This window comes from Flavobacterium sp. 38-13, from assembly GCF_001899155.1.
In the GTDB taxonomy this organism is placed as follows: Bacteria; Bacteroidota; Bacteroidia; order Flavobacteriales; family Flavobacteriaceae; genus Flavobacterium; species Flavobacterium lindanitolerans.
This window is the reverse complement of sequence record NZ_MKVG01000021.1, coordinates 1-57671: the sequence shown is the minus strand read 5'-3', so window position 1 is coordinate 57671 and position 57671 is coordinate 1. Positions and strand designations below refer to the sequence as shown.

Annotated in this window: 42 protein-coding genes and 1 tRNA gene (1 of these 43 running past the window's edge); 15 read left to right on the top strand and 28 right to left on the bottom strand. The window is 36.9% G+C overall.

Features of this window, described 5'->3' with window-relative positions:
• The 3 genes in view from BGO88_RS16370 to BGO88_RS16360 are tightly spaced (at most 3 nt apart) and all read left to right on the top strand, a layout consistent with a single transcriptional unit that may run on beyond the window.
• On the top strand, window positions 1-1637 hold the 3' end of the coding sequence (locus BGO88_RS16370) for a hypothetical protein (protein ID WP_286707603.1). Its footprint begins 1723 nt before the window's first position; the window shows 1637 of its 3360 coding nt (coding positions 1724-3360); the start codon falls outside the window, past its left edge; it ends in the stop codon at window positions 1635-1637.
• Window positions 1638-1640: 3 nt separating this feature from the next.
• A complete protein-coding gene (locus tag BGO88_RS16365) occupies window positions 1641-2072 on the top strand; it encodes a response regulator (RefSeq protein WP_286707602.1) in 432 nt (143 codons plus the stop codon).
• Complete coding sequence (locus tag BGO88_RS16360) at window positions 2072-3154, top strand: response regulator (protein ID WP_286707601.1); 1083 nt, start codon at window positions 2072-2074, stop codon at window positions 3152-3154. Before BGO88_RS16365 ends, BGO88_RS16360 begins: the two co-directional genes overlap by 1 nt.
• Before the next feature lie 222 nt (window positions 3155-3376).
• Here BGO88_RS16360 and BGO88_RS16355 read toward each other — a convergent pair.
• Window positions 3377-3450 (bottom strand) — tRNA-Ile (locus BGO88_RS16355).
• Between the two features lie 131 nt (window positions 3451-3581).
• Window positions 3582-3983: a methylmalonyl-CoA epimerase gene (gene mce / locus BGO88_RS16350; RefSeq protein WP_056067690.1), complete on the bottom strand. Its 402-nt coding sequence runs from the start codon at window positions 3981-3983 to the stop codon at window positions 3582-3584.
• A gap of 276 nt (window positions 3984-4259) precedes the next feature.
• Here mce and rbfA point away from each other — a divergent pair, with 276 nt between their 5' ends.
• The 3 genes from rbfA to BGO88_RS16335 all read left to right on the top strand — a co-directional run bounded on the left by rbfA (window position 4260) and on the right by BGO88_RS16335 (window position 7441).
• Window positions 4260-4652 (top strand): 30S ribosome-binding factor RbfA, encoded by a 393-nt coding sequence (gene rbfA, locus BGO88_RS16345; protein WP_056067688.1) that lies wholly within the window; start codon window positions 4260-4262, stop codon window positions 4650-4652.
• A 1-nt stretch (window position 4653) separates the two neighbouring features.
• Window positions 4654-5853 carry an ABC transporter permease gene (locus tag BGO88_RS16340; RefSeq protein ID WP_286707600.1) on the top strand — a complete coding sequence of 400 codons (1200 nt, stop codon included), beginning with the start codon at window positions 4654-4656 and terminating at the stop codon, window positions 5851-5853.
• A 160-nt stretch (window positions 5854-6013) separates the two neighbouring features.
• Window positions 6014-7441: an MATE family efflux transporter gene (locus BGO88_RS16335; RefSeq protein WP_286707599.1), complete on the top strand. Its 1428-nt coding sequence runs from the start codon at window positions 6014-6016 to the stop codon at window positions 7439-7441.
• A gap of 58 nt (window positions 7442-7499) precedes the next feature.
• Here BGO88_RS16335 and dusB read toward each other — a convergent pair whose 3' ends face one another.
• From dusB to BGO88_RS16320, 3 genes are all read right to left on the bottom strand, one after another.
• Window positions 7500-8492 (bottom strand): tRNA dihydrouridine synthase DusB, encoded by a 993-nt coding sequence (dusB, locus tag BGO88_RS16330; protein WP_056067673.1) that lies wholly within the window; start codon window positions 8490-8492, stop codon window positions 7500-7502.
• Window positions 8493-8570: 78 nt separating this feature from the next.
• Window positions 8571-9020 (bottom strand): response regulator, encoded by a 450-nt coding sequence (locus BGO88_RS16325; RefSeq protein ID WP_056067671.1) that lies wholly within the window; start codon window positions 9018-9020, stop codon window positions 8571-8573.
• A gap of 122 nt (window positions 9021-9142) precedes the next feature.
• Entirely contained in the window at window positions 9143-10717 is a 1575-nt protein-coding gene (locus BGO88_RS16320; protein ID WP_286707598.1) for a L,D-transpeptidase family protein, read from the bottom strand.
• 275 nt (window positions 10718-10992) lie between these two features.
• Here BGO88_RS16320 and lepA point away from each other — a divergent pair, with 275 nt between their 5' ends.
• A complete protein-coding gene (lepA, locus tag BGO88_RS16315; RefSeq protein WP_056067666.1) occupies window positions 10993-12789 on the top strand; it encodes a translation elongation factor 4 in 1797 nt (598 codons plus the stop codon).
• A gap of 84 nt (window positions 12790-12873) precedes the next feature.
• Window positions 12874-13836: a helix-turn-helix transcriptional regulator gene (locus BGO88_RS16310; RefSeq protein WP_056067664.1), complete on the top strand. Its 963-nt coding sequence runs from the start codon at window positions 12874-12876 to the stop codon at window positions 13834-13836.
• Window positions 13837-13994: 158 nt separating this feature from the next.
• On the opposite strand, the gene BGO88_RS16305 is transcribed toward BGO88_RS16310, so the two are convergent.
• From BGO88_RS16305 to BGO88_RS16295, 3 genes are all read right to left on the bottom strand, one after another.
• On the bottom strand, window positions 13995-14480 hold the full coding sequence (locus BGO88_RS16305) for a DinB family protein (protein WP_056067662.1): 486 nt from the start codon (window positions 14478-14480) through the stop codon (window positions 13995-13997).
• Between the two features lie 159 nt (window positions 14481-14639).
• Window positions 14640-18290, bottom strand: a complete 3651-nt coding sequence (locus BGO88_RS16300; RefSeq protein ID WP_286707597.1) for an ABC transporter permease/M1 family aminopeptidase — start codon at window positions 18288-18290, stop codon at window positions 14640-14642.
• 1 nt (window position 18291) lies between these two features.
• Complete coding sequence (locus BGO88_RS16295; protein WP_286707596.1) at window positions 18292-19167, bottom strand: ABC transporter ATP-binding protein; 876 nt, start codon at window positions 19165-19167, stop codon at window positions 18292-18294.
• 168 nt (window positions 19168-19335) lie between these two features.
• Here BGO88_RS16295 and thiL point away from each other — a divergent pair, with 168 nt between their 5' ends.
• Window positions 19336-20382, top strand: coding sequence for a thiamine-phosphate kinase (thiL, locus tag BGO88_RS16290; protein WP_286707595.1), 1047 nt, complete (start codon window positions 19336-19338; stop codon window positions 20380-20382).
• Window positions 20383-20678: 296 nt separating this feature from the next.
• Here the strand turns inward: thiL and BGO88_RS16285 are convergent, their stop codons facing one another.
• The 7 genes from BGO88_RS16285 to BGO88_RS16255 all read right to left on the bottom strand — a co-directional run bounded on the left by BGO88_RS16285 (window position 20679) and on the right by BGO88_RS16255 (window position 28520).
• On the bottom strand, window positions 20679-20870 hold the full coding sequence (locus BGO88_RS16285) for a hypothetical protein (protein WP_056067654.1): 192 nt from the start codon (window positions 20868-20870) through the stop codon (window positions 20679-20681).
• A 529-nt stretch (window positions 20871-21399) separates the two neighbouring features.
• Window positions 21400-22068 carry a response regulator gene (locus BGO88_RS16280; protein WP_056067651.1) on the bottom strand — a complete coding sequence of 223 codons (669 nt, stop codon included), beginning with the start codon at window positions 22066-22068 and terminating at the stop codon, window positions 21400-21402.
• A 13-nt stretch (window positions 22069-22081) separates the two neighbouring features.
• On the bottom strand, window positions 22082-24121 hold the full coding sequence (locus BGO88_RS16275; RefSeq protein ID WP_286707594.1) for an ATP-binding protein: 2040 nt from the start codon (window positions 24119-24121) through the stop codon (window positions 22082-22084).
• A gap of 138 nt (window positions 24122-24259) precedes the next feature.
• Window positions 24260-24523: a hypothetical protein gene (locus BGO88_RS16270; RefSeq protein ID WP_286707593.1), complete on the bottom strand. Its 264-nt coding sequence runs from the start codon at window positions 24521-24523 to the stop codon at window positions 24260-24262.
• 307 nt (window positions 24524-24830) lie between these two features.
• Window positions 24831-25640: a LytR/AlgR family response regulator transcription factor gene (locus BGO88_RS16265; protein ID WP_286707592.1), complete on the bottom strand. Its 810-nt coding sequence runs from the start codon at window positions 25638-25640 to the stop codon at window positions 24831-24833.
• 411 nt (window positions 25641-26051) lie between these two features.
• Complete coding sequence (locus BGO88_RS16260; RefSeq protein WP_286707591.1) at window positions 26052-27593, bottom strand: glycine--tRNA ligase; 1542 nt, start codon at window positions 27591-27593, stop codon at window positions 26052-26054.
• A 63-nt stretch (window positions 27594-27656) separates the two neighbouring features.
• Window positions 27657-28520, bottom strand: a complete 864-nt coding sequence (locus BGO88_RS16255) for a DUF8428 domain-containing protein (protein ID WP_286707590.1) — start codon at window positions 28518-28520, stop codon at window positions 27657-27659.
• A gap of 249 nt (window positions 28521-28769) precedes the next feature.
• Here BGO88_RS16255 and BGO88_RS16250 point away from each other — a divergent pair, with 249 nt between their 5' ends.
• Both BGO88_RS16250 and BGO88_RS16245 read left to right on the top strand, forming a co-directional pair.
• Window positions 28770-29453: a ComF family protein gene (locus tag BGO88_RS16250; protein WP_286707589.1), complete on the top strand. Its 684-nt coding sequence runs from the start codon at window positions 28770-28772 to the stop codon at window positions 29451-29453.
• Window positions 29454-29521: 68 nt separating this feature from the next.
• Window positions 29522-31120, top strand: a complete 1599-nt coding sequence (locus BGO88_RS16245; protein ID WP_286707588.1) for an Ig-like domain-containing domain — start codon at window positions 29522-29524, stop codon at window positions 31118-31120.
• 2 nt (window positions 31121-31122) lie between these two features.
• On the opposite strand, the gene BGO88_RS16240 is transcribed toward BGO88_RS16245, so the two are convergent.
• The 6 genes from BGO88_RS16240 to BGO88_RS16215 form a co-directional block, all read right to left on the bottom strand.
• Window positions 31123-31884: a nitrilase family protein gene (locus BGO88_RS16240; protein ID WP_286707587.1), complete on the bottom strand. Its 762-nt coding sequence runs from the start codon at window positions 31882-31884 to the stop codon at window positions 31123-31125.
• 69 nt (window positions 31885-31953) lie between these two features.
• The gene (locus BGO88_RS16235; RefSeq protein WP_286707586.1) at window positions 31954-34752 is read right to left on the bottom strand and encodes a GH92 family glycosyl hydrolase; all 2799 of its coding nucleotides are present in this window, start codon (window positions 34750-34752) and stop codon (window positions 31954-31956) included.
• Between the two features lie 134 nt (window positions 34753-34886).
• Window positions 34887-35648: a succinate dehydrogenase/fumarate reductase iron-sulfur subunit gene (locus BGO88_RS16230; protein WP_286707585.1), complete on the bottom strand. Its 762-nt coding sequence runs from the start codon at window positions 35646-35648 to the stop codon at window positions 34887-34889.
• Between the two features lie 8 nt (window positions 35649-35656).
• Entirely contained in the window at window positions 35657-37666 is a 2010-nt protein-coding gene (locus tag BGO88_RS16225) for a fumarate reductase/succinate dehydrogenase flavoprotein subunit (protein WP_056067617.1), read from the bottom strand.
• A gap of 14 nt (window positions 37667-37680) precedes the next feature.
• Window positions 37681-38499 carry a succinate dehydrogenase cytochrome b subunit gene (locus BGO88_RS16220; protein ID WP_286707584.1) on the bottom strand — a complete coding sequence of 273 codons (819 nt, stop codon included), beginning with the start codon at window positions 38497-38499 and terminating at the stop codon, window positions 37681-37683.
• Window positions 38500-38728: 229 nt separating this feature from the next.
• A complete protein-coding gene (locus BGO88_RS16215) occupies window positions 38729-39580 on the bottom strand; it encodes a ChaN family lipoprotein (protein WP_286707583.1) in 852 nt (283 codons plus the stop codon).
• A 211-nt stretch (window positions 39581-39791) separates the two neighbouring features.
• On the opposite strand from BGO88_RS16215, the gene BGO88_RS16210 reads away from it, so the two are divergent.
• From BGO88_RS16210 to BGO88_RS16200, 3 genes are all read left to right on the top strand, one after another.
• Window positions 39792-40382: a Crp/Fnr family transcriptional regulator gene (locus BGO88_RS16210; protein WP_056068439.1), complete on the top strand. Its 591-nt coding sequence runs from the start codon at window positions 39792-39794 to the stop codon at window positions 40380-40382.
• Window positions 40383-40453: 71 nt separating this feature from the next.
• Window positions 40454-41746: an aminopeptidase P family protein gene (locus BGO88_RS16205; protein ID WP_056067612.1), complete on the top strand. Its 1293-nt coding sequence runs from the start codon at window positions 40454-40456 to the stop codon at window positions 41744-41746.
• A 254-nt stretch (window positions 41747-42000) separates the two neighbouring features.
• Entirely contained in the window at window positions 42001-42783 is a 783-nt protein-coding gene (locus tag BGO88_RS16200; RefSeq protein ID WP_286707582.1) for an alpha/beta fold hydrolase, read from the top strand.
• Here BGO88_RS16200 and BGO88_RS16195 read toward each other — a convergent pair.
• The 5 genes from BGO88_RS16195 to BGO88_RS16175 form a co-directional block, all read right to left on the bottom strand.
• Window positions 42780-45542, bottom strand: coding sequence for a PD-(D/E)XK nuclease family protein (locus BGO88_RS16195; RefSeq protein ID WP_286707581.1), 2763 nt, complete (start codon window positions 45540-45542; stop codon window positions 42780-42782). The genes BGO88_RS16200 and BGO88_RS16195 overlap by 4 nt on opposite strands.
• Before the next feature lie 62 nt (window positions 45543-45604).
• A complete protein-coding gene (locus BGO88_RS16190; RefSeq protein WP_286707580.1) occupies window positions 45605-47014 on the bottom strand; it encodes an OmpA family protein in 1410 nt (469 codons plus the stop codon).
• Window positions 47015-47124: 110 nt separating this feature from the next.
• The gene (gene kbl / locus BGO88_RS16185; RefSeq protein WP_056067603.1) at window positions 47125-48318 is read right to left on the bottom strand and encodes a glycine C-acetyltransferase; all 1194 of its coding nucleotides are present in this window, start codon (window positions 48316-48318) and stop codon (window positions 47125-47127) included.
• A 65-nt stretch (window positions 48319-48383) separates the two neighbouring features.
• A complete protein-coding gene (locus BGO88_RS16180; RefSeq protein ID WP_286707579.1) occupies window positions 48384-51539 on the bottom strand; it encodes a UvrD-helicase domain-containing protein in 3156 nt (1051 codons plus the stop codon).
• Between the two features lies 1 nt (window position 51540).
• The gene (locus BGO88_RS16175) at window positions 51541-53043 is read right to left on the bottom strand and encodes a hypothetical protein (protein WP_286707578.1); all 1503 of its coding nucleotides are present in this window, start codon (window positions 53041-53043) and stop codon (window positions 51541-51543) included.
• A 243-nt stretch (window positions 53044-53286) separates the two neighbouring features.
• Between BGO88_RS16175 and BGO88_RS16170 the strand changes: the two genes are divergently transcribed.
• Complete coding sequence (locus BGO88_RS16170) at window positions 53287-53895, top strand: superoxide dismutase (protein WP_056067599.1); 609 nt, start codon at window positions 53287-53289, stop codon at window positions 53893-53895.
• Window positions 53896-54352: 457 nt separating this feature from the next.
• Here BGO88_RS16170 and BGO88_RS16165 read toward each other — a convergent pair whose 3' ends face one another.
• Window positions 54353-56251, bottom strand: a complete 1899-nt coding sequence (locus tag BGO88_RS16165; RefSeq protein WP_286707577.1) for an amidophosphoribosyltransferase — start codon at window positions 56249-56251, stop codon at window positions 54353-54355.
• A gap of 156 nt (window positions 56252-56407) precedes the next feature.
• Window positions 56408-57337: a PfkB family carbohydrate kinase gene (locus BGO88_RS16160; protein ID WP_286707576.1), complete on the bottom strand. Its 930-nt coding sequence runs from the start codon at window positions 57335-57337 to the stop codon at window positions 56408-56410.
• Window positions 57338-57671 lie beyond the last annotated feature (334 nt).

Sequence of the window (57671 nt, the reverse complement as noted above, 5' to 3'; positions counted from 1 at the left end):
TATATGAAATTTTAGATGAATTCTTATGTTCACAAAATTATGACATACAAGATATAATAAACCTAAAGGATATAAAACAGGACGTTATTGTTTATTTATTACACAAAATTTGCACAATCGATACTATTAAATACTTTTTTGGACGTATAAATGATGCCGAAGAATTCAGATTGAATATTTTGTCTCATTTGATTAAAATTGACGAAATTAACAAAAAATCTTATCAGGAAGAAGTTGATGAAATTAATAAAAAGATTTCTGTTAGAAATGTTATCAAAGAAGTAAACAAGGGACGATTATTCGTTGATATTGATAAACTTAAAGAACAACTAATTGAAAAGTATAATGATGACTTTAATCGACTGTTAAGAATAGTTGGGGAAAAGAAAAACAATAATTTAGTTGGCTTTAATGCATCAAAGCCAAGAAATTGGGAAACTTCATTAAAAGAGCAAATCCAAGATGATCTCAATAGCTACAATGAGGCTGATTTTATAGCTTTTAAAAATATTTACTACGAAGTCCGTGAACAATTTTTATTCAGTAAAGAATATGGCTTAGACAGTAGTTTAAGCACCCGAATTCGTCATGGTGCTTTAGAGAATCAAATTAGAAGTGTTTTTGAAAATCTAAATTTAGTTACAACAAAATTAGCTGGCGAATATATTGATTCTGAATATTGGAATTCTCAAAATTTAGATTTTGAGAATTTACAAGTTATACAAAATCAAATAAAATCATTTAGCAAATCAGTAGATGAATTAAGCAGTGCACTCAAAAACAACATAATCCAAATATCTCATGAAAAAATAAACAACGTTTATGCCGGCTTCAATTATGGCACTAACGATGAAAAATTATATATGTTTTATCTTGAGTTTTTTGATAAATTTCAATCTACAGAAGAAACAATTGACTTATTATTAAATCATTTATCAACAACAACTAATTTCATAATTTGTTCCGATATAGGAAATTTTTTAAAAGATACAGTTTTCAAGGAATTTGAAAAAATTGTACAGCAATTTATATCTCAATTGCCTAATAATTTACCAAATGAAATTTACTTACTGGAGAAACTTAATCAATCGCTAACAAATCTCCAATTTTCTCTAGATGAAATAAGTGAATGGTTTTGGCTAGAAACCTCATCTTCATCACAATTATTATTACTTGAAGATGTAATTAATGCTAGTATAGAAATAACCCAAAGATTATATAATACAATACAAATAGATTATGACTTACGCATTAATGAAAAACAAATGTTAGTATACAGTAGCCTAATTTATGTTTTCAATATTCTCTTTTCAAATGCGATTATTCATTCAGGTTTAGATGAAACTATAAAAATTGAAATAGACGTAAGCGTATTCGAAGAAAAATACGTAAGAATTGATGTTAAAAACAACTTTTCATCAAATAATAATTTAAATAGTAAAAATTTAAAAGAAGTAAAGGAAAATTGGACTGATTTAAAAAATATTGAGCGCTCTAATGTTGAGGGAGAAAGTGGTTTTCATAAAATTAAAAGGATTATGATATATGAAGCAAAATGCATCACTGACAAATTTGATTACGAAATTACAGACAACCATGTTAATATATCCTTATTTTTAATCTATAACAAGACATAAACAATGAAAATACTGATAATCGAAGATGATAAAATTAAAATTGAAAAATTAACCAATCTTCTCCATAATTATAGCTATGAATTAAAAGAATCTTTTCAATCAGGATTAGAAGCATTAAGAAATAATAAATATGACCTATTAATTCTTGACATGACAATACCCCTTTGGGAAAAAGAAAATAATGACATTAATCAAAATTATGAGCAATTTGGAGGAGAAAGAATATTACGAGAAATGAAACGAAAAAAAATTATTGTCCCCGTAATTTTATTCACAATGTTCGATAAATTTCCAATTGCTAATGATGTGATGACTTTCGAAGAAATTTCAGCTAAATATAAAGAAAACTTTTATTTTTATATTGATGCTGTATATTATGATTCTAGAAATGACGATTGGAAAAACAATTTATTAAGTTTAATCGAAAATATTTAATGATGAACCCTAATATTTCGATTTTGATTGTAGATGATGATATGAATAAAATACAAAATATTATCGCCACAATAAAAGATAAAATTAAAGATGTTCCTTTAAAAATAGATCAGGCAATTAATGTAACTGAATCCAAAGAATATTTAAACAAAAACAAGTATCATTTATTGATTTCTGATTTACAAATGCCATTATATGAAAATGGGGAATTATTACAAAATGGGGGAGAAATCTTAATTAAAGAAATTTATAAAAAAAGGAACAAACTAAATGTTCCTTTATATATTATTGGTTTAACTCAACATAAAGAATTTATTTCAAATTTCAACAATCTTTGGAAAGTACTATTTTACAGCATGTCAGAAGAAGGCTGGAAAATATATCTACGAGATTTAATTTTCCATATTGAATTAATAAAATCAAACTTAGTTCAACATCTTATTGAAACTATTTATGTTGAAGGTATAAATGATTTTAAATTACTACAAAAAACAACAGAATTATATTTTCCAAATCAATTAACAAAATTCAAAATAGACTATCTAGAATATGGTGGAGGAATTAATTGGGTAGAAAGGAGAATACTAATATGGAGTAAATCCCTCAATAAAAAAGATGACCAAACCCCATTAAAAGCGATTGGATTATTCGACAATGACCCACCAGGATTGAAATCTATCAACAATTTAGAACAAAATATTGCACAGGAATCTGCTGAAAGAAAAACCTTTTCAATAATAGCAACTTATCCTAAATATTCTTCGACTCTAAAATCAATAAAATCTAAAGGGATTGACTTTTATACAACTATGGAAGATTTAATAGGAATTGACGTTTGGAAATCTGCAAAAGAAAATAATTGGTTAGAATTGAGAAAAAAAGAGAATTACGTTGGAATTGAGAATATTGATAAAACTATGTTAGCCTCAAAAGGTTTAACCGAAGAAGAAATTTTACAAACCTTATATAAAGTTAGTGATAAGTATAAAAACAATTTCACAAACTTAGCTCTAAAGAATAAGAATGACTTAATCAACATTTCGTATCTTCTAAAAGATTGTATTGAAAAGTTAAAAATCTAATAAATTTTACACAACAATATATTATATAATTCTCCTTTAAAGTTTATATTATCATTTTATTGGATCTCTTTAATCCCCTACATCTTAATTCCATAGCTTTGAGAAACACAAAAAAAATATAATTTGTGAATTCGGAAACATTTTGAACTCCTTAGAAAGTGATTCTAAGAAAAGGCTATAAAAAAAGCCGCAGACAGCATTTGCTATCGGCGGCTTTTTGCGTGGTCCCACCTGGGCTCGAACCAGGGACCACCTGATTATGAGTCAGGTGCTCTAACCAACTGAGCTATAGGACCAGTTAAGAGGTTGCAATATTACTACTAAATTTAATATGTTGCAAATTATTTCACAGGAAACCGATTGTAAACTCCTAAAAAAATAATAGTACATCTATTTATTTTCTGCCAACTCTTTCGATTTGAAACTTTTATTTTATTTCCTGGCACAGTTCAACTAAAACTCCGTTGGTGCCCTTTGGGTGTAAAAATGCCACCAGTTTATTATCGGCTCCTTTTTTAGGAACTTCATTCAGAACCGTAAATCCGGAAGACTGCAACCTTTTGATTTCCGCAACAATGTCTTCCACATCAAAGGCAATATGATGGATACCTTCTCCTTTTTTTTCTAAAAATTTGGCAATCGGACTGTCAGGATTGGTTGCTTCCAGCAACTCTATTTTATTGGGCCCATTCATAAAAAAAGAGGTCTTGACACCTTCGCTCTCCACTTCTTCCATTTTATAGGCCGGTGCTCCAAAAAGCTTTTCAAAAAGAAGATTCGATGCTTCTAAATTTTTTACGGCAATGCCAATATGTTCTATTTTTCTCATGTGTATTTCGTTTTATCCTTAGTCTTATGTTATTATCCCAGCAAATATAAAAACTTTATGACTATGGAAGAGTTTGCTCTAAAAGACCCAAAAAACATTTACTTTTAAAAATTTTATCATGAGGAACTTTGCGGCTTTGCGACTTTGCGTGAAAATAACCGCTCGCAAAGTCGCAGAGCCGCAAAATATAAAATGTATTTTGTTTAGTTCCGACATTCTTTATCGTTGTCATTCAGAACCTTTTTGCTACTCTAAAATTAATCGTACTTTTGCAGTATGGAAACGAACAGACAGAAAAAAATAGGAAGTGTGCTCCAAAAAGACCTGGTAGACATCCTTCAAGGCGAAGTGAGAAAAAATGGAATCCCAAATTTGGTGATTTCTGTTTCTAAAGTTAGCGTAACTACAGATTTATCTATTGCAACCGTATATCTTAGCATTTTTCCACCGGAAAAAGGCCCGGAATTATTGGCTGCCATAAAAACGAATACACCGTTAATCAAACACGACCTTTCTCAAAGAGTACGCCTTCAATTGCGAAAAGTACCTAATCTGGTATTTTTTATTGACGACTCACTGGATTATATTGAGAAAATAGACAAGGCTTTAACCGGCCAGGAAAACCCGATTGAAAATCCGGATTTGTTAGAAAAAAGAAAGAAATCATAAATTGAATTTTCCTTTTTACATAGCTCGACGTTACACTGTAAGTTTCAGCAAAAGCAGCGCCATCAATATCATTACGGGCATTGCTTCTCTGGGAATTATTGTAGGCGCGGCAGCTTTGTTTGTAGTGCTTTCTGTTTTTAGCGGATTAAAAGATTTCAGCCTTTCTTTCTCAAATGATTTTGACCCCGACCTTAAAATCACAAGCACATTAGGAAAATCTTTCCTTATCTCGCCCGAACAGGCACAAAAAATCCAAAAAATTGATGGAATTGCCGCCAAAAGCAACATCATTGAAGAACGTGTGCTTTTTTTGTATGAAGGCAAAGAAGTCGTGACCTACCTTAAAGGTGTAGACAGCAGTTATACGGATGTAAATAAAGTACAGAAAAAACTTTATATGGGCGAATGGATGGAACCAAAAACACCGCAAGTGGTTGTGGGTTATGGAATCCACCAAAAACTTTCGCTGGGGTTACTGAGCTATAGCAATCCGTTGGAAGTTTATGTGCCAAAACCCGGTAAAGGAGCCATAAATAATGCCGAACAGGCTTTTAATAAAACTGCCCTGCTTCCTGTTGGCGTATATGCCGTAAGTGAAGAACTGGATGAAAAATATGTTTTTGCCGACCTGAATCTGGCACAGGAATTATTGGAATTCAAGCCTAATCAGGTGACGGGAATTGAGTTCAAATTTAAACCCGGAGCCGACGAATCGGCGATATCTGAGGAACTTCAGAATATCTTTAACCATAAGCTGACTATCAAAAACCGGGCACAATTGAATGATTCTTTATATAAGATGCTGAATACGGAACAGACGGCACTTTATCTTATTTTCACCCTGGTAATTGTACTTACGCTTTTCACATTGGCCGGAGCCATAATCATGCTGATAATTGACAAGAAAAGTAATCTTACCACTTTATACAATTTAGGTGTAGAAGTCAAAAACCTGCGAAAAATCTTCTTGTTTCAAGGCTCCATACTAACGGTAACAGGAGGGCTTATCGGCCTGATATTGGGAATTATCATTGTATTGCTACAGCAAAACTATCAGCTAGTCATGGTTACCCCTTCGATGCCTTATCCTGTGATTTTCAATATTGAGAATCTAATTATTGTTTTGGCCACTATTTTCTCTCTTGGGTTTATCTCTTCACTGATTGCATCGAGCAGAGTCACAAAAAAACTACTTGACTAAAAAAAAATTCTCCCTCCTTGAAAAAATAATTATACATTTGTTGTCTAAATTATTAGAACCATGTTTGTTTTTGTTTTGGCCTAAACCTTTTTAGGCCCGCCTTGATTAGTTATTTTTTTTCGTCACGTTTTTGTGACGCTCACCTACTTATTAAATAATCATGACACAAACAGAACAAAAACAAAGTTTTTTATCCCGTTTATTTATTACAATAAAACAATCGCTTAAAGGCGAAGCTGATTTCGATTATACTTCCGGAAGCATCCGTAAGGCAGTTATTCTTTTAGCCATTCCAATGGTATTGGAAATGATGATGGAATCTGTTTTCGCACTGGTCGACTTATATTTCGTCGGACATCTCGAAAACAGCAGCTTTGCCATACAAACTGTAGGACTTACAGAATCTGTACTCACAGTCATTTATTCCCTGGCTATCGGTTTAAGTATGGCGGCTACGGCCGTTGTTGCCCGAAGGATTGGTGAAAAAGACCCTGTTGCTGCTTCAAAAGCAGGAATGCAGGCCGTTATAATAGCTGTTGCCGTGAATACGGTCATCAGTATTCTTGGCTTATTCTATGCGACGGAAATCCTAATGTTGATGGGAGCTTCACCGGAAGCGGCTCTTCACGGCACTAATTTCATGAGGATTATGATGGGTGGAAGCATCAGCATCGTTTTGCTTTTCCTTATCAATGGTATTTTCCGCGGAGCCGGTAATGCTGCAATAGCCATGAAAAGTCTTTGGCTTGCCAATATCTGCAATATTATTTTTTGTCCTATACTAATCAACGGTTTAGGGCCTATACCTGCATTTGGACTTACGGGAGCAGCTATTGCAACTACGGCCGGAAGAACCATAGGCGTATTGTACCAGTTATACCATCTGTTTAATGGCAAGGGCATTTTAAAAATTGCCGCTTCCTATTTCCTTCCGGATTGGAAACTGATACAAAACACTATCAAAGTAGCAGCACCGGGAGTTTTGCAATTTGTGATTGCTTCCTGCAGCTGGATATTTTTAGCCAATCTTGTTGCTGTAACAGGTGGCGACCACGGGTCGGCCGGATATCAGACCGCATTGAGAATCATGATGTTCTTTATCTTACCTGCCTGGGGATTAAGTAATGCCGCAGCAACATTAGTGGGACAGAATTTAGGCGCAAAACAAATTGAAAGAGCGGAGAAATCTGTTATGCAGACCGCCAAATACAATGTGATATTCATGGCAACCATCATGGCTATTACGCTTTTGGGAGCTGAATATATTGCCGGCTTCTTCACGAATGATTTGGTTGTTAAAGAAATCGCAGTAGAAGCTATCAGAATCATGAGCCTTGGCTATATTTTCTATGGTATTGGTATGGTATTGATAAATACCTTTAACGGTGCAGGCGACACCTGGACTCCAACCTGGATTAATTTCTTCGGCTTCTGGCTTTTCCAGATTCCTTTGGCTTATGTTCTGGCTAAGAAATTAGGCATGGGGCCTACGGGTGTTTTTATGGCTATACCTATTGCTGAAACCGCCATAACAATTGCAGGCTATATACTTTTCAAGAGAGGAAAATGGAAACGTATTGAAGTGTAAAAATTAAATAACCTCAGGATTCATAATCCTGAGGTCATATTTATTACGTTTTATATGCCTACACAAATTGATAGCCTCCAAAAACTTCCTGGATTTCATCCAATGTTTTGAAAAGACCATCAGCATCATCTGTTGTTACTAGTCTTTGCTTATATTCTTTAAATCCGGCTATGCCTTTGAAATAATTAGTATAGTGTCTTCTCATTTCAACAATACCAACACGCTCGCCTTTCCAGTCCATGGACCAGGTCAGGTGATTTCTTGCCGCTTCAACCCTATCTTCCATTGTAGGCTGTGGTAATTTTTCACCCGTTTTAAAGTAATGTTTGATTTCGTTAAAAATCCAAGGGTATCCAATCGCAGCCCGACCAATCATCATACCATCCAATCCAAACCTATTCTTATATTCCAAAGCTTTTTCCGGAGAATCGATATCTCCATTCCCAAAAATGGGCATCGTAATTCTTGGATTGTTTTTGATTCGCTCAATATGTGTCCAGTCGGAATGCCCTTTATACATCTGGGCTCTTGTTCGGGCATGAACTGTCAGGGCCTGTACTCCAACATCCTGTAATCTTTCTGCAACCTCGTCAATATTGATTGAATTTTCATCCCAACCCAACCTTGTTTTTACCGTTACGGGAAGACTGGTGCTTTTAATCACGGCCTTTGTCAGGCGCACCATCAAATCTACATCTTTCAACACTCCGGCACCGGCTCCTTTACATACCACTTTTTTGACAGGACATCCAAAATTAATATCAACCAAATCCGGACGGACAGTTTCTACTATTTTTGCAGAAAGCGCCATTGCTTCCTCATCACCTCCAAAAATCTGAATGCCTACCGGTCTTTCATAATCAAAAATATCCAGTTTTTGACGGCTTTTGATAGCATCACGAATCAAACCTTCTGACGAAATAAATTCACTGTACATCAGGTCTGCTCCATGCAGCTTACACAAACGGCGAAACGGAGGGTCGCTCACGTCTTCCATAGGTGCTAACAACAGGGGAAAATCAGGTAATTCTATTTTGCCAATCTTGACCATCTTCTTCATTTTGCGGCAAAATTACAAAATTTTGATTAATAAAACTTTAAAGCCTTATTCTTCAACAGCAGAACAGTCCTAAACAGAGAGAAAAAAATTCTGGAAATTGAATGCTCCAGAGCGTTCTTTCCAATTGATTTTCAGGACTTCCATAAAGATTTTTTTCATATCCGAAAACTCAATCGGTTTGTTGACGTAGAGATTGGCTCCATTCCGATAGGTCACTTCTTTATCTTTTTCTGAAGAAGAGGTAGAATAGATAACAATGGGAAGGTTTTTATACTCTTCTTTTTTTCGGATTTCAATAAGGCAATCCAGTCCTGAGAGTATGGGCATGTTAAGGTCTAAAAACAGGATGTCGGGAATGACATTTTTATCTTTACCACCGAGATAATCCAGCATTTCTTTTCCTTTGGCAAAAGAAAGCACTGACTTTATTTCACTGAAATCATCGGCTACTTCTTTAAAAAGCAGGTGCTCTTCCTGGTCATCGTCCAAAAGGGCAATGGCTAAATTTTGTTTTTTCATAGTAGGTATTATGTTGGGACATAATGTTTGGGTCTTGTAAAATTAGGAAAAAACTTGATTCCCACCCTATTTAAAACAAAAAAAGACCGCACTTTACAGTACGGCCCCTGTTTTTATTGTTTTCATGACTTATAAAGCAATGAAGCCAGCCTCGCGTCTCTGTTGTAAACATCATCAAAAAAACCAATCATGCCATTTTCATCTGCGAATGCGGTAAAATAAGCAATATAAACCGGAATTTTTTTCTTGAGCGTATAACTGTTTTCTTTTCCGGCATGCATTGCCTTATCTATTTTTTGGGGTGTCCAGTTTTTATCATCTTCCAAAATGGCCACCGCCAAATCTCTCGCTTTTTGCACGCGAACACATCCATGGCTAAATGCCCTGTTTTCTTTATTAAAAAGGCTTTTGGCCGGACTGTCATGGAGGTAGATGTTATTGGAATTAGGAAACATGAATTTCACGAGTCCGAGTGAGTTTTTATTACCCGGTTTCTGGCGAACTCTTCCATTGTTCCATTCCATATTATGGTTTGCCAAATAATTTTTGTCTTTTGCCATTCCAGGCTTTATCTCTTTTTCGATAATGCTTTTCGGGATATTCCAGTAGGGGCTAAAAACGAGATAGCTCATCTGCCCGCTAAAAACAATGGTCTTATTCATTTCTTTTCCTACTACCACATTAGATTCCAATCTCATTTTATTGTCTTTAAAATACCTCATCCTATACGAAGGAATATTAACCGCAATATATTCACCTCCTTTGGTAAGGTCTGTAGAAATCCAGCGGCAGCGCTCCATATTCACCACAATTGCCTTAATTCTTTCCTGTACGGGAACATTCAGGTGCTTTATCAAATCCGGCGTAATCAGGTTGTCCATTTCACGGGAATTTCTTTTTTTGTAGCTCATCAAGGCCTGCAATAGTTCATCGTCGTATTGGCTATTTCCGGAATCCTTACTCAAATCGCCCGAAATAAAAAGTCTTTTTCTGACTTCCACAATTGTTTTGGAACTGTCTCCGGGTTTAAGCGACTTGACACCCGCTTCCATTTCAATTGTACCCCAACCGCCTTTTTCTTCTATTTCGGTATATTTCTGCAATCCTTTTTTCAAATCATAATACAATGGCAGCAACTCGGAATCGTGTTTTTTCAGAAGATTAGGGTCTTTCATTAATGTATCCAGATAGGTAACATAAGAAACTTTTTCACGAGGCAAATACCAGCCTGTTTCTTTACTCTCTTTAGGGTCTAATCCCTCCAGCACATTCTTGGCATAGAAAAAATACATTGATGAAATAAGCAGTTCCGAAGGCAAATCCGGCCCGCCTTTTTCTTTTGCCTCATAAAATATGTCATTGATTTGTTGCTTATAAGGCAGTTGACTCTGAACACCTTCTGACTTAATCTGATTGACCTTGTCATACAGCGCTTCTGCAAATTCAATCAGTCCGCCACGGTCATACCAAATGTAATGGTAATCATGTTTCTTATACAGTTCCTTAATTTCCGGCTGAAAAGCTTTAAAATCAGGATATTCCGTAAAGAAACCTGCAATTTGGGTACTATCAAAAGGAATTACGTTTTCTTCTTCATGCACATCAACTCCTGAAAGGTCTTTATCTTTCTTCTTGCAGGATGCAACCAAAATAATAGATATGCAACAGAGTAACAGTATTGGAATTATCTTTTTCATAGGGCTATTCTTTTTACTAAATATAGAAAATTTATTTTTCGGATTAAAATTTTTCCATAAGAATTTTCCTTTTAACGCAGATTTAAGAGTCTTGATTTTCTTCTAAAACAGCACCCAATTTTTCCCTAAAAATCCGCTTTTAACTTAAAAACTAAAAAACTATATTTGCCGATTAATTCCTTATCTTTAAGGAAATAAAGCGGAGAACGAAGGAAAATCCTGCCTTAAAGCCGGGATGGAGGTTATTACCTCAATAAAATTGATATAAAAAGAAGATGAAACATATTAGGAATTTTTGCATTATTGCACATATTGACCACGGGAAAAGCACACTTGCCGACCGTTTGCTAAGCGCAACAAGAACGGTATCTGCCCGCGAGGAGAAAGCCCAGTTGCTTGACAATATGGATCTTGAACGCGAACGAGGCATTACGATAAAAAGCCACGCTATCCAGATGGAATACCACTATAAAGGAGAGGATTATATCCTGAACCTTATTGATACTCCGGGACACGTGGACTTTTCATATGAAGTTTCCCGTTCGATTGCCGCTTGTGAAGGTGCGCTTTTGATTGTTGACGCAGCACAAAGCATACAGGCACAGACCATTTCGAATCTTTACCTGGCTTTGGAAAACGATTTGGAAATTATTCCTGTATTGAACAAAGTTGACCTTCCAAGTGCCAATCCTGAAGAAGTAAGCGATGATATTGTGGACCTGTTAGGATGCAAACTGGAAGAAATCATACATGCTTCAGGAAAAACCGGATTTGGTGTGGAAAATATTCTGGCTGCAATTATTGAACGAGTTCCCCCTCCTAAAGGAGACCCAGAAGAGCCATTGCAGGCATTGATTTTTGATTCTGTCTACAATCCTTTCCGAGGTATTGAGGTAATCTTTAGAATTATTAACGGACAAATTAAAAAAGGCCAGAAGATTAAATTCATGGCTACCGGAAATGAATATTTTGCTGACGAAATTGGCACCTTGAAATTAAATCAGGTTCCAAAACCTATGATTTCCGCAGGTGATGTTGGTTATCTGATTTCCGGAATCAAAGAAGCAAAAGAAGTAAAAGTAGGTGATACATTGACCGATGCAAAAACACCTACCACCAATATGATTACAGGATTTGAAGACGTGAAACCGATGGTTTTCGCCGGAATTTATCCTGTTGACACGGAAGATTATGAAGATTTGAGGGCTTCAATGGAAAAATTGCAGCTGAATGATGCTTCCCTGGTCTTTACTCCTGAAAGTTCTGCCGCATTAGGATTTGGTTTCCGTTGCGGATTCCTGGGAATGTTGCACATGGAAATCATACAGGAGCGATTGGAACGCGAATTCAACATGACCGTAATTACCACCGTTCCTAACGTTTCTTATCTTGCTTATACCAAAAAGGAACCGGAAAAAGGTATTGTGGTTAACAACCCTTCAGATCTTCCGGAACCATCCAAACTGGACCGTGTTGAAGAACCGTATATCAAAGCAACCATCATTACCAAATCAGACTTTGTTGGAAACGTAATGTCGCTGTGTATCGAAAAGCGTGGTGTGATTACGAACCAGACTTACCTGACTACAGACCGTGTTGAACTTTCATTCGACATGCCTCTGGCTGAAATTGTATTTGATTTTTATGACCGTTTGAAAACAATCTCAAAAGGATATGCATCCTTTGATTATTCGCCAATAGGAATGAGAACTTCGAAATTGGTCAAGCTGGACGTTTTATTGAATGCACAAGGTGTAGATGCCCTTTCTGCCTTAATTCACGAGGACAATGCCTACAATATTGGTAAAAAAATGACCGAAAAATTACGTGAGTTGATTCCAAGACAACAGTTCGATATTCCAATTCAGGCGGCAATTGGGGCTAAAATTATCGCGCGTGAAACTATCAAAGCATTAAGAAAGGACGTTACTGCAAAATGTTATGGTGGCGATATTTCCCGTAAGCGAAAACTGTTGGAAAAACAGAAAAAAGGTAAAAAACGTATGAGACAGGTAGGAAACGTTGAAATTCCGCAGGAAGCTTTTATGGCGGTTTTGAAACTGAACGACTAGTTTTAAAAATAAAGAAAAACCTCGATAACGAAAGTTGTCGGGGTTTTTTGTTTTAATGTATCTTTGGTTAATAGTTTTTCAATTATGATGGATGAGTCTCCAAAAAGATTTGACAGGATTGTAGCAATCCTAATCCAATTACAGTCCAAAAAAATTATCCGGGCTCAGGAACTTGCAGACCGTTTTGAAGTGAGCCTGCGCACCATCTATAGAGACATCCGTACTCTCGAGGCCTCCGGCGTGCCTATTTATAGCGAAGCCGGTGTTGGCTATTCCTTACTCGACGGCTATCGCCTGCCTCCCGTTATGTTTACCCGCGAAGAAGCCAGCAGCTTTATTGCGGCTGAAAAACTGATGGAAAAATTTACAGACAAGGAACTACACAACCATTATACATCGGCAGCTTTTAAACTGAAAGCCGTATTGAAAAGTTCGGATAAGGATTGGATTTCAACAATTGAATCCAGTGTATTAATGCAGCCTGCCCGAAAGTTATTTAATGAAAAAGCACCCAATGCGCTGGCATTGCTTTTTAAAAGTATTGCTGAAAAAACGCAGGTTGTTTTGACCTATCTGGCCATAGAAGCGGAAGTCCCTACCGAAAGGCTTATTGAGCCCGTTGGGGTTTTTCACGAAAATGAAAACTGGTACACCTTAGGATTTTGCCATTTGCGGAATGATTACAGGCAGTTCAGGGCTGACCGGATTCATCAAATCAAACCAACAGACAAACCTTTCTCTCTAGAACATCCGGATTTGGAAACTTATTTGCAGGATGACATGCAAAAATACAGCACCACTAAAGTCCGTATTGTAGTACCGAAAAAAATCTCGAAGTATATCGCTATGCAGAAAAAACATTACGGATTTGTTTCTCAAAAAGAAATAAATGACGGCAATGTTGAGATGACTTTTATGTCGCGTGATATTGAAGAAGGATTTTCACGCTGGTATATGTCGTATGGAGATTATGCCACTATTTTGGAACCTGAAAGATTAAAAGAACGGGTTTCGGAATTGCTTTCCAAAACCCGTTCAAGGCTTTAAATTAATTGATTATCAGAAACCAATTTCAATAAGTTTATATTTTCCTTGTTTTGCTACTTAGCGCCTTTGCGAGCCACTATTTCACGCAAGGCCTCAGAGCCGCAAAGTTCATGTTGAACATTACCTATCTGATGTAAACTTCCCGACAACCATTTAAATTATCTTTCCCAGAAGAATGGCGGTTCAATGTTCAAGGCTCTCAGGTAAACATAACCTTGGCCTCTGTGGTGGATTTCGTTATCAATAAAATAAAGAATATTGTCAATAATCGGGAATTCATACTGTCCGAAAAGATTGAATTTCTGGTTAAAGTCTGCCACATCCAATAAATTCCAGTTTTTATTGATTTCTTCTGTAGCTTCATCCCATTTGCGAAGATAATCTGCCTTGGTGGTTCCATTATCCATGTTTTCTACATAAGGCTTTTCGTCGCGTTCAACTATTCCTTTCAAAGCAGGCGATGCGATTGCCAGAAGTTCAGACGTCAGTTGGGCAAAGGTTCTCATCCCTCCAATTGAAAATTCGAAAAATTCTTTTTCAGGAAAAGCTTCGATGACACGACGGGTCAATGCACGGTGTCCTTGCCAGTGTCTTAATAAATTGTCTTTGCTGATAATCTGTGGTGCTTGAGCTGTTGCATTCATAATTTTTTTGTTTTTTATTGTTCTACGTGTCAAAGGTAAATGGGGTTGGTGACAACAGTTTGTCAGCAGTATTTTTAAATTTTTAATTTTTTTTCCGGACATAAAAAAACCTGCAGTCAAAATGAGCTGCAGGTCTTATTTTATCAGGAAATATACTCTTTAGTTCTTTCTCCTGTTGTCGTTTGAATTGGTATCGATAAGCTTGTTGTATGGGTCAATTCCAACCTCAACAGGTTTTTCATCAACTATTATTACAAACTTATTGTCAATTTGGGTAATCTTATGTTTTTTGAGATAGAGTTCTTTTTCTTTGACTTTACCTTTTACGGTTTGTTCACCAAATACACCCACCTCTACATAATCATTTAAAGGATACGATTCTATTGCATGTTTGTCACCTTTACCTTTATACGTAAGTGTTTTGCCGCTTTCATCTTTAAAAGAACGTTTTCCTTTTTCATCTGAACGGTATTTGCTTACCAGCGCGTCAATCGTTACTTCATATTTGCCATTTGGCAGTTTTTTAGAAGAGAAATTCTTGATGCGGTTATCATAGAGCGTAATCGTTTCGAACATATCCTTAATCATGTATTTCAAGGAATCCGGAGTTGCCTCATTCAGATAGGAAACAAATTCTATCGAATTGGTATATGGCGCTTCCTGATAAGCTACTTTATCACGGTATTTTTTCAAGGCATTGTTCATATTCTTTTCACCTATGTAGTCGCTTAGGGCATATAAAACCAAAGAACCTTTGTTGTAATGAATATATTGCTGATTTTCATTGTACATCAACGGCTGTTCTTTTTTGCTCTCAAAAGTTCTTCCCATCAAATAACTGTCCAATGCATCCTTAAGGAACATCCTCATCTGTGATTTCCCATATTCATGCTCCAATACTTTCAGGGAACTGTATTCTGATAAACTTTCAGACATTAATGTTGCGCCCTGTACATTTGCCCCAATAACCTGGTGTGCCCACCATTGGTGCGCCATTTCATGCGAAGTAATTGAAAACGGATAATCAACCGCATTTTCATCTTCATCTTTAACATGGGCTATAAAACCAACTGCCTCAGAATATGGGATTGTATTGGCAAAAGACTGCGCAAAACCACCACCTGTTCTTGGAAACTCAATAATTCGTGCCTGTTTATGCTGATACGGACCAAAGTTTTCAGTATAATATTCCAATGATTTTTTAATTCCTTTTATCATTCGGTCTATATTGTATTCGTGACCTTTTTGATAATAGATTTCAATGTTGACATCTTTCCACTTGTCTTTTTTCACTTCATACCGCGCTGATTGGTAGGCATAGAAATTCAACATTTTTTGGTCCATCTTATAATGGAAATAGTTCCTGCCGTTTTCTTTCCATTGTTTTTCCAAATAACCCGGTGCAATAGCAATCTGGTCATCAGAAGTACTAACAGTAGTTTCGAAATTAACCCAGTCAGCATCATTAGAAATGTAAGTATTCTGCCTTGCTATACTGTCTGTTGGCTTAGCCATTCTTTCTTTTGGTTTCAGACCATATTTTGCTCTTGTTTCATCATCCCAAAGCTCTCCGCTTTCCGAATATCCGATAGACGGGAAATAGCTGTTATTGATGAACGTACCATTTTCTAAAACCGGAGAATGGCTCGTAATAAAAGTATTCGGCTTGTTGTACACCTCAAATTCCAATTTTATGGAATCACCAGGTGCCAAAGGTGTTTTCAACCTGTAAATGTTAAAATGAAAAAGTGTATCTTTTGAAACCAATTCTGTTTCCCTATTGAACCTGAACTTGCTTTCAAATCCGTTATAATTCAGGAATATTGAGTCAATGGTTTCTTTTGATTTGTTCTTCATGAAATAGTAGCCTTTTGCCTTAAAATCCCTGCTTTTTGGATAAATATCCATATTCACATTGATATCCGTGATTCTTGGCTGAGCATAATGCTCGTATTTCTTATATTTCTTTTCCCATTCTACTGCCTGTTTTTCATTTTCTTTCTGAGAATAATATGGATTTCTGACATTGTCTTCATAATAAATAGCACTTCCTATAGCCAGGAAACCTACCAATGCTACTATCATTGGGATTGCCAATTTTGGAGAAAAGCGTTTTCTGGCATTGACAAATCTTTCTTTGATTGACATCGGGATGCCACGCTTCCAAAACAACAGTGCAATACAAAACAAGACTATCCCCAATAGGTTCCAGTACAACTTATACAGATAATAGCTGTTTAGTGAATGCCCGTATCCGTTCATATCAGAATAAGCATAGCGTGTATCAGAATTAAATCTGAAAATATCCTGTTCAATTCCTATTTGTGATAAAAACTGTATTCCTATAGAAAGCAGCATCAGGATAAAAAAGCCTAACAGATAGTTTTTGAAAATTGTCTGTATGAATACGGCCATAAAAGCCCAGGCCATAAAATGGAATATTTTTATGCCATATAATTCAACCAGATAATGCCCTATTTCAAAATTATAATAACCATGATACGACTGGATCAGCACACCGGCAACCAAAATCAGGATTAGAAGCGCAATCTGCATTTTTACTATGGCTAAGAATTTTGAGAACAACAATACCCAGTTCGGGATTGGCGTTACATCTATCAAATGGCTCATTCTTGTTGTATCTGCCCTATGAATCAGTATTCCTGCAAACAAGAAGGTCAGTACGTTGATAAAAAGTGAAAAAGAGCCTCCTGAAATCTCCAACATTTGCCAGGTCACCGGATATGTGTCGGTTCCAAAAATGCTACCCGTAGAAATAGAAACCAGCAATAGGAAAAGAAGTCCTACAATAGAAATAACAATAAAGGCCCAGTTTTTCAGAATAAATTTAAAGTCTACATTTGAAAGGCTCCATGCTGTTTTTAAATTCTGCCAGTTTGAAAAATCAAATTTTACTACCGGAAGTTCGATTCTTGTTATTCCTCCGAAATTATTCTTGACAGCTCTTTCGCCCTTCTTGCTTTTTCCAATGGTCAGCGCTGTTTGGCTAAAGGAGAAATAATAATAAAGCAGTCCTAAAATAACGAGAGAAATTCCCATCCAGATAAGCCTGTTATAGATAATCACGCCTTCAAACGGCAACAGGTTTTCATTCTGCTCGGCAATCGTCCAGTATTTAGTATAATAGCTTGCCGCTTCCATTCCGAAAGGTTCCCATAAAGCCACCACATATCGATTATCAATATCGCTTGTAAAACTAGAAAGCATTATCTGCAACAGTAATATCAGAATAACCCCGATAAATCCCACAGAAATGTTTCGGGAAATGGTTACCAACGCAAAAATAAGAACTCCGAAAAAGAACAGGTTCGGAATAACATAAATCAGATAAATCTGCGCATAGGCTACCGGATTAAAAGGAAGCAACAAGTCATGATTTACCCACGGAAGCACTGATGCCGCAACAATACCCAGAATAATAGTCAGGGTGATAAGAATAACAACAAACAGGGAACTTAAAAATTTTCCGGCAATATAATCCAGTTTCGTAAACGGATAGGAAAACAATATCGTATGCATATTGAATCTGAAATCTCTATATACAGACGACCCAACGATGATAGGCAACAGGAAATAAATAAGGACATTCATTCCGTTGATAAAACCATTTAAGGCAGTAGGTGAATTGGCATAGGCATTAGAACTTCTGGCTGCAGTCAGGCTATCGAAGACACCAAAATTTATAGCTGCAAAAAGGAAAGAAATTCCAAAGAACAGCGCCGCGAATATATAAAACGAAGGGTTTCTGAACCATCGTTTTAGTTCAAAGTTAAATATCGTTGAAAACATATTATTGGTCTGATTTAAGTGCTACAAAATATACGTCTTCCAGTTGCGGTGCGGCTTCGACAAATGTTTCGTCCGGTTTTTCGTTGCTATACACTTTAATGTTCAGGGTATTATCCTGGTTGTATCTTGAAGAAATTACGTTAAAATCACGCTCATAAACATCCAGGTCTTCACGAACAATTACTTTTGTCCAGATTTGACCTTTCAATCTTTCTTCAGCCTGCTCCGGAGTGCCCTGTGCAAGGATTTTCCCTCCGTTCAAAATAGCCATTTCATGGCATAATTCTTTTACGTCGTCTACAATGTGTGTAGAAAAAATAACCGTATGGTTGGTTCCTATTTCTCTCAAAACATTCAGGAATCGGTGGCGCTCTGCCGGGTCCAAACCGGCCGTTGGCTCATCAACAATAATCAATTTAGGATTATTCAATAATAATTGCGCAATCCCGAAACGCTGTTTCATACCGCCGGAATAGCCACTTACTGATTTGTTTCTTTGTTCATAAAGATTGGTAACTTCCAAAACCTTTTTCACCAATTCTTTTCTTTCTGATTTTGAAGAAATTCCTTTCAATCTCGCAAAATAATCCAAAAGTTTTTCTGCGGACATGTTTGGATAAACACCAAATTCCTGAGGCAGATAGCCTAAAATTTTCCTTAAAGCAATATTATCTTCCAGCACATTAATGCCATCAAACTCGATAGTACCGGAATCTGGTTTTTGTAAAGTAGCAATGGTTCTCATTAAAGAAGATTTTCCTGCACCGTTTGGCCCTAAAAGACCAAACATTCCGGAACCTATCTCCAGATTTAAGCTATCTAAAGCCTTAACGCCATTTTTATACGTCTTACTTAAGTTGTTAATTTTAAGCTTCATAATTTGTAAATATTTTGGTTGATTATAATGGATTAGTGGAAAAACCCTCTTTTTTGTTACACATTTTTATAGTCTATTTTTAAAAATAAGCGTTTTTAACAAATAAACTTTGTGATTTACTGACAATTCCAAAGTTCGTACCTTTGTATTTCATATTACAGAACGAAAATGATTGAAGATAAAAACCAGCAACGTACCAGCTTGTCTGAATTAGGAGAATTCGGACTTATAAAACACCTGACAAAAAATTTCGAAATCAACCAACCTTCCACTTTCAAAGGAATTGGAGATGATGCGGCAGTTTTGGATTTCAAAGATAAAAAGGCGGTCATTTCAACCGATTTGCTTATTGAAGGCGTACATTTTGATTTGGCATATATGCCCTTAAAACATTTGGGATATAAATCTGTCGTAGTAAATTTATCCGACATTTATGCCATGAATGCCAAACCTACTCAAATTACGGTTTCGGTAGCTGTTTCAAACCGTTTTCCCTTGGAAGCCTTAGAGGAATTGTTTGACGGAATAGCCCTGGCGGCAAAAGAGTATAATGTTGATGTGATTGGCGGAGATACGACTTCTTCTCAAAAAGGACTGATCATCAGCATTACTGCAATAGGTGAAGCAGAGGGATCTGAATTGGTGTACCGAAATGGGGCCAAATCCAATGACCTTCTTGTCGTTACAGGCGATATTGGTTCCGCTTATATGGGATTACAGGTTTTAGAAAGAGAAAAACAGGTATTTCAGGTAAATCCGAACAACCAACCCGACTTGGACGCCTATACTTATATTATAGAACGACAGCTAAAACCGGAAGCTAGAAAAGACATCCGGACTTTGTTGCATGCTTTAGAAGTAAAACCAACTTCAATGATTGATATTTCTGACGGATTGTCTTCGGAAATTATCCATATCTGCAAGCAATCTGAAGTTGGATGCAACCTATATGAAGATAAACTGCCACTTGACCCGCAGTTAATCAATGTTTGTGAAGAGTTCAACATTGACAGTACTACAGTTGCCATCAATGGTGGCGAGGACTACGAACTTCTGTTTACGATTTCTATGGACGATTATGATAAGATTAAAGGAAATCCAAATTTTACTGTTATCGGGCATATGACTCCGGAAAGTGAAGGCATACATCTGGTGACGAGAGCCAATACAAAAATTCCATTAAAAGCTCGTGGCTGGAATGCCCTGAACGGCTAATCCTAAAAAAAGGCATAAAAAAAAGCGATGGTTGGGGATCATCGCTTTTTTTATTTTTCCAATTGGATAAGCAGTAGTGTTTTGTAGGTTTAAGCCAATTTGGGGGCTAACAAAAGGGTGGTATTACTTGGTTTTACTGCTTAAACGTTCTTGGGTTTTACTTTTAATCTCTTCAATGAAAAAACTTATACTTTATTACGTTGTAAAACTACATTAGTAATTCATTAGTTGTTTACGGTTTTCCCGCATTTGTTTTACGGTTTTCCCGTAAAACTAAAAAACTATAATTCAACGTATTAATCAATTTTCCTGTCGTTCAGCAAAAAATATTCATTGTTTTTCACTACTGTTATTTTTGGCTGTTTTGACGAATCTTTACTTTCACGCCTGGCTACATTCTGCCTGGAATTCTTTTTCACATTTGTTTCGCTTTTACAGCAAAGCAAAGCTGTTAAGGTGGCTATTATGATTATGCTCTTTATTTTCATTTAATTCTATCTGTTTATCAATGCTAAGTTATTCAACAGACACTTAGAGTGTTTGCGGTTTTCCCGCATTTGTTTTACGGTTTAGCCGTATTCAAAAAATCTAAGAGCATAAAAAAAGCGGCACTTTGGGGAGTTACCGCATTTTTATTTTTTGGAATCGCAAGCAGCCGATTGATTTTTGTAGGTTAAGTCAATTTTGGGGGCTGACAAAAGGGTAATATCATTAAATTTTTTACTGCTTACTTGCTTCCGGCTCTTTAAAAAAGACGTTTTTGATTACAGTGTAAAACTAGCCATTACAGCATCTAGTTGTTTGCGGTTTTCCCGCATTTGTTTTACGGTTTTCCCGTAATCCTTTTTGTTAACACAATAAAAAAGCTGCCTTGCGGGCAGCTTTTTTTGAAGAAACGAAATAAAAAAGGTACCCCCTAATTTATTCTAACTCAAAATTACATTGCTAAATTACAGCTATTTACTACAGGCTGTTTGCGGTTTTCCCGCATTTATTTTACGGTTTAACCGCATCTGTTTAGATGAATCCTCTGAGTCTGGCTTCATTGATAAGGTCTTCATCATTTCCGCCTTTAATTTTGAACAAATCTTTCAGGTTTAGTTTTCTTTTTTCGACAGCGCTCAAAGACAGCGGTGTATGCAAAGGAATATTCTTAGTCTTTACTCCTCTTGATAAATGGTAAAGTATCTGGCGATCGTACTCGTCAATCAGATTACTGTCGCTGGATTGCTGGCTTACAAACTTAACGACCGTCTGGCTGTAATAGTTTTCATTTTTCAGTATCTTATCAAAAGCGATGAGCAACTCATCAAAAGTCAGGTCATTTTTGATGATAAGACCATTAGGGTTGATGGTCTTTATGATGTTGTTAATCTTTAGCGACTCGGTGTGCATTGTCAGCAATATTACACGACAGGACGGCAAAACTGTTTTCATCAACTTGGCAAGGTCCTCACCCGAAAGTATATTCTTTTCCTGATAGGGAGGCATACTGATATCGAAAAACGCCACATCATACGGAACTATTGCCGGGTTGGTCAGGATTTCATATGCCGACTTACAGTCGTTTGCCTGTGTGATATTGAACTCAAATTCTGCCGGGTGGTAGCCGGCAATGGTATTCTTATACGCCTCAATAATAAACGGGTGATCGTCAACAATCAGAATGTTTAGTTTTTTTGCCATGGTGTTATGTGTGTTATTTTTGATTGGTTTCCAACGGAAATGCAACCGTTATAGTGGTTCCTTTACCTATTTTTGACTTAATATCAAAAGTAGCTTCACAGGCATTTGCCCTTGAGAGCATGTTCTGAAGTCCAATGCCTTTACTTTTTTTGCTTACTGAGAATCCTACTCCATCATCTGTCACAGTTAGTCTTAATGTTTTTTCCTGTTTTATGATTTCGATCCTGACATTTTCTGCCTGTGCATATTTATTAATATTAAGTAAGGCTTCCTGAAGGATTCTATATAAGTTAATCTTGATGTAGTTTTCAATCTTTTCCCATTCAATTTCCATATCCACCACAAAAGAAACTTTCGCCTGCGAAACTGTTTCCTGCTGTTCAATCAGATTGTTTACGATTCCTATAAAATTATTGTTTAGGGCGTGCTTTTCCCGGTTAAGATCGTGTGAGATTTCACGGATATCCTGCTCTATATTTTTAAGCTCAACCAGATAATTATTTCTACTAATAATGGCGTCTTCATCCTGTCTTTTATTCAAGCTATCCAGATTTAAACGGGCCCCAAATAATCTTCCTAAAATTCCATCATGAAGTTCCTGTGCAATTCTAATCTTTTCATTAGTTCTTCCTTCTTCTATTTTATTTTGCTGATAAAGCATCATATTATATATGTCTTCGTTGGCTTTTTGTTGTGCCTGCTTTAGCATCAACTCTTTGGTTTTGGAACGCTGATTTTTGATTACAAAAAGAAGGATTCCAATCATCACAACCAACCCAAAAAAGAAAAGAATGTTTCTGTTTTGTTCCGCTAGTTTGTCTTTTTGCAGAATAATTTCGTCTGTTTCATATTCTATTCTGGCGAATTTATCTTTAGATTTACGTTCGGCACTTTGAAGACTATCGTTTATTTTTATATATTCAGCCGAATATAAAGATGACTTTTTAGGGTCAATTGCCCCTAACTGCTTTAAAGATATCAGAATATCGCCATGCTTTTTTGTCTCCCTCGCAAGTTTCAGTGCTTCTTGGGCAAATTGCATAGCTTTTACAGTATCTTTTTTTTCGGCATAATATTCAGATAAGTGTAATTTATTAAAAATTACACCAGAATTAAGTTTTAAACTGTCACGTATTCTTAAAGATACATAAAACAAATCGGGTAATTCGGAATCATGTTTAAGTTTAAATTTGGAATATGCAATATTATCAATCAATGTTGCATATAATACTGGCTTATCATTAAAAAGGTTTTTATCTTTTAAGGCCTCTTCAAACTTTTTTATAGCTTCTAAATGTCTATTTTGATTTTGATAAACATTTCCTATATTATTCAAAGACGTTGCAGCAAGATGAAACTCATCATTTCCAGTATATTTATTTGCAAGATTCAAGGCTTTCTGATGATATTCTATTGATTTATCATAATCCTTTAATTCAAAAGAAATAAAACCTAATATATTATATGCATCATAAATTTTTGATTTTTCATCTGTATCTCTCAATACATTGAGAGCTTGAATTGCCGAAAGTTCACTCCCTGAATAATCCTTTTCTAAACTTCTAAGAATGGCAATATTAACATATATACCTCCTAAATTTATCTTATCATTTAGTTTTTTGTATAGTTTTTCAGCTTTTGTGTAGTAAGCAAAAGCGCTATCTTTTACAGAAGTATTAGTATAATAATCTCCTAAATAAGTATATGCTCTGGCTGCACTAATTGTATCTTTACCTTTTTTAGATTTTTCAACAAGAACCCTTGATACTTTTTGATACTCTTCAAGATTATTCATATTGAAAAATCTATTTGCAACCTTGAAAAGATTGAGTCTATTTAAAGAATCATTTTCTTGGTTAATCAAAATCGCATAAGCTTTCTTATTGTAATCAACCCTCTTTTCATAAGGCAAATTATCATCATTAGCTAGTTTTAAATAAACTGAAAGAGTATCAGACATGCTACTACTATCTTCAAAAAAAACATTTTTTTTCTTAGAGCATCCCAAAAGTAATAGACCAATAACGAAAAAGAGGAGATAGTATTTTTTCAATAGTCCAAAGTTTATTTCCAAAAGTAATAAATCTATTGACACAAAAAAATACTAATTGCCAATCAAAGACTAACAATATTTTTAAAAATAAAAAAGCCAATACTAGAAGTATTGGCCTTTATAAATTTATTTATTAAATTATTTGTCAAGTTTTTTATTTCCCGTAATTACTTGTCCACCTCCTGTATCACCCTGCGCTTCTAATACAGCTATATTTTGAGGTTTAGTTGTACCTCCAGTATCTGGATCCAGTTTTTTATTTCCTGTAATTACCTGTCCGCCTCCTGTATCTCCTCCAGTTTCTGAAACAATAATATTATTTTGTGTCTGATTTTCAGTTGTAGTAAAAGAAGTCAATACTACTAAAGAGAATAATCCGAATGTTACAATAGCTTTTTTCATGATGTTTTTCATTTGTGGTTTAATGAATTATGTGTAAGATTTGTTCTTGAAATTAGGGTCTGTGATGTTTGATTTTCACGATGTAAAAGTACTGTGCAACTGAGAGTTATCGTAGTATTTACGGACTTGTATTGCGGAATGACGTTATTTGTTAGTGAATGATACTATTTTGATAGTGGATGCATGGTTTTTGGAAGTTTTTTGATTTTTGTAATCAAAAAACAAGAAATACAGGCCTAATTCCCTAAAAACATTGGGAGTTGAGAATTAAAAAATGATAGAAACAGAAAAACTTTAGCTTGCCTTATTAAATTTCCAAATAGCCCGAACTGGAAATTACGGCTATAATTTGGTCGATGTTGCCTTTATAGGATTTAGAGAATGGCAGTTTTGTGGTAGTATTTTTAATATAGCAGACTGCATTTCCGGTGTGGATTCTTGAAATGTAGTTGATGTTGACAATATAACTATTATGAATCCTGTAAAACTGCGACGGAAGTACATTTTCAAAATGCTTTAAGGTCTTAAAGGCAGTTATCATCTCACCATTATTAAGATGAATGTCTGTAGAATTATTATCGGCCTGGAAATACTGAATGTCTTTCGCATCTATAAAGCGATAATCACCATACGACTTTATGCAGATTGTGAGCTGTTCCGGGTCTTTTTTAATCGGATGGTCATTATCTACAAAAAAAGGCTTCTGTTCTGGCTCCCGGGGAGAACTGACAGTAGTCGAAGGAGTTGACTTTTCAAACTTTAGTATTGTTTTCCGAAAATCATTCAACTCAAATGGAGCTACCAGATAATCAAAAACCTCATGCTTGATAGCTTCCAAAGCCTGGTTACCATTTTTTGCCGTAACAACTATTTTTGGTATGTCCTTGAGGTAACGATACAGCTCATTAATAAGCGAAAGTGAAAGCTTGCTGCTTTTGTCTTTTGGGTCTATTTCCAAAAAAACCAATTGGGGCTGATGTTCTAAAATACAGTTTAAGCCATCGTCATAGTTATTCGCAGATGCAGCCAAACGAAAGTTTTGAAATCCATCAGCAAGGCTCTGGATATTCAAAACATTCTCTTGATTATCGTTAATGATAACGTACGAATAACTCATCAATAGCTTGTAACAAAATTTGTTTTTGGTAGAGCAGCATATAACTGCTTATTTTGTCAGAGCATCGTGATTAAGTCCGTAAATAAATTTTAGACTTGCGGGAATAGTAGTTTTTGGGGCTATTTTAACTATTTTAATCGGCATTCCTTCCCATAAGGGAATCATTTTCATCATTTTATGACACAAAACATCCAACTAATTTAATTTATTTGGTGCAAAAATAGGATTGTTGTTAATACATTCTTAATTTTTGTTGATATAAAAAGTAAAAGGTGCGAAAAAAACTAAAAATCATTCCGTTTTAAGCGTATTTTCTATAAGGTCTGATTTATTATGTAAAATACAAATTCATGAAAATAAAAAGGCCTCCCCATTCAAGGTCAGCCTTTCTACAAATTTGATAGCTGCTTTTTATATTTTCTGAAGCCAGGTTCTCATCGAAACTTCTTTATTGATAATATCTTTCAATTCAGAAATTTTTACACGATCCTGCTTCATAGAGTCTCTATGACGAATGGTTACCGTCTTGTCTTCAAGTGATTGGTGGTCTACCGTAATACAGAATGGTGTTCCTAAGGCATCTTGCCTTCTGTAGCGTCTTCCAACAGCATCTTTCTCATCATAGGCTACATTGAAATCCCATTTCAGGTCTTCGATAATTTCCTGTGCCAATTCAGGAAGTCCGTCTTTTTTAACTAAAGGCAATACTGCTGCTTTGGTTGGTGCTAAAACAGCCGGTAATCTCAATACAGTTCTTACTGATCCGTCTTCCAACGTTTCTTCTTTTAACGAATTAGAGAATACCGCCAAAAACATCCTGTCAAGTCCTACTGAAGTTTCCACTACATAAGGAACATAATTTTGGTTGGTTTCGGGGTCAAAATATTGCAGTTTCCTTCCGGAATGTTCTTCATGTGCTTTTAAATCAAAGTCTGTCCTGGAGTGGATACCTTCCAGTTCTTTAAAGCCAAACGGAAAATTAAATTCGATATCAGCTGCGGCATTGGCATAATGTGCTAATTTTTCATGGTCATGGAATCTATAATTTTCTTTGCCAAGACCCAGAGACAGGTGCCAATTCAAACGTGTCGTTTTCCAGTATTCGTACCATTTCATTTCTTCACCCGGCTTCACAAAAAACTGCATTTCCATCTGTTCAAATTCTCTCATTCTGAAAATGAACTGTCTGGCAACAATTTCGTTTCGGAAAGCTTTTCCTGTTTGCGCAATTCCGAAAGGCACTTTCATCCTTCCCGATTTTTGCACATTTAAGAAGTTAACGAAAATTCCCTGGGCTGTCTCCGGACGTAAGTATAAATCCATTGCATTTTCTGCAGATGCACCCAACTTTGTCCCAAACATCAGGTTGAACTGCTTAACATCTGTCCAGTTTTTAGAACCGGTTTCAGGATCAGCAATTTCCAATTCTTCTATCAGCGCTTTTACGTCTGCCAGATTTTCTGTTTCAAGCGAACGGGCCATACGTTCAAGAATTTCTTTCTTCTTTGCCAAATATTCTACAACTCTGGCATTGGTAGTGATAAATTCCTGCTCGTTAAAAGCTTCACCAAAGCGGGCTCTGGCTTTTTCTATTTCTTTTTGTGCCTTCTGATTGATTTTTTCAGCATAATCTTCAATTAGAACATCAGCACGGTATCTTTTTTTGGAATCTTTATTATCGATCAACGGATCATTAAACGCATCAACGTGCCCTGAAGCTTTCCATGTGGTTGGATGCATCAAAATAGCCGCATCGATCCCTACAATGTTATCGTGCATCTGCACCATTGCTTTCCACCAATATTCGCGGATATTTTTCTTCAGTTCAACACCGTTTTGTGCATAATCATAAACTGCACTTAATCCATCGTAAATTTCGCTTGACGGAAAAATATATCCGTATTCTTTTGCATGCGAAACTATATTTTTAAATAAATCGTCTTGTTTTGCCATAGTGCAAAAATATAAAAAGAGAATGAAAATCGCGGTAAATGCTGTTTTTTTAAACCAGAAAGTTTAAAGAAGAAGAAGACTGGTATTTCCTATAAGATGGGCTCCGGAAAATATATTGACAATGTAATTCCCTTTTATGAGATTTTGTTTGTTAGCGTCAACAAAAACGCAAACGTCAACGTCACCTTTATCATAATTGACGCTGGTTTTGGCACTGTAAAAAAGTGTCTGGTTTTTAATCTCTATTGAGGCTTTGTTTTTACTTACTATATTGGCTTTGGGATTAATAATCTGGATGAAAATCTCTTTGATTCCTTTTTCAATTCCCATGCTGTCTTCAAGAGTGAAACATACTTTTATCTGCTCTGTGTTTTTTGTCTTTTTGGTTTCCAACACTTTTTCGGACACCGTCCTGGCACCAACAGCGCTCACATTCAAAGCCCTGAGCTTTCGTTTTTCTGCCTTCGTTTCTGAACTTGCCAAAATTTCAGATTCCAGTTGACTGATTTTGTTATGAAGCTTTTCGATTTCTTTTTTATTGCTTTCGAAATCCAGCTGTTTTAGCCTGAGGATATTATTGAGTGTTTCGAGCTGTGTGCTTTTGGTGTATTTCTCTTTTGTTAGTACCGAAATATTCTCTTTCAGCAGGCTAAAATTAGATTTGACCGAATCATCTGTCTGGACTGTTTTATTTTTCAGTTCTTCCAATTCTTTTGTCAATTGCTCATTTTGCTGTAGTGCCGCATCATAACGAATCAATATTTCACTAATCTCATTGTTATGCAGTTTCCTGTCAAGTTCTATTGTGTGGGCCAGATTATCTTTTTCGGTTTTTATGCTATATAATTTTACCGCAAGAGCAGTCACCGTCAAAATAGAAACAATGGCGGTTATATTTATTAAAGAAAATACTGGCTTAAAAGACATAGTTTTTTGAAAAATTTTGGTGAAATTAACCGAACGGCTGTTGTCCACAAAAAATAATCGACCAAAAGTGAATCCATCAGGTTGAACGAACGTTTTTTGAATTATCATTTTCTCCCAATTCTTAAATAAAACTTAAAACACAACGTATCAGAAACTTATAATTAATTCTGTTTTTAAATTTAAAAAACCACAAATGAATTTGTCAAAAAATTCCTTATTTTTAAGCTGTCCATTTACAAACCAAACAGCATGTTTAAAAGCCTATTCAATCTCTTTTTCCCACAAGTATGTCTTGGCTGCGGAACATTTATGCAGCTAAATGAAACTGTAATCTGTACTTCCTGTCGGCATGAACTGCCATTGACAAACCACCATTCTGAAACAGAAAACGAAATCATCAAAAAATTTTACGGCAGAATTCCCATTGAATTTGGAGCTGCAATGTTTTATTTTCACAAAAAAGGAATTGTTCAACAGCTCATCCATAATCTCAAATACCAGAACCATCAGGAAATTGGCACTATGTTGGGCAAATGGTATGGTGAAGAATTGAAAATTTTAGAAATCGTTAAAAACACAGATTTTATTATTCCGGTTCCTCTGCACAAGAAGCGGCTCAAGAAACGGGGTTATAATCAGGTTGAGAAATTTGGACTGGCATTATCATCCCTGCTCAAAGTTCCGTACAACGACTCAATATTATACCGGAACATCTACTCAGACACGCAAACCCAAAAAAGTTTTTTTGGCCGGACTACAATTAAAAAGGACCTGTTTGATGTTGTGTTTTCAGAAATCCATCAGGGCAAACACTTCTTACTGATTGACGATGTCATCACGAGCGGAACTACTATTGAAGCCTGTGCCAAAGCTTTACTCAAAATTCCGGATGCGAAAATCAGTATTGTGGCTATGGCCTATACGCATTCCTAAGAAATAATTTTGCAAAGATTTCGTCAGCTCTAAATATAATTGTTATTTTGTAGATAAATTATTTCCTGATGTTTAGAATCCGATTTGCGTTTTTATATATTATTTTGGCCTTGTCAGTAATAAGTTGTGCAAAAAGAGGCAGCATTACCGGCGGTTTAAAGGACACTCTTCCTCCTGTTATGCGTTCCAGCGTACCAAAAAATTTCAGCACCAATTTCAACGTACAGGAAATCAGGATTACTTTTGACGAATATGTTAAAATCAAGGATGTTAACAAGCAGCTGATTATTTCACCGCCAATGAAATATCCGCCAATAGTTTCGCCAACCAATGCCAGCAAATACATTTCCATAAAAATCAAGGATACGCTCCAGCCCAATACTACTTACAGCTTTAACTTTGGAAGCAGTATTCAGGATAATAACGAAGGTAATCCCTACCAGCAGTTCAAATATGTGTTTTCTACAGGAAATGCTATCGATTCGCTTTCCATATCAGGCTTTATAAAAGACGCTTATAGCAAAAACGTAGATAATTTTGTCTCAGTAATGCTATATGAGGTAAACGAGACTTTTACAGATTCGATTATTTATAAAGAAAATCCAAGATATGTGACAAACACACTGGACAGCCTTAAAACATTTAAGCTCGAAAATCTAAAAGAAGGTAAATATTTGTTGGTTGCCCTGAAAGACCAGAACAACAATTTCAAATTTAACCCAAATACGGATAAGATTGCTTTCCATAAAGAATTTGTGACTATTCCAAACGACACTTTGTATGAAATGGAATTGTTTAAAGAAATCCTTCCTTTTAAGGCCACTAAACCTTATCAGGCTTCTGGCAATAAAATTGTCGTTCCTTATGTAGGAGATGGTAAAAACGCCGCTGTTACCTTAAAAAACAACACTGAAAATCTTCCGGTAAAAGTTACTAAATTTCCTAAAAAAGACTCGCTGCAAGTGTGGTTTAATCCTGTAAAAACAGATTCACTGCTTCTTAAAATTGACAAGGAAAAATTTAGCAAAGAGTTTACTGTAAAAATAAAAAATCAGAAGAAGGACACGCTTAGCTTCCAGGCTTCGCAGACCAGCACACTGCATTTCCGCGACCGTTTCACCATTACTTCCAGTATGCCATTGGCTACTATTGACAAATCTAAAATTACCTTAGTAAATAAAGACACGATAGCCGTTCCATTTACTACAGAATATGATGATTTTAACCAGGAAGTAAAAATTGACTTCGAAAAACAACCCTTGGAAACCTATAGGATTACTGCCCTTCCGGGTGCCTTTATTGATTATATGCAACAGGCGAATGACACCTTATCTTACCGCCTGAAGACCCAGAATATTTCCGAATATGGGAATCTCCGTATACGACTGCAAAATGTCAAACAATATCCTGTTATTGTTGAAATCACCAATTCCAAAGGCGACCTCATTGCTTCAGAGTATTCCGAAGGGAATGATGTTATTGATTTTATGGCACTACAGCCGAATCTTTTTACGCTTCGGGTAATCTATGATGAAAACAAAAACAAGATTTGGGACACTGGTAATTATCTGGAAAAACGACAGGCAGAAGAAGTCGTTTATTATCCAACAGCAATAGATGTCAGGGCCAATTGGGATGTAGACCAAACGGTCAATCTTAGCAATTGACGTTACAGTATTTCAAACGAATCTCTGTCATCCAAAAAGGCTAATTTCTGCCTGACTTCGAGCATTTGATTTTTATCGAAATCCACGATAAAAACACCTTCTGATTCCTGAGGTTTAAGTACCGGATTCCCTAAAAAATCCAGCGCTTGTGTATGGCCAATATATTCATGGTTGCTTTCGTCCCATCCTACTCTGTTAACTCCAACGGTATAGCACATATTTTCAACTGAACGGGCTTTGAGTAAAATGTCCCAGGCATTTACGCGAGGTTTTGGCCAGTTTGCAACATAGATAAGCAAATCATAGTTTTCTGTGTTTCTTGAAAAAACCGGAAATCGCAGGTCATAACAAATCAGCGGACATATTTTCCAGCCTTTATATTCCACTATTAATTTTTGCTGACCGGAAGTGTAGATTTTTTGCTCTCCGGCCAAAGAAAAGAGATGTCTTTTATCGTAGTATTGCACTTCTCCTGACGGAAAGACAAAAACGAGCCTGTTGTAATAATTGCCGTTTTCTACAATGATAAGGCTTCCTGTTATGGCTGTATTTTTATTTTTTGCCAAATCCTTTAACCATAAAAGGGTTTCGCCCTGCATTGTTTCGGCAACATTCCGAGGATTCATTGTAAAACCTGTCGTAAACATTTCAGGAAGAACAATCAAATCTGCTTCCTTGATGGAATTGATTTTTTCTTCGATATAATCCCTATTGGATTTTGGATTTTCCCAAATTAACGGTATTTGAATTAGGGCTGTTTTCATCTTTTTTATCAGCCATCCTGACCCTGCCAGGGTTTGAACCCTGGCAGGGTCAGGATGGTCGTAATTGGTTTATTTGATTGTTATTTCATCTATAAAAATAAAAGCATCGCCTCCAAAACCCTGGTGCCATTCGGGAAGCTTTCCGTACTTGTAAGCTTTAATTTTTACGTATCTGGCCTTAGTTTCAGGAATACTGCTTTCAAAAGCAGCAATCTGAACTTCGGTGTTTTTGGCGTCGAGTTTGTTTTCGATAGTTTTAACCAGCTTGAAATTATGGTTGTCTTCAGAAGTATAAAATTCAACTTTGGTTGGCATCAATATCCATGCTCTGGAATCCTGCAGGAATCGTGCAGAAAGCGAAGTCACTTTTTTGCTGTTTTTTAAGTCGATTATGGCTTCAAAATCCTGTCCCTGATAGCCTTGCCAATCTCCTTTTCGCCAGTTTTCGTTTCCAAAGATGCCATCAATCAAACCGCTGTCTCCTCCGGCATGATACTGCGGATTGTATTGCGATTGGATCGTTATTGTATAATCATTTGGTTTTTTGATAAAGTTAGCGGTTACTATACTGCTGTTTTTTCCATTTCTTTCAGCATATGCCTTAATTGCAGTTGTTTCAGTAACCTCTAATGGCTTTGTGTACTTATTCCATATTGGTTTACCAGAACGCGGTTTTGAAGGGTCTTCTATCATCCAATAAAGGACATCGTTTGGGTTTTGTGAAACGATTTCTATTTTCATTTTATCCTTGAATGACTTACTGTCTGCTTCGATTACGGGAACCGGAGTAATTTCAGGAAAAATTTCTTTTTGAGCTTTTGCCATTATTTCTTTCAAATAGCCTTTGTGTGCTTTTTTTGTGATAGTCAATACCTCATTATTTTCAAAATGAATTTTAACAGTGTCAAAATAAGGCTCAGTAAATGTCCATTCGGCATTTCCCGGTGTTACGGCATACATTCCCATTGAACTCAACACATACCAGGCACTCATTTGCCCGCAGTCTTCATTTCCTATCAATCCGTCTGGTGTATTCTTATAAAACTCATCAAGAATATAACGAACCTTTTCTTTCGTTTTTTCCGGCTTTCCAATAAAATTATACAGATAGGCCATGTGATGGCTCGGTTCATTTCCGTGTGCATATTGACCAATTAATCCGGTAACGTCAACCTGCTCACGTCCTGTCGTCTTGCTTTCGCTATTGAACATTTCATCCAGTTTGGCTTCAAATTTTTCTTTCCCGCCGTAAGCCTCAATCATTCCCGGAATATCCTGCAAAACAAAAAAAGAATACTGCCAGGAATTACCTTCAGTAAAATTATTATTTACCTCTCTCGGGTCAAAAGGTTTATCCCAACCTCCATTTTTCTTTGGACGCATAAATCCTGTTTTCCAGTCAAAAATGTTTTTCCAGTTTTGTGAGCGTTTTATAAAATACTGATAGTCTTCCTGCCTGTTGAGTATTTTGGCCATTTGTGCAATACACCAGTCATCATAAGCATATTCCACAGTTTTGGAAATACTTTCATGTTCATCATCAATACTGATAAAACCGTTTTTTTTATAGGCATCCAGTCCTAAATGGTCCAACATAGCAGAGTGTTTTGCCGCCTCAAATGCTTTTTCATAATCGAAGCCCTTTATTCCTTTAGCCATGGCATCTGCAATTACCGAAACAGAATGATAGCCAATCATACAATCTGTTTCATTAGAAGCCAGTTCCCAAACCGGTAATCTGCCACCTTGTTCGTATTGTTTCAAAAACGTATTGATAAAATCAGCCGTTCGTTTTTTATCGATTAGAGTATATAAAGGATGTGCAGCACGGAACGTGTCCCAAAGCGAAAAAACAGAATAGTAATCAAATCCTTTTGCAGTGTGTATCTGATTGTCACGACCTCTGTATTTTCCATCTAAATCCTGTGCTATATTGGGCTGCATCATCGTATGGTATAATGCCGTATAGAATATTGCCATTTTGTTTTTATCTGATGAGGACACTTCAATTTTAGACAGTTCCTTATTCCACAATTTTTCGGCTTCTGTTCTTACTTTTTTGAAATCCCAGTGGTGTATTTCAGACATATTAAGTTTCGCTCCTTCATAAGAAGTTGGCGAAAGTGATACTTTTACAAGCAATTTTTCTCCCTTTTTAACTTGTTTGGAGAAACTTATCGCTAAAAGGCTGCCTGCAAAAAACCGGTCTGTTACTTTTGCCGGTGCGAAAGCATTATTATTGACCTTCGTAATAACCATTGGCTGATTGAATTCTATTCTCGAAAACACATATTGGTCACGGGCCCAGGCTTCACTCCTTCTTAAAACTTCAATAGTTTTATTGTCAATAATTCTTACCTCTCCCATAATTAAATGGTCGCGGTGGTTCAGGTCCAGAATAATATTTGCCTGACCGGAATTATTAAACGTATATTCATGAAATCCGACTCTTGTAGAAGCCGTCAGCGCTACATCAATATCATCATCATCAAGTTTTACGGCATAGAAACCAGCTGCTGCCTTTTCATTGGAATGCGAAAATTTTGAAGAATAAATTTTATTGTCTAAAGATGGCTCTCCCATTGTAGGCATTAGCATAATATCACCAAAATCCGAAACTCCGGTACCATTCAGGTGCGTATGCGAGAAACCGTAAATTACATTATCAGAATAATGATAACCTGAACATCCGTCCCAACTTCCATCTATTCTGGTATCAGGAGAGAGCTGTACCATCCCGAAAGGCACTGTAGCTCCCGGAAAAGTGTGTCCGTGCCCTCCGGTTCCAATCATAGGATTGACGTATTGCTGGTAATTTTGGGCGAATGATAGTGTAGAAATTAATAACAGGAAAGAGAAATATTTCATTGTGTTTGTTTTGTCTTCCAAATATAAGAATATTTCGACAAAGGAATTCTTAACCGGATTTATCTCCCGATTAAAAAGCCATAAAAAAAAGGCGCATTTAAAAATGCGCCTTTACTATTTATACTTACAGATTATTATTTCAAGCTTGCTGCCAAATATTCCCTGTTCATTCTTGCGATGTTCTCCAAAGAAATTCCTTTTGGACATTCTACTTCGCAAGCACCTGTATTGGTACAGTTTCCGAATCCTTCCTCATCCATTTGGCGAACCATGTTCAAAACACGCTGCGTAGCTTCTACCTTCCCTTGCGGTAACAGAGCATACTGTGATACTTTTGCACCAACAAAAAGCATAGCAGAACCGTTTTTACAGGTAGCTACACAGGCACCGCATCCAATACAAGCAGCTGCTTCAAAAGCACGGTCTGCATCATGTTTAGGTACTGGCGTTGAATTGGCATCAATAGTGTTTCCTGAAGTATTTACAGAAACGAAACCTCCTGCCTGTTGGATTCTGTCAAATGCACTTCGGTCAACAACCAAATCTTTGATTACCGGAAAAGCCTTACTTCTCCATGGTTCCACATAAATTGTATCGTTGTTCTTGAACATACGCATGTGCAACTGGCAAGTCGTAATTCCTGTATCAGGACCGTGAGCCCTACCATTGATAAACAGTGAGCACATACCACAGATTCCTTCGCGGCAATCATGGTCAAAAGCTACAGGTTCCTGTCTTTCCGAAACCAATTGTTCGTTCAATTGGTCAAGCATCTCAAGAAAAGAGCTGTCAGTTGAAACATTATCTAATTTATAGGTCTCGATTTTCCCTTTTTCTTTGGCATTTTTCTGACGCCAAATTTTAAGGTTTATGTTTATAAATTTTGATGAAGCCATAGTAGTGATTATTTGTAATTACGAGCCGCAATTTTTATAAATTCATAATTCAGTTCTTCTTTGTGGAGTACTTCTTTATTGATGTCGCTTCCCTGGTATTCCCATGCTCCAACAAACTTAAAGTTTTCGTCATCACGTAGGGTTTCTCCTTCAGCATCCTGATACTCCTCACGGAAATGTCCTCCACATGATTCTTTTCTTTGCAAGGCGTCCATTGCCATCAATTGTCCTAATTCCATGAAATCAGCTACTCTAAGTGCTTTTTCCAATTCAGGGTTCAATTCATCTGCACTTCCGGGAACGTATACTTCTTTGTAAAATTCTTTACGCAAAGCATCAATTTCTGCTACTGCTTCTGACAGACCTTTTTCGTTTCGTCCCATTCCTACTTTATTCCACATGATGTTTCCTAAAGCTTTGTGGAAATGGTCTACTGATTTTGTACCATTATTGTTGAGGAAGAAGTTAATCGAGTCTTTCACTCTTTTTTCGGCCTCGTCAAATTCCGGTGAATTGGTAGGAATTTTTCCGGTACGGATTTCATCAGCTAGGTAGTTAGAAACCGTATATGGCAATACGAAATATCCGTCAGCCAATCCCTGCATCAAAGCAGAAGCTCCTAATCGGTTTGCACCATGGTCAGAGAAGTTTGCTTCTCCAGCTACGAAACAACCCGGAATTGTAGACTGCAGGTTATAATCTACCCAAACACCACCCATTGTGTAGTGAACGGCAGGATAAATTTTCATTGGAGTTTCATATGGGTTTTCGTCGGTAATTTTTTCATACATCTGGAAAAGGTTACCGTATTTTTCTTCTACCCACTGTTTTCCTAATTTGATTATTTCTTCATCTGTAGGATGGTGATTTCCTTGTGCATAAGCTGCCTGACGGCCTTTGCTCTTAATTTCAGAAGCAAAGTCAAGGTAAACTCCTTCATTCGTGTCGTTGGCTTCAATTCCGAAACCGGCATCGCAACGCTCTTTTGCAGCTCTTGAAGCCACGTCACGAGGCACTAAGTTACCAAATGCAGGATATCTTCTTTCTAAGTAGTAATCTCTATCTTCTTCGGCAATTTGTGTCGGTTTCAATTTTCCGGCACGAATTGCTTCTGCATCTTCTTTCTTTTTAGGCACCCAGATTCTTCCTGAGTTACGCAATGATTCTGACATCAGAGTCAGTTTCGATTGGTTGGTTCCATGAACCGGAATACAGGTTGGGTGAATTTGTACATAACAAGGGTTAGCAAAATAAGCTCCCTGTTTGTGGATTTTCCAGGCTGCAGTTACGTTACTTCCCATTGCATTTGTAGAAAGGAAATATACGTTTCCATATCCACCGGAAGCAATGATAACGGCATGTGCAGAATGTCTTTCGATTTCACCGGTAATCAGGTTACGGGCAATGATTCCTCTTGCTTTTCCATCAACTTTTACCAGGTCAAGCATTTCATGACGGTTGTACATTTCAACACGTCCTAAACCAATTTGTCTTGACAGGGCTGAATAAGCTCCCAAAAGCAACTGCTGTCCGGTTTGTCCGGCAGCATAAAAAGTACGCTGTACCTGTGTTCCTCCAAAAGAACGGTTGTCCAGCAATCCGCCATAATCGCGGGCAAAAGGCACACCTTGTGCTACACACTGGTCGATGATATTTCCGGAAACTTCGGCAAGACGGTGAACGTTTGCTTCTCTTGCACGGTAATCTCCTCCTTTTATCGTATCATAGAATAAGCGATAAATACTATCGCCATCGTTTTGGTAATTTTTAGCGGCATTGATACCTCCCTGAGCTGCAATGGAGTGGGCTCTACGTGGAGAATCCTGGAAACAAAATGCTTTCACATTGTATCCCATCTCCCCTAAAGAAGCAGCAGCAGAAGCTCCAGCCAAACCTGTACCAACAACAATCACATCAATTTTAGGCCTGTTATTAGGCGCTACCAATTTAAGATGATTTTTATGGTTGGTCCATTTTTCTGATATATGTCCTTCTGGAATTTTAGAATCTAAACTCATATCTTGTTCGTGTGTTATTTAGCAAAAAAGTGAATGTAAACCGGAATAATTGCGAAAAGAAGCGGTACGATAACCGAAAAGGCTTTACCGAAACCTTTAATTACTCCGTTATATTTTGGGTTATTTGCTCCTAATGATTGGAATGCGCTGGCAAAACCATGCCATAAGTGGAAAGACAATACGAACATTGCAATTACATATAGTATTGTTGCGATTAGGCCGTATTCAGAGTCTTTAAAGAATTCAAAAGTAATTTTATGCAAATCTTTATAGCCCTCGCCTATTTTAAGTCCGCTTTTAGAGTCAAAAAACTCTGTTCTGTGTTCAATTTTCACATCACCGCTAGTCACAAATTCCTGAGGAATGTAACTACCATCAACCATCACATACACCTGTGAATCACCATTTGCAACAGACTGCAATGGCATATTCTTATCAAAATGCATTACCGCCCAAAAGTTAACCATGTGCGTTACGATAAAAACCAAAATCAAGGTTCCTAAAACCGCCATGTTTCTTGAAGCCCATGTTGAATTTGCTGAAGGATTTTCCATTGCATACCGGATAGGCCTTGCTTTTCTGTTTTGAACAGTCAGGAGAATACCGTCTACTGCGTGAAAAAGAATTGAAATGTACGTCAGGTAAGAAAGCAGCTTTACCACGGGGTTTGTGGTCATAAACAATGCATATTGATTGAAGTGCAGTGCATCGCTAAAAATCAATTGCAGGTTTCCAGCTAAATGTCCTACTAAAAACAAGCATAAAAATAAACCTGTTAGAGCCATCCAGTACTTTTTTGCCAGTGATGACTTTAAGATTGCAGATTTTGCCATAAGAGTTGTTTGTGTGTTTTAAAAAATCACACAAAAATAACGCATATTCAAATTAACTACAACCTTTTCGGATTATTTATAATCAGTATAAAGTGAATATCTTTTGCAGTAAAAGAGGCTTAAAATTTCATTACCAATAATTTTAAGCGTCAATAATTACTAAAAGAAAAATAAATCGCAAAAAACACCTCTTTCAATTACGTTAAAATCAGTCGGAATTCCAGTATTTTTAGAAAGTTTTGGTCACATCTTCGTCGGTTACGATTATAAAATCGGCCAACTTTAGATTTTCTTTTTCGATTTTCGAGATATCTTTTTGAGAAACCGTAGCAATGGTCATTATTTTCAAACTCGGATTTTGACGTTTCAAATACCAATTAATCCCTTCGAAATTATCGCTGTGATAGGTTCCGTTATAGTGCACAAAAACCGTATTTGGCTTTAAATTTTTTAAAATAAAATACGCCATTGTAGCATCTTTTACCGCCTGTGCTTTTGGCATATTTTCATGGGCATGGTCGCCCATCATACTAAGCATTTTTACATATCCGGGAAGATTCTTATCATAGGCTATTGGCAAAGGCGCTATCCATGTTTTTTCCTTTGCAGACAGTTTGTCTAATGCTTCAAAACCTTGTTTGTACACCAAACTGGCATATCTTCTCGGGATATTAGCCGCCACAAAGGTCAGGTTTTTAGATTTTGCAAAATCCACCAACGGCTTATAGTCGGTTTTGTGGTTGTTCCAAAGCCTTGCCAAAGTGTCGAATGCTTTTTGATTGATTTCTCCTTTCAAATATTGGTTGAGTTGCTTCTGGTTATCTGCTTCTATCATTTCTGCACCCAGAACCAATGACTTTTTTTCCGCCAGGTCTTTCGTAAATTCCAGCTGTAGCCAGTGTACAACAGAATTATCATGGTGTTCTCCAAACAAAACAACTTCAGCATCTCCTGCTTCTTTCAACATTTTTTTATAAGTCGTTTTCTTCCCGTTTTTATCATACAATTGGTACGGAAGCTTGTCCTGAGCTACTAAATTGAACGAAACGGCCAGAGCAAGTATGTGGAAAAAATATTTCATTTTGTGCGTTTTAAAATCTAGCGCTAAAATAGCCATAAATAGGCCGACAGCAAAATGAAAAAACCGAATTACCAATTTCTCTAAAGCCCGGTTTTAAATCTGTAAAAATCCTATTATCTGCTGTTTGCCATTATTGAAATTGCCTTTTTTTATTATAAAATGCAGAATACCGGTTTACCAGACTTCACTATTTTTAGGTAATTTTGCTTTTATGAAAACAGCTCCTTCTATTTTTTTAGACTATCTCACGGTATTTTCCAATACTGATGATGATTCATTTCCGGAGTTGCTTGAAAAATCAAAAAACGCCTTTACTTATCTGCCTTTAAAGAAAAACGACTTTTTTGTAAAAGAAGGTGAGATTTGCCAACATTTCTGCTATATCGAAAGCGGCATTCTGCAACATGCTATTATGGTTGATGGTGAAGAAAAAACAACCTATCTGGCATTGCGCAATTCTGTCACCAGCTCCTTAAACAGCTTTTTATTTGGGAAACCATCCCGAAAAAGCATCAAGGCGATTTCAGATTGCGGTTTGTGGATTGTAGACCTGCCTACTTTTAAAAACCTGATTGAAAACAACGAGGCTTTTCACCAGTTTTATTACAATCTGATTGAAAAACAGCTCTGCCTTATCGATGATTACCGTATTGACCTCCTAACCTTATCTCCGGAAGAACGTTACAGAAAACTACTTTCAACAGAACCCAAACTGCTTCAGGAGGTCCCTTTGCATTACCTGGCTTCTTTTCTCGGGATTTCTTCCCGACACATGAGCCGTATTCGAAAAAACATAAAATAACGCCATTTGGCTACTTGCCAAAAAATATCTTTCGCTACTTTTGGGAATACAATCTTCAAAAGTTTTTATTTATGAAATACCATCAGATAGACCGTCAGCTTTTTATCAAAAACCGACAAAAGTTCACGGCTCATATGAAACCAAACAGTGTTGCCGTTTTTAATTCCAATGACATTTATCCTGTTTCTGCAGACAGCACGCTGCCTTTTGCCCAACATAGAGATATTTTTTATTTAAGCGGCATTGACCAAGAAGAAAGCATACTGCTTCTTTTTCCGGATGCACCATACGAACACTTAAAGGAAATTCTTTTCCTAAAAGAAACAAACGAACATATTGCCATTTGGGAAGGCGAAAAACTAACCAAAGAAAGAGCTTTTGAGGTTTCCGGAATCAAAACCGTAATCTGGTTGCAGGATTTTCATAAGACCCTAAAAGAAATTATGGCTTATGCCGACACGATATATATCAACACCAATGAACACTATCGTGCAACGATTGAAACCGAAACCCGTGAAGCCCGTTTTGTAAAATGGTGGAAAGAAAATTATCCTGCCCATAAAGTAGAAAAATCAAATCCGATCCTGCAACGCCTGCGTTCTGTTAAAGAAAGTGAAGAAATTGACCTGATTCAGCAAGCCTGCAACATCACGGAAAAAGGATTCAGAAGATTATTGTCTTTTGTAAAACCTAACGTAACGGAATATGAAATTGAAGCCGAACTGATTCATGAGTTTATCCGAAACCGTTCCAAAGGATTTGCCTATACGCCAATTATTGCTTCCGGAAATAACGCAAACGTATTGCATTATATCGAAAATAATCAGCAGTGTAAGGCAGGCGATTTAATCTTGCTGGATGTGGCTGCTGAATATGCCAATTATTCCAGCGACCTGTCCAGAACGATTCCTGTTTCAGGCCGTTATACTGAAAGACAGAAAGCTGTTTATAATGCCGTGTTGAGAGTGAAAAATGAGGCTACGAAAATGCTTGTTCCGGGAACGCTTTGGAAACAATATCATGTAGAGGTTGGTAAATTGATGACTTCCGAATTATTAGGATTAGGACTAATTGATAAAGCCGATGTACAAAATGAAAATCCGGATTGGCCGGCCTATAAAAAATATTTCATGCACGGAACTTCTCACCACATGGGATTGGACACGCACGATTACGGTTTACTTCACGAACCGATGCAAGCCAATATGGTATTTACCGTAGAACCCGGAATTTATATTCCTGCTGAAGGATTCGGTATCAGGCTGGAAGATAATGTTGTTGTACAGCAAAGCGGGGAACCGTTTAACCTGATGCGAAATATTCCTATTGAAATTGAAGAAATTGAAAGTTTGATGAATCAGTAGATTTTAGATTGCAGATTTGTGATTTATGATTGTAGATTTATGATTTAAGACTTTGGACTTGAGACTTTGGACTTGAGACTTGAGACTTTAGACTTAAAATTTTGAAGGCGGCTTGCTGATTGCGGGCCGCTTTTTTTTTGCCACAGATTAAGAGATTTTGATGATTCTTGAATCTGTGTTAATCCTTTAATCTGCGGCAAAAAAATATAATTTTTAAAAAAAGGAATTTACCTTTGCAAAACAAACTAAGCGCTTTGAAACAGATAATCTACAAAAACACAACTATTTCTTATACTGATTCCGGGAAGGGAACTGCTATTGTATTGCTTCATGGTTTTCTGGAAAACAGTAGCATGTGGACACATTTTATTCCTGAATTTTCTAAGAAATACAGGATTATCTGCATTGATTTGTTAGGTCATGGAGCGACTGAACCAATGGGTTATGTGCATTCTATGGAAGATAATGCCGATGCCGTTCATGCAGTATTATCAGAGCTAAAAATCAGAAAGGCTGCTTTTGTAGGACATTCAATGGGCGGCTATGTTGCGCTGGCTTTTGCCGAATTGTATCCTGACGCCGTCAAAGGAATTGTTTTACTCAATTCAACATCCAGAGCCGACAGTGACGAGCGCAAAGCAAATCGTGACCGCGCCATCAAAGCAGTAAAACAGAATTATACTAATTTTGTCCGCCTTTCTATAGCCAATCTGTTCAGCGAAAATAACCGCGAAAGACTGGCTGATGAAATTGAAAACGTAAAAGAAGAGGCCCTAAAAACACCTTTGCAAGGAATAGTAGCATCTCTTGAAGGCATGAAAATCAGAAAGGATCGTGAAGTTATATTGCATTTTGCTCCTTATCCAATTTTATTGGTTCTTGGCAAAAGCGATCCGGTCTTAAATTATGATGAGAACATTGAACAGATAGAAAATACTTCGGCAAAATTGCTTTCTTTCCCTGACGGACACATGAGCCCTATTGAAAACCGCGAACAGCTCAAGAAAGAATTGCTGGATTTCTTTAAAAGCATTTAAAGTTTTTCCCTAAAAGGAATATCCTTATCCAGAATTTCATTTAAAAGCAAGACCAGCTGTTCAATATAGTTACCGGATATTTCTTCATTTACGACTGAAATTTCGGTTTTATCAATTTTAAACTGAAATGGCAGGAAGCCCGATTTCAGGTTTTTAAACGAAATAATCCCAACTTCTATTTCTTGCCCTTCCAAATGAGGCTCATACATAAAGGCATACGCCAATACCTGGATAATCTTGTCATTTTTTATTTCCTCTGTCAGCTTGTCCCATTGTTTTAGCGTAACTTCTTTACCATCGACTTTACCCGTCTTGTAATCGATAATTCTGATTTTTCCGTTTCGTTGTTCTATCCTGTCTACATTTCCTTTAATCAATACCGGATAAGGCAGATCTGGATGCTCCAAAAGCCTTTCATAAGTATGTTCCAAGGCGACTATCTTTACAGCATTATCATCACTTTTTTCAATTTCCTGCAATTCCAGTTTTAGGAAATTAAGAACGTTCCTTTTCGCTACTTCAAAAGCAAGTAGGTTTCGTCCCTTTTTGATTTCTCCTTCTTTGTAAACAATCTTAAATTGCTTCAGCACTTCCTCATCAATCTTCTTTATGCAATTTTTGATGTCCTCTGCCGATAAAAATTTACCGATGTAAGGTTCATACAAAACACGCAATGTTTCGTGTATGATGGTTCCCAATGTATTTAAGGCGATATTCTCTTCAACTTCTTCTACTTCACTAATGCGAAGAATCTTTTGCGTATAGAACTGTATCGGGTTTCGGATATAGCTTGTCAAAGCCGATGGTGAAAAGCCTTTTTCCGCAATTTCTTTAAGGCGCTGCATTACGCTTTCCGATTTCGGTATTACTATGGGGCGATAGGCCACATCAGGCAAAGCAGCGTTGTAAATTTCATGCGTTATGTTATGGTTTTTCTGTTTTTCGACCTCCAACTGAGTAATGAACCGGCTCTTTTCTCCACCATCCAATCCTTCACTTTCTGTATTGTAAAGCAGATAGATGTTTTTTGCCCTTTGCAGCAAATGATAAAAGTGATAGGTATAGATAGCGTCTTTTTCTTTAAACGTTGGCAATCCCAATTCCCGTTTGACATCATAAGGTATAAATGAATTTTGGGATTTTCCCGCAGGAAATTTTCCTTCGTTCATTGAAGTAACGATAACCGTTTCAAAATCCAGAACACGGCTTTCGAGCACACCCATAACCTGTAATCCGTTAAGCGGCTCACCTTCAAAAGAAACTTCGGCCAGGTCAATAATTTGCTTATAAACCGCAAAAAGGGTTTCTATGGTGTCAATATGCCTGTGTTTTGAATAATAATTTATTAGCTTATTGATTACCTTAAAAATGGAATATACGAATGCCTTTGTTATTTTTTCTCCTTCATCATCATTACTCAAATTGGATTTTATCTGAAGTAAGAGACCGGAAATCGTTTCCAAAACCGGCATTGAACCCTTGTCCCATTTTCGGAATAGCAATAAAAACAAATCGCTTTGGCTCTGATTCAGCTCAAAAAGCTTGTTATAGGTAATAAAGGTATAATTATTCTGATTGATGGTATTGACCAGGTCGGATGTTTTTGAATAAGGTTCAATTAACGGATGCGTGAGTACATCCAAAACATCTTTATAATAGAAAACGTAACTGTTCGGATTTCTGGAAAGTGCATTGGAATGCAGCTTAAACAGTTTTGCTATTAAAATTTGGGCAGGATTATTTTTCCCTGAATATCCCATTGTTATGTTCATTGCAGCTACAGAAGACGGCAGGGAATAGAGCAACGGCACCAGCAGATTTTCTTCTCCCAGTACAACTGCTGTTTTATTTAATGTGGTTTCTTTTCCGGCATGTTCTTCCACAATTTTCCCTGCAATTTTTGCCTGACCAATAGTTTTGGGCGTGCCAATTATCTGTATGTTTTTATGCTGCTTAAAATCATCTACAATCCATTCAAAGGGATGGCTTTTGTAATGTTTCCAGTTTTCTTTGAAACGTCTTAAAAATAGTCCGGCATCATGGAATGGGTCGTTTAGGAAGGTTTCGTCGGCATCCCAAAAAATTCTGGCTTTTTCGGTTGCCAATAAATGCTGTACGATTTTTTCTTCGGAAGCATTCAGGGCATTGAATCCGGCAAAAAGAAATTCTTTCCTGCCAATGGCATTTGTGAAATGATTGAGGTTCTTAACAGATTCTCTGTAAATCAACCCCTGATAGCCAATTCCTTTATTTAAGAGATGGCTGTATAATTCTTCATAATATTTAGGAAGCAGACTCCAAAACTGAAGGTAATTATCAATCATTGGAGTTCTTTTCTCGGCATCTACAGACCAATGTTTGATGTCTTCAATGTCCTTGAGATAGGAAAGCACATGGTTGGGTTCTAAAAGATACCTGTCTATTTCATTAAAATCCTGTAAGAGGGTTTTGGCCCAGTTGGCAAACAATTCAAAAGGCTGCTGTTTTTCTTTGCTGGTAATACTCAGATACACCTCATAGAATTCAAATACGAGTTCGATACTGTCAATAGAACGGATTCCGGCTATGTCCTGAATAAAGTCTTCAATACTGATAATTTTAGGAGCAAAAATGGTGTTTTCGGTCTTATTTCTTAAGGCTTCAATAAGAAAAACCTTAGCTCTTTTGTTTGGCAATACGACTACCAGATTGGACAAGGTGTTGGTACTCCCATCCACTATTATAGAAGCGATTTTATCTAAAAACGTAGTTTCTGCCATAGGATAAAAATAAAAAAACGCCCCGATAAATCGAGGCGTTTTTAAAACTATTTAGGTTAAAATTAATCTTTGATCAATTTTACTTCAACTCTTCTGTTGTTAGCTTTACCTTTAGCAGTTTTGTTAGTATCGATTGGTCTAGTTTCACCGAAACCTGTAGATCTCAATCTAGAAGATTCGATTCCGTTTTCAATCAAGTAGTTTTTAACTGCTGCAGCTCTGTTTTCAGAAAGCGTTTGGTTTAACGCGTTAGAACCGTCGCTGTCAGTGTGTCCTTCAATAGAGAATCTTGAAGTTGGGTATTCTTTAAGGATAGCGTTGATAGCTTCCAATACTGGCATAGTTTCTGGTTTGAATGTAGACTTACCGCTGTTGAACAAGATAGTTTTAGCGTAAGCATTCAATTTGTTAACCTGCTCTTCAGTGATTTCTGGACAACCGTGGTTAGCAACTGTACCTTTCACATCTGGACATCTGTCATCTTTATCGAATACACCGTCACCATCTCTATCTGGCCATGGGCATCCACCATTTTCTTTTGGTCCTTTAACATCTGGACATTTGTCAACATTGTCAGCAACACCGTCACCGTCTCTGTCTGGACATCCGTTCATAGCTTTAGTACCTGCTTCGTTTGGACAAGCATCATCTTTATCAGGAATACCGTCACCGTCAGTATCAGGACATCCTTGGAAAGCTGCTAAACCAGCAACTTCTGGACAAGCGTCATCTTTATCAGGAATACCGTCACCGTCAGTATCAGGACATCCTTGGAATTGTTTTAGACCAGCCTGGTCTGGACAAGCATCATCTTTGTCATAGATTCCGTCACCGTCAGTATCTTTACCTCCAAATTTGAAAGTAAGACCTGCAAAGTGCTGGATGTGAGTTGGAACGTCTCCGTTTGGACGTCTCAAGTTCTCATCAAATGAGTGCTTGTAAGTAGATTGAAGTGTCAAACCTACAGTTTCTGTAAACCATAAAGTCAAACCTAAACCTCCGTTTACTGTTCCGTAGCTAGCATCACCAAAGAAAGTGTAACCACCTCCAACGTGAGCGAAAGGATCAATAACTTTAGAGTTGATCAAGTCCATGAAGCTGTACTTAATAACACCATCAACTGCGTAATACATCAAATCACCAGGATTAGTAGTTTCAAAAGTAGTGTAAGTTCCAGGAACTTTATTCACAAATTTATCAATTCTGTTCACAGATCCTGTTACTCCGAAAGAGAATCCAGAACCTATGTATCTAGATACATTCAAATAAGAAACTGAAGGCAAAATGTTCCAGTTGTCTTTTGCATTGAAAAAATTCGAAAACTGATCTTCAAATTTCTGAGCTGCACTAAATCTTGTATCTACAGCATTAGCTCCAAAGGAAATAGCCCATGGATTGTCGCTATCCTGTGCATTGGCATTTAAGCCTACAGCTAACAACATAGCAGCAAAAATTTTGTTTAGATGTTTCATACTTAATTTTATTAGATTACAATACGTTAATTAAGACAAAAGTAATATGTTAAAAGGTAATTACAAAGATTTATGTTAAAAAATTAACTCAAATTTAGTTAAAACTCATTTTATATTACATTTAACCTTTTTCCTACAGTCGTAAATGCCTGAATAGCAGCATCTAAGTGTTCTTTTGTATGTGCTGCGGAAAGTTGTACACGAATCCTAGCTTTGTCTCTTGGCACAACCGGAAAGAAAAATCCTATTACATAAATTCCTTCTTTTAACAATTCATTGGCCATATTTTGTGATAATTTGGCATCATAAAGCATTACAGGAACAATGGCAGAATCTCCATCTATTATATCAAAACCGGCTTCTTTCATTCCTTTTTTAAAGTAATTGGTGTTCCATTCCAGCTTATCTCTCAAAGTAGTATCTTTTTCTAAAAGTTCAAAAACCTTGATTGACGCACCTACGATTGAAGGCGCCAAAGAATTTGAAAACAAATAAGGTCTTGAACGTTGGCGCAACAGTTCAATGATTTCTTTTTTGGCTGTTGTGTAACCGCCCATAGCACCACCCAAAGCTTTTCCGAGTGTTCCCGTAACGATGTCCACTCTTCCCATCACACCTTTGGCCTCCAGGGTTCCTTTTCCTGTGGCACCTATAAATCCTGCAGCATGGCATTCGTCTACCATTACCAAAGCATCATATTTATCTGCCAGGTCACAAATCTTGTCTAATGGCGCCACTAATCCGTCCATGGAGAAAACACCGTCAGTAACGATAATCTTAAAACGATGGCCGGCTTCATTTGCTTTGATTAGCTGCTGCTCCAGGTCTTCCATGTTACTGTTTTCATAACGGTAACGTGCGGCCTTGCACAAACGGACACCGTCTATAATGGAGGCATGGTTTAAAGAATCGGATATAATCGCATCATTTTCACCGAATAAAGGTTCGAAAACACCTCCGTTCGCGTCAAACGCTGCGGCATATAAGATAGTATCTTCGGTTCCGTAAAAATCGGCTATCTTTTTTTCCAAAGTTTTGTGGATGTCCTGTGTTCCGCAGATAAAGCGAACGGACGACATTCCGAAACCGTGTGTATCCAAAGCATCTTTGGCTGCCTGAACCACTTCCGGATGCGACGATAGTCCGAGATAGTTATTGGCGCAGAAGTTCAATACTTTTTCTCCTGTCGAAATTGTGATTTCTGCTCCTTGAGGCGAAGTAATTATTCTTTCTTTTTTGAAAATCCCATTGTCTTCTATGGTTTGCAATTCTTCTTGCAGATATTGCTGGATTTTTCCGTACATATTTTCTGTATTTGGTTTTTATTTTTCGATGCCAGGTATCGTTCGATATATGGCTTTTCCTGATTTTACAAATTTACTACATTTACTTCTTCTCCGATATATACCAATGCTTTTTTGGCAACCTGAAATCCCATTTTTTCTATTGCCTGTTCGTAGGCTTCCAACTGTTGCAGGTATTTCCGGTTGTGAGAACCGGTTTTATAGTCAAGCAGGTATACTTTATTATCTTGCGCCATAACCATTCTGTCCGGCTTGATAGGTGTTCCTTCTTTCCGGATAATAGTTTGCTCATTCATGACATTATTGCCTTCTGCAAAATAATCCATAAGTTCCGGATGGCCCAGTATCAGGGAAATGGTTTTGGCCACCTCTTCTTGCTGGCTTTCAACTATCAGTCCGTTTTCTATTGCTTTGGTGAGTGCCAGCCCGACATCGGAAGCGGTTCCGATATACGAAAGTATTTCATGGACAATATTCCCATATTCAATAGCCTTTTGCTGATGTGTTCCCCACATTAAGGATTCACGCTGGGCAATCTTTATGTTTTTGGGGTCCAGTACTTCCCTGACAAAAGGAATTTTTCGTGCCTCTTCCCCGATTGGACTTTTATGGGAGATTCTTTCCGGGCTTCCAATTTCATATTCATGCTTTTGGATGTCGAAACCGACAAATTTTTCGAGATAATTTATAAAAAAAAGCGCCATGTTATTTTTAGGCAATTCTCCTTTTGCAGAAAGGTTCATGCTTGAAATAATATAAAGCTGTTCTTCGGCACGGGTCAGCGCTACATAGAGTACGTTGACATTGTCAAGCAAATCTTCCTGTTTTTTTTGCTGATAGACTAAAGAAGCTTCTTCTCCAAAACCTTCAACAGCACTGCTGTTATCAATCAACACCCTTGGCAATTCAGAAATATTATCTTCACTGTCCAGCCATAATTTGTCTTTAGGCCGTCTGGAATAATCTTCTTCCGCAAACGGAAAAATTACTACCGGAAACTCCAATCCTTTGGATTTGTGGATGGTCAGGATGCGAACTGCATTTTTTCCTTCAGGAGACGGAATACTGAATTTATGGCCATTTTTCTCCCAATAAGAGAGAAAATCTGTAATGCCTGCCTGGTTTTTGATATCTCTTTCCAAAACCAAATCAAGAAAATACTGAATGTAGGCATTGTTCTGTTTCAGATTTATAAACTTTGATATGATACTTTCTACGGCTTCATATAACGACTTTCTTCTAAGCTCCTGAAACGACAGCGAAATATCAAACGACATCAGCCAATTTTCGAACTCTTTTTCATTTCTGTTTTCCATACCCTGGAAAATAAAGTCATGAACCGGCAATTGTTTCTGTACATATTCTCCTATATATTGTAGCAAATAGGCTTTTGCTTCAAGATTGCTGCTGTTGTTCAGATAGCGGAGCACATTCAGTATGAAGATGACTTCGGTAGCGTTTTCAATCATCAAGGTTTCAGAAGAAAGAATAGGTATTCCCTGCTCTGTCAGATATCCGGCCACGGCTATTCCCTGGTCGCGCCTTCTTGTCAGTATAGCTATGTCTTTGTATTCAAATCCTTGTGCAAGCGATTTTTTGATGGCAACCAGTGTCGCCTGTACATACTGTCTGGTTTTGTCTGGAGTTTCTTCGTCGTCACCTTCCGCTTTTTCAATTTTAGGTAGAAAGGAAATATTGATATAACCGCCAATTTTGGAGTTATGTTCCTGATGGCTATGGTTTTCATAAAGATTTTTATAATCCGGATTGGTAAACTGTTCCGATATCATCTTGAAAAATCCGTTATTGAACTGAATGATTTCTGAATAACTTCTGAAATTCCTGTCCAGATGTTCAATTTTCTTATCCGGATTGTTAAACGGATTATGTTCCTTGCTCAATTCGATAAACTGTTCTGCCTTACCGCCGCGCCAACGGTAAATAGATTGTTTTGGATCACCTACAATCATTAGCGAGCCTCTTTCTCCCTGCAAATCTTCACTGGAAAGCGCATTGTCAATTAGCGGGATAAGGTTCTGCCATTGCATTTCTGAAGTGTCCTGAAATTCATCAATAAAAAAATGCTTGTATTTTTCACCCAGCCTTTCGTAGATAAAAGGCGCCGGCTGATTTTGGATTTCTTTGTAGATGATGGCGTTAAACTCCGAAATCGACAGTATGTTCTGCTCCTTCTGAATTTTTGACAATTCCTGGCTTACCGTATTGAGCAATGACAGCGGTGTGATATTTTTCAGAAAAGCCATATAAAAGGCCATTTTTTCCTGATTTTTATAAACCCGTTTTAAAAGGGAAAGCAGTTCGGGAATGATGCCTTCAATAATTTCCTTGTCTTTTGCCGTTTTATTTATTTTAATGTCTTCGGCTTCGTGATAGGTTTTGTTTTTGGGGTTGAACCTGCCTTCTCTGATGCTTTGCAGGTGTTTGGGGAAATAGCCTCCTGAAAAGGATTTTTCATCTACTCCCGCCGCCGTTATTACAGCAATGGCTTCTTGTGCCAAAACGGCACATTCTGCTTCAAGGTCTGTAACTATCTGTTGGATTTTCTTTTTTATTTCTACGAACTCTGAAATGGATTTATCCTGGAAATGGACAATTTCATTCCGGTTGTTTTCATTGAGCAGGAGTTTTCCGGTGTCAAGAATTTCTCTTGTCACGTCCCAGCTTTTGTCATCATCGGTTTTTTCCATCGTAAAATCCACCAAAAGCTTCGTGAGTGTTTCATCTTCTCCGGCTTGTGCAATAATAGCATCTACGGCTTCCGTCAAAAGATTATCGGTTTCTAACGAAACGTCAAAAGTGATAGGCAAGCCAAGGTCATGTGCAAAGGCACGGATGACCTTATGGGTAAACTTGTCTATTGTAGAAATATCAAACGAAGCATAATTATGGATGATGTTTTTGATAATCTGCCTGGCTTTTATTTTAATATCAGTGGCATTCAACGCGGTTTCCTGCTGTATGGCCTCCATGAGTTCTACCGCTTTTGGAGCGGGTTCGTCTTTAGCAAATTCTGAAAGACTGGAAACAATCCTGCTTTTCATCTCGCCTACGGCCTTATTGGTAAAAGTAATGGCAAGGATATTCCTGTAAGCATCATTTTTGGGTGATGTCAGGAGTATTTTCAGGTATTCTTTTACCAGCGTAAAAGTTTTTCCGGAACCGGCTGAAGCGTCATATAAGGTGAATGCGGTTTTGTGCATTTTATTCTTTTATCAGTTTTTTCTCTAACAACATGCCTTTTAATTGTGTGCCTCCCCAACCTTGGGAAAGGTTTTTATTAACAGCCAATGTATTGACAACTTCTACATTAATTGTGTCTTCATTATAGTCAAACAATGTTTTTACAATTTCCAGATAGGTATATGGATTACTTTCGATTCTTAATCTTTCAAAAAGTGGTACTACAAATATTGGATTTTTAAGCTTCAAAGCATACTTAGTGTACAATGGAAAATCATGCACATTTGCCTGTCTTATTTTATTGCTGATTACTTCCAATGCGATTTCTTTTTCATTTGCTATCACCAAGTTCAACATTAATTCTTCCCTGTTTTCTATTTCTGAAAATTTCTTTCTATCCAGATCGAGGTTAGGATTTTTAATCTCTGAAGTTATTTCAAATTCTTTTCTTATATTTTTATAGGCTCTTTTTGGATCCAAATCCAGCAAATGTTTAAGGGCTTTTAACGTATAAATATTTTCTTCTTCCCAAAGCTTCCATAACAAATCATCATAAAGAGGGCAAGGGGAATTTTCTATTGCGTCATACACAAATCCAAGATGATATTTTCGCACGTTTGTGTAAACGATTTTTGCAAAAGGCAATTGGAGCAACTCGAATGCTTCTCGATTTTTATATCTGGCTATTGCATTATAAAGTGATTCCCATTCATTACTAAAGTACTCTTTGCCAAAAGTCTCACTTTGCCTTTCTTTTAGAAAAGGAAAAAAAGCAGGATGTGGAAATTCTTGAATTGCAAGATAAGTGGCATACAACCTCTCATCTTCATTAATCTCTGTTTTAATTTTATGAAAGCCCAGAATAAGCTGCAAATCTTCTTCTTTTTTGTATTCCGCAAGTTTCGGTAATGCCGTATCGTTTTTTTCTTCAACCACTAACTTTCTTAGTAAAGGATAATTCTGAGCGTTGATTTGCAAAGATTGTATCGCCTTTTGTCGAGCATAGGAGTCATTTTTACCTACTATAAGCAGACTGTCTATTTCTTTTTGCTGCTGGCTATTTAGTTGGTATGTATAAAAATTCAACTTATAATCTTTTTGCTCAACAGTTCTTATAAAAAAATCGGCAACTGATTCGCTACTTATAATACAGCCTGATTGGCTTTCAACAAATTCATTGTCCTGAATATGATCTTTTACTATTTTAAATATATCGACAGTTTCTTTTAGCTTTTCATCTGACGTTAATCCAATAAAAGCATAACATCTTACAGCTCCATTTGGATAACTTGTTAAAACAGCTAATTCTTTTGGAGTAGCTATTTTTATTAGTTTTTCATAATTCTCATATTGCTCAGATATCTTTCCCACTCCATCACCTTCTTCTTTGACAACATTAATTTTTTCAATCTTTTTTACAATTTTTAAGACCTTGTTTGAAATTTTAGACTTATCATAGGTATATTGCCCATATACAGAAAAACTGACCAAAAAGAGAATTGAGAAAAAATGGCTGATTTTCATGTCTTGAATATTAATAAACAAAATTGTTTGTTGCCTTTACAGCTAAAACGAACTTTTGTATCTTTTTGTTATTAAATTACATAATTTCCTTTTGAAAAATACAGTTTTTTACTTGATTCCCTGTGTTTTCTAGGATATTATCATTTTCCCTAATATAATTATAACAAAATAGTATTTCTTATTCCAAAGTTAAATGTTTAAATTTGAATAAAATATTTATTAATCTGAATAAAAATATATATTATGGCTTTTGAATTACCAAAATTACCGTATGCTTATGATGCACTGGAACCGCATATCGATGCTAGAACAATGGAAATCCACCATACAAAGCACCATAATGCTTACACAACTAACCTGAACGCGGCTATTCAAGGCACTGACCTAGATGGTTTGACTATTGAAAACATCCTTATCAATCTTGACAAAAAGAATGCGGCTGTTAGAAATAATGGCGGCGGCTACTACAACCACAATTTATTCTGGAAGGTAATGTCTCCAAACGGTGGCGGACTTCCAAAGGGTGACCTTTTGGATGCCATTGAAAAAGATTTTGGAACTTTTGAAGAGTTTAAGGCTAAATTCTCAAAGGCGGGAGCTACGCAATTTGGTTCAGGATGGGCCTGGCTTTGTGTTCACAAAGGCGGTAAATTGGAGGTTTGCGGTACTCCTAACCAGGACAACCCTTTAATGCCGGACGTAGGTTGCGGAGGTACTCCAATTTTAGGAATGGATGTTTGGGAACATGCTTATTACCTGAATTATCAAAACAGAAGACCTGATTATATCGAGGCTTTTTTCAATGTAATTAATTGGGAAGAGGTTGCGAGAAGATATGCTATGGAGAAATAATATTTTCCCCCTTATTTTAACGAGAAAACGTCCTGACTGTTCAGGGCGTTTTTATTTTTTACAGAGGTTTATAAAAATAAAAAAGGCGGAATTGCTTCCACCCTTTTTGCCCCAAATCTACCATAAACTTAACCTACTAATGCTATGGTCCTACGAAAGTAAGGGCATTTGTTTTGCCCTGCAATTATTTCTGTTAAAGCGTACAAATAATCGATAAAGTGCGGGAATTTGTTAAGAAAAAGGATTTTAACACCTGAAAACCTAAGTATATTGGGGAATGAGAAGTATATAAAATAAAAAAGGCGGAATTGCTTCCACCCTTTTTGCCCCAAATCTACCATAAACTTAACCTACTAATGCTATGGTCCTCCAAATATAAGATAATTTGCGCCAACAGACAAAATTAAATAGATTAACTATTTCATAAAGTCGACCAACTGCATTATTTCGTCTGATTTTAGTATGCTCTCGAATCTTTTCCTTCGTAAAAATTCATGAAGGCTCTGTTGACCACCCTGTTTCCTCCCGGAGTTGGATAATTTCCTGTGAAATACCAATCGCCCAGATTTTTAGGACAGGCAACATGAAGGTTTTCGACCGATTGGAAAATAATCTTTACTTCGGCCTTAATGCCTTCCGAACTCAACATTTGTGCAATCTTGTCTGAGATTTCTTCCGGCTGAAACGGAGCATATATTTCATTGACATAATTAATCACATCTATATCCTTAAAGTTTTCCTGTGCCTTACATTTGGCATAGACTTCATCCACAATATGATACAGGTTTCTTTCTTTCAAAAGCTCTAAAGCCGCCTGAAAAGCAACCAAGCCCTCAAGTTTGGCCATATCAATACCATAACAATCCGGATAGCGGATTTGTGGTGCTGAAGAGACTATCACAATCTTTTTAGGATTCAGCCTGTCCATCATTTTTAGGATACTTTTCTTTAGCGTGGTTCCCCTTACGATACTGTCGTCGATAATAACAAGGTTATCATCCGGCTTAATTACGCCATAGGTAACATCATAAACATGGGCAACCAAATCATCACGGCTGCTGTCTTCCGTAATAAACGTTCGCAGCTTGGCATCCTTGATAGCTACTTTTTCAGTACGTATCTTAACGGCAAGCAACTGTTGCAGCGTTTCCTTGGTTAGCGTATTCCTATTTTCGAGTATGTAATTGTTTTTTCTCTGATTAAGAAAATCCTGGGCGGCTTCCACCATTCCGTAGAAAGAGGTTTCTGCCGTATTTGGAATATAGGAGAAAACCGTGTTGTCAGTGTCCTGATCAATTGCTTCCAGCACGGCAGGAAGAATCAGTTTTCCTAAATCTTTTCTTTCCTGATAGATTTCCGCATCGCTGCCTCTGGAGAAGTAAATCCTCTCAAAGGAACAGGCTTTCTTCTCTACCGGAGCAATAATTTCTTCTTTGGATACTTTACCGTTTTTCTTGATAATTAAAGCATGACCCGGATCAAGTTCCTGTACTTTGTCAAACGACACGTTAAAAACCGTCTGAATTACCGGTCTTTCTGAAGCTACTACTGTAATTTCATCGTCTTCATAGAAATAGGCCGGACGAATTCCTGCAGGATCTCTGAAAACAAAAGCATCACCATGTCCAAAAAGGCCTGCCATTGCGTAACCTCCATCCCAGCCTTTTGAAGCTCTGCGGAGTATTTTGGCAACATCTAATCTTTCAGCAATAATTGGAGAGGCATCTCTTTTGGAAAACCCTTCATTTTTACAATCCTGATAAAGACCTGTCACTTCATCATCTAGAAAGTGACCTATCTTTTCCATTACAGTAACAGTATCTGCCATTTCTTTTGGATGCTGCCCCAATTCAACAAGACTGTCGAAAAGTTCCTTCACATTGGTCATGTTGAAGTTTCCGGCTACAATAAGATTTCTATGCATCCAGTTGTTCTGGCGCAGGAACGGGTGTACGCTCTCTATACTGTTTTTCCCGAAAGTTCCGTAACGCACATGGCCCAAAAAAAGCTCTCCTATATAAGGTATATTTTTTTTCTGAAGCGCTACGCTTTCGGCATATTCCGGATGATTGGATAATTCGTCATTAATGCGGGCATTGATTTGGGCAAAAACATCCTGAATCGGTTGTGGGTCATTGGATCTGACACGGCTGATATACCTTTCGCCCGGCTCAACATCAAATTTGATACTGGCAAAACCTGCTCCATCCTGTCCTCTGTTGTGTTGCTTTTCCATCAGGAGATACATTTTCTGTACTCCATAAAAAGCCGAACCGTATTTTTCTTTATAAAACTCTAACGGTTTTTTCAATCTTAAAAGGGCTATACCACACTCGTGTTTTAAAGCGTCGCTCATTGTGTTGTTGTGTTGTTGTAGTTGTCGTATTATTAAAGCAATTCTTGTACCAATTTGTTTTTCAAGTCTTTGTGGCAGTTATAAAGTTTTATATGGCATAAAAACTTTATTATATAAATAAAAAAAAGCCCCATCATGAGGCTTCGGTCTTATCCGCTATTCTTCCAATACGATATCGAACTGGGTGAGGGCCTTAAACTGTTGCAGTCTTTCCTGCACTTCAGTTTTGCTCAGGTTTTCCATTCTTTGCGTCCCGAATTTTTCTACACAGAAGGAAGCCAGGTTCGAACCGTAGATAATTGCATTTTTCATGTTTTTGAAAGATATGTTTTCACTCTGCGTAATATATCCTGCGAATCCACCTGCAAACGTATCTCCCGCTCCGGTCGGGTCAAAAACTTCTTCCAATGGCAATGCCGGTGCAAAGAAAATTTCTTTACCATGGAAAAGTAATGCTCCGTGTTCGCCTTTTTTGATTACGACATATTCCGGACCCATTGTATGAATTTTTGCTGCCGCTTTTACCAAAGAATATTCCCCTGTAAGCTGTCTTGCTTCTTCGTCGTTGATTGTAATCACATCAACACGCTTCATTACTTCCAATAATTCTGGTAGTGCGCAATCCATCCAAAAATTCATCGTGTCCAACACAACCAATTTTGGTTTCTTCTCCATCTGGTCCAAAACACTTGCCTGAACCAACGGGTGCAGGTTGCCCAACATTACAACATCAGCATCTTTGAAATCCTGAGGAACTTTTGGCTGAAAATCGGCCAATGTGTTTAGTTGTGTATCTAATGTATCTCTCGAATTAAGATCGTTATGGTAGCGTCCGCTCCAAAAGAAAGTCTTGCCTCCTTTTACGATTTCCAATCCTGAAATGTCAATATTTCTTGCTGTCAGCAAATCCAAATACTCTTGAGGAAAATCATCACCCACAACAGAAACTATGGCAGATTTAAGGTTAAAAAACGAAGCGGACAATCCGATATAAGTTCCTGCTCCCCCTAAAATTTTATCTGTCTTCCCGAAAGGAGTTTCTATAGCGTCGAAAGCAACTGTTCCAACAATCAGTAATTTATTCATATTTAGATTTTCGAATTAAGGCGCAAAGATACTTTATAACTTGCAAACATGCAATGTTGTTGTTTTATAAACTTTTTTACTCGAAATCAAAATAGGCTCCCATCATAAACTTTAACAATTTTTACAGATTTTATGTAACGGGAGTTTTCCGCATGGACCTAGATTTGCCAAGAAATATATTTTTATTCGTAAAATGTTACATTTCTATAATAAAAATTTATTTCTTTGCGTTTTAAGACAAATTAACAGGACTTAACTTAAACAACTACAGGCACATGAAACCCAACAGACCCTTCCCGGCCAGCCTGGCTGCCGGACTGTGCTTCCTGCTTTC

Excerpts from the sequence above, each read along its gene's own strand:
- BGO88_RS16365 (WP_286707602.1), top strand. The coding sequence starts at position 1,641 with ATGAAAATACTGATAATCGAAGATGATAAAATTAAAATTGAAAAATTA.
- BGO88_RS16360 (WP_286707601.1), top strand. The coding sequence starts at position 2,072 with ATGATGAACCCTAATATTTCGATTTTGATTGTAGATGATGATATGAAT.
- mce (WP_056067690.1), bottom strand. The coding sequence starts at position 3,983 with ATGAGAAAAATAGAACATATTGGCATTGCCGTAAAAAATTTAGAAGCA.
- rbfA (WP_056067688.1), top strand. The coding sequence starts at position 4,260 with ATGGAAACGAACAGACAGAAAAAAATAGGAAGTGTGCTCCAAAAAGAC.
- BGO88_RS16335 (WP_286707599.1), top strand. The coding sequence starts at position 6,014 with ATGACACAAACAGAACAAAAACAAAGTTTTTTATCCCGTTTATTTATT.
- dusB (WP_056067673.1), bottom strand. The coding sequence starts at position 8,492 with ATGGTCAAGATTGGCAAAATAGAATTACCTGATTTTCCCCTGTTGTTA.
- BGO88_RS16325 (WP_056067671.1), bottom strand. The coding sequence starts at position 9,020 with ATGAAAAAACAAAATTTAGCCATTGCCCTTTTGGACGATGACCAGGAA.
- BGO88_RS16320 (WP_286707598.1), bottom strand. The coding sequence starts at position 10,717 with ATGAAAAAGATAATTCCAATACTGTTACTCTGTTGCATATCTATTATT.
- lepA (WP_056067666.1), top strand. The coding sequence starts at position 10,993 with ATGAAACATATTAGGAATTTTTGCATTATTGCACATATTGACCACGGG.
- BGO88_RS16310 (WP_056067664.1), top strand. The coding sequence starts at position 12,874 with ATGATGGATGAGTCTCCAAAAAGATTTGACAGGATTGTAGCAATCCTA.
- BGO88_RS16305 (WP_056067662.1), bottom strand. The coding sequence starts at position 14,480 with ATGAATGCAACAGCTCAAGCACCACAGATTATCAGCAAAGACAATTTA.
- BGO88_RS16300 (WP_286707597.1), bottom strand. The coding sequence starts at position 18,290 with ATGTTTTCAACGATATTTAACTTTGAACTAAAACGATGGTTCAGAAAC.
- BGO88_RS16295 (WP_286707596.1), bottom strand. The coding sequence starts at position 19,167 with ATGAAGCTTAAAATTAACAACTTAAGTAAGACGTATAAAAATGGCGTT.
- thiL (WP_286707595.1), top strand. The coding sequence starts at position 19,336 with ATGATTGAAGATAAAAACCAGCAACGTACCAGCTTGTCTGAATTAGGA.
- BGO88_RS16285 (WP_056067654.1), bottom strand. The coding sequence starts at position 20,870 with ATGAAAATAAAGAGCATAATCATAATAGCCACCTTAACAGCTTTGCTT.
- BGO88_RS16280 (WP_056067651.1), bottom strand. The coding sequence starts at position 22,068 with ATGGCAAAAAAACTAAACATTCTGATTGTTGACGATCACCCGTTTATT.
- BGO88_RS16270 (WP_286707593.1), bottom strand. The coding sequence starts at position 24,523 with ATGAAAAAAGCTATTGTAACATTCGGATTATTCTCTTTAGTAGTATTG.
- BGO88_RS16265 (WP_286707592.1), bottom strand. The coding sequence starts at position 25,640 with ATGAGTTATTCGTACGTTATCATTAACGATAATCAAGAGAATGTTTTG.
- BGO88_RS16260 (WP_286707591.1), bottom strand. The coding sequence starts at position 27,593 with ATGGCAAAACAAGACGATTTATTTAAAAATATAGTTTCGCATGCAAAA.
- BGO88_RS16255 (WP_286707590.1), bottom strand. The coding sequence starts at position 28,520 with ATGTCTTTTAAGCCAGTATTTTCTTTAATAAATATAACCGCCATTGTT.
- BGO88_RS16250 (WP_286707589.1), top strand. The coding sequence starts at position 28,770 with ATGTTTAAAAGCCTATTCAATCTCTTTTTCCCACAAGTATGTCTTGGC.
- BGO88_RS16245 (WP_286707588.1), top strand. The coding sequence starts at position 29,522 with ATGTTTAGAATCCGATTTGCGTTTTTATATATTATTTTGGCCTTGTCA.
- BGO88_RS16240 (WP_286707587.1), bottom strand. The coding sequence starts at position 31,884 with ATGAAAACAGCCCTAATTCAAATACCGTTAATTTGGGAAAATCCAAAA.
- BGO88_RS16235 (WP_286707586.1), bottom strand. The coding sequence starts at position 34,752 with ATGAAATATTTCTCTTTCCTGTTATTAATTTCTACACTATCATTCGCC.
- BGO88_RS16230 (WP_286707585.1), bottom strand. The coding sequence starts at position 35,648 with ATGGCTTCATCAAAATTTATAAACATAAACCTTAAAATTTGGCGTCAG.
- BGO88_RS16225 (WP_056067617.1), bottom strand. The coding sequence starts at position 37,666 with ATGAGTTTAGATTCTAAAATTCCAGAAGGACATATATCAGAAAAATGG.
- BGO88_RS16220 (WP_286707584.1), bottom strand. The coding sequence starts at position 38,499 with ATGGCAAAATCTGCAATCTTAAAGTCATCACTGGCAAAAAAGTACTGG.
- BGO88_RS16215 (WP_286707583.1), bottom strand. The coding sequence starts at position 39,580 with ATGAAATATTTTTTCCACATACTTGCTCTGGCCGTTTCGTTCAATTTA.
- BGO88_RS16210 (WP_056068439.1), top strand. The coding sequence starts at position 39,792 with ATGAAAACAGCTCCTTCTATTTTTTTAGACTATCTCACGGTATTTTCC.
- BGO88_RS16205 (WP_056067612.1), top strand. The coding sequence starts at position 40,454 with ATGAAATACCATCAGATAGACCGTCAGCTTTTTATCAAAAACCGACAA.
- BGO88_RS16195 (WP_286707581.1), bottom strand. The coding sequence starts at position 45,542 with ATGGCAGAAACTACGTTTTTAGATAAAATCGCTTCTATAATAGTGGAT.
- BGO88_RS16190 (WP_286707580.1), bottom strand. The coding sequence starts at position 47,014 with ATGAAACATCTAAACAAAATTTTTGCTGCTATGTTGTTAGCTGTAGGC.
- kbl (WP_056067603.1), bottom strand. The coding sequence starts at position 48,318 with ATGTACGGAAAAATCCAGCAATATCTGCAAGAAGAATTGCAAACCATA.
- BGO88_RS16180 (WP_286707579.1), bottom strand. The coding sequence starts at position 51,539 with ATGCACAAAACCGCATTCACCTTATATGACGCTTCAGCCGGTTCCGGA.
- BGO88_RS16175 (WP_286707578.1), bottom strand. The coding sequence starts at position 53,043 with ATGAAAATCAGCCATTTTTTCTCAATTCTCTTTTTGGTCAGTTTTTCT.
- BGO88_RS16170 (WP_056067599.1), top strand. The coding sequence starts at position 53,287 with ATGGCTTTTGAATTACCAAAATTACCGTATGCTTATGATGCACTGGAA.
- BGO88_RS16165 (WP_286707577.1), bottom strand. The coding sequence starts at position 56,251 with ATGAGCGACGCTTTAAAACACGAGTGTGGTATAGCCCTTTTAAGATTG.
- BGO88_RS16160 (WP_286707576.1), bottom strand. The coding sequence starts at position 57,337 with ATGAATAAATTACTGATTGTTGGAACAGTTGCTTTCGACGCTATAGAA.